General features: G+C 62.2%; 48 protein-coding genes and 1 pseudogene (2 of these 49 only partly in view). 28 read left to right on the forward strand and 21 right to left on the reverse strand.

Annotated features, from left to right (window positions below):
• On the reverse strand, positions 1-133 hold the start of the coding sequence (locus M3484_RS10970; RefSeq protein ID WP_249496894.1) for an ECF transporter S component. Its footprint begins 449 nt before the window's first position; 133 of the gene's 582 nt are visible here — the first part of the coding sequence; it begins with the start codon at positions 131-133; its stop codon lies off the left edge, out of view.
• Positions 130-639: a PPC domain-containing DNA-binding protein gene (locus tag M3484_RS10975; RefSeq protein ID WP_249496895.1), complete on the reverse strand. Its 510-nt coding sequence runs from the start codon at positions 637-639 to the stop codon at positions 130-132. The genes M3484_RS10970 and M3484_RS10975 overlap by 4 nt, the downstream gene beginning before the upstream one ends.
• Before the next feature lie 255 nt (positions 640-894).
• Here M3484_RS10975 and M3484_RS10980 point away from each other — a divergent pair, with 255 nt between their 5' ends.
• Positions 895-2391 (forward strand): leucyl aminopeptidase, encoded by a 1497-nt coding sequence (locus M3484_RS10980; protein WP_249496896.1) that lies wholly within the window; start codon positions 895-897, stop codon positions 2389-2391.
• A gap of 93 nt (positions 2392-2484) precedes the next feature.
• On the opposite strand, the gene M3484_RS10985 is transcribed toward M3484_RS10980, so the two are convergent.
• The 6 genes from M3484_RS10985 to M3484_RS11010 all read right to left on the reverse strand — a co-directional run bounded on the left by M3484_RS10985 (position 2485) and on the right by M3484_RS11010 (position 10616).
• Positions 2485-4317, reverse strand: a complete 1833-nt coding sequence (locus M3484_RS10985; protein WP_249496897.1) for an ABC transporter ATP-binding protein — start codon at positions 4315-4317, stop codon at positions 2485-2487.
• Positions 4314-5285: an ABC transporter permease gene (locus M3484_RS10990; RefSeq protein WP_092902225.1), complete on the reverse strand. Its 972-nt coding sequence runs from the start codon at positions 5283-5285 to the stop codon at positions 4314-4316. Before M3484_RS10990 ends, M3484_RS10985 begins: the two co-directional genes overlap by 4 nt.
• Before the next feature lies 1 nt (position 5286).
• Complete coding sequence (locus tag M3484_RS10995; protein WP_092902223.1) at positions 5287-6327, reverse strand: ABC transporter permease; 1041 nt, start codon at positions 6325-6327, stop codon at positions 5287-5289.
• Between the two features lie 9 nt (positions 6328-6336).
• Positions 6337-8016, reverse strand: coding sequence for an ABC transporter substrate-binding protein (locus M3484_RS11000; protein ID WP_216279398.1), 1680 nt, complete (start codon positions 8014-8016; stop codon positions 6337-6339).
• Positions 8017-8094: 78 nt separating this feature from the next.
• On the reverse strand, positions 8095-9003 hold the full coding sequence (locus tag M3484_RS11005; RefSeq protein ID WP_249496898.1) for a proline iminopeptidase-family hydrolase: 909 nt from the start codon (positions 9001-9003) through the stop codon (positions 8095-8097).
• A gap of 50 nt (positions 9004-9053) precedes the next feature.
• Positions 9054-10616, reverse strand: a complete 1563-nt coding sequence (locus tag M3484_RS11010; protein ID WP_249496899.1) for a D-aminopeptidase — start codon at positions 10614-10616, stop codon at positions 9054-9056.
• Positions 10617-10820: 204 nt separating this feature from the next.
• Between M3484_RS11010 and M3484_RS11015 the strand changes: the two genes are divergently transcribed.
• The 23 genes from M3484_RS11015 (at position 10821) to glpD (ending at position 37127) form a co-directional block, all read left to right on the forward strand.
• Positions 10821-12044 (forward strand): ABC transporter substrate-binding protein, encoded by a 1224-nt coding sequence (locus M3484_RS11015; protein WP_092902217.1) that lies wholly within the window; start codon positions 10821-10823, stop codon positions 12042-12044.
• Between the two features lie 101 nt (positions 12045-12145).
• The gene (locus M3484_RS11020; RefSeq protein WP_092902215.1) at positions 12146-13009 is read left to right on the forward strand and encodes a branched-chain amino acid ABC transporter permease; all 864 of its coding nucleotides are present in this window, start codon (positions 12146-12148) and stop codon (positions 13007-13009) included.
• 10 nt (positions 13010-13019) lie between these two features.
• On the forward strand, positions 13020-14000 hold the full coding sequence (locus M3484_RS11025; protein ID WP_092902213.1) for a branched-chain amino acid ABC transporter permease: 981 nt from the start codon (positions 13020-13022) through the stop codon (positions 13998-14000).
• 10 nt (positions 14001-14010) lie between these two features.
• Positions 14011-14781 carry an ABC transporter ATP-binding protein gene (locus M3484_RS11030; protein WP_092902211.1) on the forward strand — a complete coding sequence of 257 codons (771 nt, stop codon included), beginning with the start codon at positions 14011-14013 and terminating at the stop codon, positions 14779-14781.
• Positions 14771-15478: an ABC transporter ATP-binding protein gene (locus M3484_RS11035; protein WP_092902210.1), complete on the forward strand. Its 708-nt coding sequence runs from the start codon at positions 14771-14773 to the stop codon at positions 15476-15478. Before M3484_RS11030 ends, M3484_RS11035 begins: the two co-directional genes overlap by 11 nt.
• Before the next feature lie 10 nt (positions 15479-15488).
• Positions 15489-16814, forward strand: coding sequence for a glutamine synthetase family protein (locus M3484_RS11040; protein ID WP_249496900.1), 1326 nt, complete (start codon positions 15489-15491; stop codon positions 16812-16814).
• The gene (locus M3484_RS11045) at positions 16814-17986 is read left to right on the forward strand and encodes an iron-containing alcohol dehydrogenase (RefSeq protein WP_249496901.1); all 1173 of its coding nucleotides are present in this window, start codon (positions 16814-16816) and stop codon (positions 17984-17986) included. The genes M3484_RS11040 and M3484_RS11045 overlap by 1 nt, the downstream gene beginning before the upstream one ends.
• Positions 17987-17999: 13 nt before the next feature.
• The gene (fabG, locus tag M3484_RS11050) at positions 18000-18779 is read left to right on the forward strand and encodes a 3-oxoacyl-ACP reductase FabG (protein ID WP_249496902.1); all 780 of its coding nucleotides are present in this window, start codon (positions 18000-18002) and stop codon (positions 18777-18779) included.
• A gap of 12 nt (positions 18780-18791) precedes the next feature.
• The gene (locus M3484_RS11055) at positions 18792-21086 is read left to right on the forward strand and encodes a propanediol/glycerol family dehydratase large subunit (RefSeq protein ID WP_249496903.1); all 2295 of its coding nucleotides are present in this window, start codon (positions 18792-18794) and stop codon (positions 21084-21086) included.
• Entirely contained in the window at positions 21083-21514 is a 432-nt protein-coding gene (locus M3484_RS11060; RefSeq protein WP_249496904.1) for a diol dehydratase small subunit, read from the forward strand. The genes M3484_RS11055 and M3484_RS11060 overlap by 4 nt, the downstream gene beginning before the upstream one ends.
• A gap of 13 nt (positions 21515-21527) precedes the next feature.
• The gene (locus M3484_RS11065; RefSeq protein ID WP_249496905.1) at positions 21528-22286 is read left to right on the forward strand and encodes an SDR family NAD(P)-dependent oxidoreductase; all 759 of its coding nucleotides are present in this window, start codon (positions 21528-21530) and stop codon (positions 22284-22286) included.
• A gap of 1114 nt (positions 22287-23400) precedes the next feature.
• Positions 23401-23727 (forward strand): non-heme iron oxygenase ferredoxin subunit, encoded by a 327-nt coding sequence (locus tag M3484_RS11070; protein WP_092903047.1) that lies wholly within the window; start codon positions 23401-23403, stop codon positions 23725-23727.
• Between the two features lie 63 nt (positions 23728-23790).
• Positions 23791-25095, forward strand: a complete 1305-nt coding sequence (locus M3484_RS11075) for a sugar ABC transporter substrate-binding protein (protein WP_249496906.1) — start codon at positions 23791-23793, stop codon at positions 25093-25095.
• Positions 25096-25291: 196 nt separating this feature from the next.
• Positions 25292-26185, forward strand: a complete 894-nt coding sequence (locus M3484_RS11080; RefSeq protein ID WP_171909650.1) for an ABC transporter permease — start codon at positions 25292-25294, stop codon at positions 26183-26185.
• On the forward strand, positions 26182-27201 hold the full coding sequence (locus tag M3484_RS11085; RefSeq protein ID WP_249496907.1) for an ABC transporter permease: 1020 nt from the start codon (positions 26182-26184) through the stop codon (positions 27199-27201). The genes M3484_RS11080 and M3484_RS11085 overlap by 4 nt, the downstream gene beginning before the upstream one ends.
• A 28-nt stretch (positions 27202-27229) precedes the next feature.
• Positions 27230-28777, forward strand: coding sequence for a xylulokinase (locus tag M3484_RS11090; protein ID WP_092903040.1), 1548 nt, complete (start codon positions 27230-27232; stop codon positions 28775-28777).
• 2 nt (positions 28778-28779) lie between these two features.
• Entirely contained in the window at positions 28780-30273 is a 1494-nt protein-coding gene (locus tag M3484_RS11095; protein WP_249496908.1) for a sugar ABC transporter ATP-binding protein, read from the forward strand.
• 121 nt (positions 30274-30394) lie between these two features.
• Positions 30395-31384, forward strand: a complete 990-nt coding sequence (locus tag M3484_RS11100; protein WP_249496909.1) for a fatty acid desaturase — start codon at positions 30395-30397, stop codon at positions 31382-31384.
• Positions 31381-32607 (forward strand): NAD(P)/FAD-dependent oxidoreductase, encoded by a 1227-nt coding sequence (locus tag M3484_RS11105; RefSeq protein WP_249496910.1) that lies wholly within the window; start codon positions 31381-31383, stop codon positions 32605-32607. The genes M3484_RS11100 and M3484_RS11105 overlap by 4 nt, the downstream gene beginning before the upstream one ends.
• A 30-nt stretch (positions 32608-32637) precedes the next feature.
• The gene (locus M3484_RS11110; protein ID WP_249496911.1) at positions 32638-33747 is read left to right on the forward strand and encodes an alcohol dehydrogenase catalytic domain-containing protein; all 1110 of its coding nucleotides are present in this window, start codon (positions 32638-32640) and stop codon (positions 33745-33747) included.
• Between the two features lie 3 nt (positions 33748-33750).
• On the forward strand, positions 33751-34605 hold the full coding sequence (locus M3484_RS11115) for an alpha/beta hydrolase (RefSeq protein ID WP_249496912.1): 855 nt from the start codon (positions 33751-33753) through the stop codon (positions 34603-34605).
• Positions 34584-35558, forward strand: a complete 975-nt coding sequence (locus tag M3484_RS11120; protein WP_092903030.1) for a LysR substrate-binding domain-containing protein — start codon at positions 34584-34586, stop codon at positions 35556-35558. The genes M3484_RS11115 and M3484_RS11120 overlap by 22 nt, the downstream gene beginning before the upstream one ends.
• Positions 35559-35561: 3 nt before the next feature.
• Entirely contained in the window at positions 35562-37127 is a 1566-nt protein-coding gene (gene glpD, locus M3484_RS11125) for a glycerol-3-phosphate dehydrogenase (protein ID WP_249496913.1), read from the forward strand.
• 401 nt (positions 37128-37528) lie between these two features.
• Here glpD and M3484_RS11130 read toward each other — a convergent pair whose 3' ends face one another.
• The 5 genes from M3484_RS11130 to M3484_RS11150 form a co-directional block, all read right to left on the reverse strand.
• Positions 37529-38101, reverse strand: coding sequence for a TetR/AcrR family transcriptional regulator (locus M3484_RS11130; RefSeq protein WP_249496914.1), 573 nt, complete (start codon positions 38099-38101; stop codon positions 37529-37531).
• The gene (locus M3484_RS11135) at positions 38098-38634 is read right to left on the reverse strand and encodes a dihydrofolate reductase family protein (protein WP_249496915.1); all 537 of its coding nucleotides are present in this window, start codon (positions 38632-38634) and stop codon (positions 38098-38100) included. Before M3484_RS11135 ends, M3484_RS11130 begins: the two co-directional genes overlap by 4 nt.
• 264 nt (positions 38635-38898) lie before the next feature.
• The gene (locus M3484_RS11140) at positions 38899-42006 is read right to left on the reverse strand and encodes an efflux RND transporter permease subunit (RefSeq protein ID WP_092903021.1); all 3108 of its coding nucleotides are present in this window, start codon (positions 42004-42006) and stop codon (positions 38899-38901) included.
• A gap of 3 nt (positions 42007-42009) precedes the next feature.
• Positions 42010-43179, reverse strand: coding sequence for an efflux RND transporter periplasmic adaptor subunit (locus tag M3484_RS11145; protein WP_171909649.1), 1170 nt, complete (start codon positions 43177-43179; stop codon positions 42010-42012).
• Between the two features lie 227 nt (positions 43180-43406).
• Positions 43407-43799 carry an ATP-binding protein gene (locus M3484_RS11150; protein WP_349306272.1) on the reverse strand — a complete coding sequence of 131 codons (393 nt, stop codon included), beginning with the start codon at positions 43797-43799 and terminating at the stop codon, positions 43407-43409.
• Between the two features lie 241 nt (positions 43800-44040).
• Between M3484_RS11150 and M3484_RS11155 the strand changes: the two genes are divergently transcribed.
• Positions 44041-44382 carry a hypothetical protein gene (locus M3484_RS11155; RefSeq protein ID WP_249496916.1) on the forward strand — a complete coding sequence of 114 codons (342 nt, stop codon included), beginning with the start codon at positions 44041-44043 and terminating at the stop codon, positions 44380-44382.
• Positions 44383-44428: 46 nt separating this feature from the next.
• Here M3484_RS11155 and M3484_RS11160 read toward each other — a convergent pair whose 3' ends face one another.
• Entirely contained in the window at positions 44429-46078 is a 1650-nt protein-coding gene (locus M3484_RS11160) for a TroA family protein (RefSeq protein WP_249496917.1), read from the reverse strand.
• Between the two features lie 183 nt (positions 46079-46261).
• Here M3484_RS11160 and M3484_RS11165 point away from each other — a divergent pair, with 183 nt between their 5' ends.
• Positions 46262-48775 (forward strand): hypothetical protein, encoded by a 2514-nt coding sequence (locus M3484_RS11165; protein ID WP_249496918.1) that lies wholly within the window; start codon positions 46262-46264, stop codon positions 48773-48775.
• 141 nt (positions 48776-48916) lie between these two features.
• Here the strand turns inward: M3484_RS11165 and M3484_RS23980 are convergent.
• A pseudogene (locus tag M3484_RS23980) lies at positions 48917-49099 on the reverse strand (BapA prefix-like domain-containing protein); the annotation flags it as partial.
• Positions 49100-49707: 608 nt separating this feature from the next.
• Here M3484_RS23980 and M3484_RS11170 point away from each other — a divergent pair.
• Together M3484_RS11170 and M3484_RS11175 are read left to right on the forward strand one after the other, a co-directional pair.
• Positions 49708-51561: a hybrid sensor histidine kinase/response regulator gene (locus tag M3484_RS11170; RefSeq protein ID WP_249496919.1), complete on the forward strand. Its 1854-nt coding sequence runs from the start codon at positions 49708-49710 to the stop codon at positions 51559-51561.
• A gap of 209 nt (positions 51562-51770) precedes the next feature.
• Positions 51771-52415, forward strand: coding sequence for a response regulator transcription factor (locus M3484_RS11175; RefSeq protein ID WP_249496920.1), 645 nt, complete (start codon positions 51771-51773; stop codon positions 52413-52415).
• A gap of 47 nt (positions 52416-52462) precedes the next feature.
• Here the strand turns inward: M3484_RS11175 and M3484_RS11180 are convergent, their stop codons facing one another.
• The 6 genes from M3484_RS11180 to M3484_RS11205 all read right to left on the reverse strand — a co-directional run.
• Positions 52463-53764, reverse strand: coding sequence for a BamA/TamA family outer membrane protein (locus tag M3484_RS11180; RefSeq protein WP_249496921.1), 1302 nt, complete (start codon positions 53762-53764; stop codon positions 52463-52465).
• A 139-nt stretch (positions 53765-53903) separates the two neighbouring features.
• Complete coding sequence (locus tag M3484_RS11185) at positions 53904-54359, reverse strand: TadE/TadG family type IV pilus assembly protein (RefSeq protein WP_171909648.1); 456 nt, start codon at positions 54357-54359, stop codon at positions 53904-53906.
• Positions 54356-54916: a hypothetical protein gene (locus tag M3484_RS11190; RefSeq protein ID WP_249496922.1), complete on the reverse strand. Its 561-nt coding sequence runs from the start codon at positions 54914-54916 to the stop codon at positions 54356-54358. Before M3484_RS11190 ends, M3484_RS11185 begins: the two co-directional genes overlap by 4 nt.
• Positions 54917-54925: 9 nt before the next feature.
• Positions 54926-56206: a type II and III secretion system protein family protein gene (locus tag M3484_RS11195; protein ID WP_249496923.1), complete on the reverse strand. Its 1281-nt coding sequence runs from the start codon at positions 56204-56206 to the stop codon at positions 54926-54928.
• A 163-nt stretch (positions 56207-56369) separates the two neighbouring features.
• Positions 56370-57542 carry a beta-barrel domain-containing protein gene (locus tag M3484_RS11200; protein WP_092902998.1) on the reverse strand — a complete coding sequence of 391 codons (1173 nt, stop codon included), beginning with the start codon at positions 57540-57542 and terminating at the stop codon, positions 56370-56372.
• On the reverse strand, positions 57539-57671 hold the final stretch of the coding sequence (locus tag M3484_RS11205; RefSeq protein WP_249496924.1) for a type I secretion system permease/ATPase. The gene runs 1997 nt beyond the window's last position; 133 of the gene's 2130 nt are visible here — the last part of the coding sequence; the start codon falls outside the window, past its right edge; its stop codon occupies positions 57539-57541. Before M3484_RS11205 ends, M3484_RS11200 begins: the two co-directional genes overlap by 4 nt.

The raw sequence follows: 57671 nt of genomic DNA on the forward strand, positions 1-57671 counted from the left end.
CCAGCACGGTCCCGATCGAGTCGAGGAAGATCGGCAGTTTCAGAAACGAGGCCGTCTGGCCAAGCGCGATGTTCAGCGCGATGCCGATGGCGGCGAGCACAAGGTTGCGGGTGGAGAAAAGTCCGGATGTCATTGGGATTGCTCCTCGGGGTTGGGGCGGTGCGCATGGGGCCCGTCGGTCGCGGGGTGAATGACGAGTTCGTCATAACCGGACAGGGCGCAGGGTTCGCGGGTGAAAACCAGGTCATCAAGCAGAAGGACGGTGATCTCGGCGGTGGTATAGACCGCCGACTCCGCCAGCAGATGGCCGCCATAAGCGCGGCCCTCACCATCGGTTATGGTCAGATGCAGATGCTCGCCATCGGGGTCGATGGTTCCGGTCAGCGAGGTGATCTCGAAATGCCCCTCGTAAAGCGTGCCGCCGGGTGTGTTCGCATGGCGGATCAGCACCCGGGTCAGACTGCCGACGCAGGTGACAACCGAAATTGCGGGGGCGCCGCTGTGGCGCTGAAAGGCGTGCAGCGCCGCGATGAGATCTGCCCCGGGCGGCAGGCGGAACACGCCAAAGCGGCCCCGCGAGATCCCGGATGTGTAAGGGAAATCAGCGGCAGATGCCGGCCGTGAAGAATGACTGGTCAAAATCGCTCCTGAAGATGCCTGCTGCGGTCCGGCCGGCGTGATATCGATATTCCGGGCCTTGCCCTGATAAGGCGGGTATGCGGCCTTACGGCTGTGATGCTGATCGAAGATAACAAATCTGTCAATTCTTCTAACATTCTGCAATTCAACAGGAATATTCTATGGACGGGGCTTGTGGCAGCAGTTGTGACCCATTGCATTGCGGCGCCCGGGGGCTAGTATCGCGCCGATATGATCAAATAACAGGATCGGCCTATGTCTATCAGTCTCGCGCTGGCTCAGCCCGGCAGCAGTGAACCGTCGCAACATGACGGGGTGATTGTGCTTTTGCGCAATGGCAAGGGTGCTCAGGGCCCGAAAGCGGCCGCGCTCGATGCCGCGACCGGCGGGGCGATCAGCCGGGCGGCGCTGGCGCCGCGCTTTACCGGCAAGGCCGGGGACTGCATTGACCTTCTGGCGCCGCAGGGGCTGAAAGCGCGCCGGGTGGTGGTGCTGGATCTCGGGCCGGCCGCGGAGCTTACGGGGCTGGTCGCCAGCCGCGCGGGCTCGGCGCTTGCGAAACATCTCGAGACCGAGGCAGAGACCGCAGCGCTGATGCTGTTTGAAACGGCACCCGCTGCCCTGGACGATGCCGGGGTTCTGGCGCAGATCCTGCTGGGGATGCGGCTTCGGAATTACCGCTTTGAACTGATGGCAAAGACGGAAAAGCCCTTTGATCTGGCGCTGACAGTCGAGGCCGCGGACAGCCCTGCGCTGAACCGCAGTACGGCTCAGGCCGAAGGCGTGTGTCTGGCCCGCAGCCTGGTGAATTACCCGGCGAGCCATCTGAACCCGGACAATTTCGCCGATTTCCTTGGCCCGCTGCGCGAGGCCGGGATCGGGGTTGAAGTGCTGGAACAGGCCGATCTGGAGCGGCTTGGCATGGGCGCGGTGCTGGCGGTCGGCAATGGTTCAGCCCGCCCGCCACGGGTGATCGTGCTGACCTGGGCGGGCGCGGAAGGGCAGCCGCTCGCGCTGGTGGGCAAGGGCATGTGTTTTGATGCGGGCGGGCTTTGCATCAAAACCGGGCCGCAGATGTTCTCCATGAAAGGCGATATGGGCGGGGCGGCGGCCGTGATAGGCACGATGCTGGCGCTGGCGCGGCAGAAGGCGGCGGTGCATGTGGTTGGCGTGCTGGGCGTGGCCGAGAATATGCTCTCGGGCACGTCTTACAAACCGGGCGATGTGGTCACTACCATGTCGGGCCGCACGGTCGAGGTGTTTGACACCGATTGCGAAGGGCGGATGGTGCTGGCCGATGTGCTGCATTACACCGCGACCCGGTTCAGCCCGACGGCCATCGTCGATCTCGCGACGCTCACCTATTCGGTGATGCGCGGGCTTGGGCATGTCTTTGCCGGGCTTTTTGCCACCCATGACGCATTGGCCGATCCGCTGCTGGCCGCCGGCGAGGCGGTGGGCGAGCGGTTCTGGCGGCTGCCTCTTGACCCGGCCTATGATGAGAGCCTCGTCTCACCGATTGCAGATCTGCGCCAGCATGGCCGTGATCTGGAGGATGGCGATGCGCCGGTCGCGGCTGCCTTCCTGAAGCATTTCGCGGAAGGCGTGCCCTATGTCCATCTCGACATCGCCGGCAAAGAGCTGATCGACGAAGACCGTCTGCATGCCCGTGCCGGCGGGGCCGGGTTCGGGGTGCAATTGCTGGAGGAATGGATTTCTTCCGGCGCGGCAGCGCGGTTCACTTCTGGCTGAGCTTAAGCCAGACATCCGGAGGGGTTTTGCACCCCTCCGGACCTTTGCCAGAGAGTATTGCCGTCAGCAAGAAGGGCCTGCCGGGCCGGCTTTTCAGGCCTCGATCATCACCAGATGGCCCGGTGAGACCTCTTCATAGCGCCGCTCTGGTGGTTTGAACCCAAGCGGGCGGATCGGGGTCTTCAGCTCTTTGACCTGCTGGTTGCGGCGCAGATGGCGGCGCGCCGGGTCCGGCACCGTGACCGCACCGATCAGCTGCCGGGTATAGGCGTGGCGCGGGCGTTCCATGATCTCGGCGCGGGGACCGATTTCGACGATTTCCCCCATATACATCACCGCGATCCGGTGGCTGACCCGTTCGACCACGGCAATGTCATGGCTGATGAACAGGAAAGCGATGCCAAGACGGTCCTGGATATCAAGCAGCAGGTTCACCACCTGGGCCTTGACCGACACATCCAGCGCCGAGACGGATTCATCCGCGATGATCAGTTTCGGATCAAGCATCAGCGCCCGGGCGATACAGACGCGCTGGCGCTGGCCGCCCGAGAATTCATGTGGGTAGCGTTCCAGCATGGCGCGGGTCAGGCCGACCTGTTCCATAAGGGTTGCGGCTTTGGCGCGCCCTTCGGCGGCGGTGCCCATCCGATGTTCGGTGAAGGGTTCGACCAGCGCATCGCCCACTGTCATACGTGGGTTCATGCTTGCCAGCGGATCCTGTGGGATCATCTGGATCTCGCGCCGTTTCAGCCGCATTGCCTCGGGGCGCAGCGCGAACAGCTCATCCCCGCCCATCTTCACCGATCCGGTGGAGCGGTTGTTCAACCGGATGATCGACTTGCCGGTCGTCGATTTGCCGCATCCGGATTCCCCGACCAGCGACAGCGTCTCGCCCGGAAAGATGCGGAACGAGACGTTTTCCACCGCATGGACCTGGGCCACACGGCGGTTGAACAACCCGCCGCGCACATCAAACCGGGTGACAAGATCCTGGACATCGAGGATCGGCGCCCGCATGTCAGGGCTGCTTTGCAATGGCAGCGCCGCACCGGCGACACCACTGGCCATATCGACCAGCGGGAAGCGCAGGGGCGCGGGCGCACCCGCCATGCTGCCCAGGACCGGAACCGAGGCAAGCAGCGCCTTTGTATAGGGCTCGCGCGGGGTGGCGAAGATCTCGGCCGTCGGCCCCTGTTCGACCGAACGGCCGCGCAGCATGACGACGGTGCGGTCTGCCATCTCGGCCACCACCCCCATATCATGGGTGATGAACAGCATCGCCATACCATATTCGGCCTGGAGATCCTTCAACAGGTCAAGGATCTCGCCCTGCACCGTCACATCCAGCGCCGTGGTCGGCTCATCCGCGATCAGGAGTTTCGGGCGCGAGGCCAGCGCCATCGCGATCATCACGCGCTGCCGCATACCGCCGGAAAACGCATGCGGATAGTCATCCATCCGCCGCGCCGCATTGGGGATGCGGACCCGTTCAAGGAGCGCAATCGCCTGTTTGCGGGCCTCGGCCTTTGGCATCGGGTGATGCGAGGTCAAAGCTTCGGTGATCTGGTCGCCCACCCGGTAGATCGGGTGCAGCGAGGTCATCGGTTCCTGGAAGATCATCGCCGCCGCCTGGCCGCGAATATGGCGGATCATCCCCGCCTCATCCAGTTTCAGCACGTCATGACCGGCCAGGCTGATCTCGCCTTCGATGCGCGAGGTTGCCGGGTCCAGGAGGCCCATGACCGAAAGCGAGGTCACGCTTTTGCCGGATCCGGATTCGCCGACCAGCGCCACGGTCTCGCCGGGGCTGATATCGAAGGAAAGGCCCTCGATCACCCGGTTCCAGCTTTTGCGGGCGCCGAGGAATGAGACCGAAAGGTCGCGGATCGACAGGATCGGCGCGGGGGTTTCAGGGGTCACGGTCATGCGCGGCGCATCCTCGGGTCGATCAGCAGGCAAAGGAGGTCGACCACCGCATTGGCCACCACCACGAAGAAAGAGGCGTAAAGCACGGTCGCCATGATCATCGGCAGATCAAGCACCTTCAGCGCCTGATAGGTCAGCCGCCCGACACCATTGATGCCAAAGACCACCTCGGTCAGAACAGCCGCACCCCCGACCAGCACACCGAAATCCATGCCGAACATGATCACGATCGGGATGATCGCGGAACGGGTCGCATGTTTCAGCAGCACCTTGCGCCCGGTGAGCCCCTTGGCGCGGGCAGTGCGGATGAAATCCTCCTGATAGGTCTCGATGATGCCGGTCCTGAGCATCCGGCCATAAAGCCCGATATACAGGAAGGCGAGCGTGAGCCAGGGGAAGACCATTGACCGGAACCACAGGCCCGGGTCCTGCGAGAACGGCGTATAGCCAAGCGCCGGCACCCAGGAAAATGCCCAAGTGTCATGCAGCCGGTTTTGTGTGACCAGATTGACCATCTCGCCGACCCAGAAGACCGGCATGGCAACCGCCATCATCGAGATCCCCATCAGGATCTTGTCCGGCCAGCGCCCCCGGAAGGCTGCCGCCGTGATCCCCGTCAGGATACCGCCGAGCATCCACAGGATGGCCGCGCCCGAAACCAGCGACAGCGTTGCAGGTGCGGCCGCCATCACTGTCGGCACGATCTTCTGGCCCCGGTTGGCAAAAGAGGTCAGGTCCCGGGTGATGAAAAGCTTCTCCATCATCAGGCCGTATTGAACGTAAAGCGGGCGGTCGAGGCCGAAGTCTTTGCGCACCGCCTCGATGGTTTCCTGCGCGGCATTGCGGCCCGCGATACGGGCGGCAGGGTCAGAGGCGGGGGTTGCGAAGAAGATCAGGAAGGTGATGACGGAGATCCCGAACATCACCACGACCATGCGCAGGAGCCGCTTGAGAATGGCTGCGATCATCTCAGCGCCCCCTTGCCGATTTCGGGTCGAGCACGTCCCGGAGCACATCCCCGAAGAGGTTCAGAAGAAGCACAGTGACCATGATCGCAAAGCCCGGCGCCAGCGAGACCCAGGGGCGCGAATACAAAAGCGTCTGCCCGTCCTGGAGGATCGTCCCCCAGCTGGCATTCGGCGGCTGCACCCCCACGGACAGGAAGGACAGCGAGCTTTCGGTCACGATGTTCAGCGCCATCAGCATCGGCGCGAATACAATCAGCGTCGTCGAGACATTGGGGAGGATATGGCGCAGCAGGATCTTCCAGCGGCGGATGCCGAGGCCACGCGCCGCCATGATGAATTCGGACTGGTTGATCGCCATGACGCGGCCGCGAATAGGGCGGGCGACATAGGGCACATAGACGAGGCCAATGATCAGGATGGGCACGATCAGACTGCCCGAGGATATCTCGAACGGCCCGAGCGCGAAACTTTTGCCGATCATCACGATGGAAAGCGAGATCGCCAGCAGATAGACCGGAAAGGCCCAGATCATATCGATCAGGTTCGACAGAACGCCGTCAACCACGCCGCCCGAATAGCCGGCGGCAATGCCTATAATGGCGGCGAAGAACAGGCAGATCAGTGTCGAGGCACCGGCGATCAGCAGCGAATTGCGGCCACCGTAAAGCATCCTCGCCGCAACATCGCGACCCTGACCATCGGCGCCCAGCATATATTGCGGCCCCCAGGTCGGCCCAATGGGCGTGACGCCAAGGCCAAGGCCCTCGGTGGATTGTTGCATCACAGGCGTGGGCTTGCCGTCGATCTTGATCTTTGCAGACAGGCCCGAACGGAACGGATCCGTCCCCGAAACATGTTTCGCATAGACCGGCGCGAGCAGCGTCGCGACCACGATCAGCATCAGGAGCCCCGCGGAAATCATGGCGGTCGGGCTGGCGATCAGCCCCTGGAAGACCCGCTTCCAGGGACCGCGCCTTGCGCCCGTCTCCTCCCCGGCGGATGCCGCCGGGGAAAGAGCGTGACTGTCGGTTTCAGGCAACATCGCGAAAGGTCACTGAACCCAGGCGGTGCCGACCAGCCAATGGAACTGGCTGGTGAACTCGTAATTGCCAACGCGGCTCGAGATCAGGTCGACATCTTTCGGGGTGAACATCGGGATCGCCGGAGCGAGCTTCATGAAGTCATAGTCGATATCGCCCCACTCCTTCAGAGCGGCCTCGTGATCGGTCGAACCAAGCGCCATCGCCGCTTTCATACGGTCATCAAGGCCCTTGTCGCAGATCCCCGACATATTGACCGAGCTGTCCGAACCCGGCGTAAAGCTGTCACAGCCAAAGAGAACATTCAGGAAGTTCGAGGGCGCCGGGTAATCCTGATACCATTGCGTCACCGAGATCTGAACGTTGTTATTGGTGTTCTGGATATAGGTGAACTGGATATCGCCCGAGATCGACTGCACGGTGGCGTCATAGCCAAGGTCGGTCAGCACGGTCTGCAGATAGGTGCCAACACCGCGCGAGGTAACGGAATCGTCGGTCACCACGGTGACTTTCTGACCCTTGGTGCCCGAGGCCTCGACCAGCTCAAGCGCCTTGTCCATATCGGGGGCCGACCAGAATTCGCCCGGATCGGCGGTATAGTCACAGCGGTCGACATGGCCGGGCATATCCGGCGGGAGGATGGTGCAGACGGGGGTCGCCAGTGCCGGGCCGCCGAAAATCGAGACCAGCGCATCGCGGTCAACGGCGTAGTTGATCGCCTGACGGGCTTCGAGGCTGTTGAATGGCGCAATATTGACGTTCAGCGGCGCATACCACCAGGCCACCAGCGGCGAGACGCGCAGCTGATCGGGATGCGACACGCTGAGTTCCGCCAGACGGTCGGTCGGGACCGGCTCATACATGAAATCGGCCTGACCGTTCAGGATCGCGTTGACCGCAGCCTCTTCGGTGCCGCCGAACGTATATTCGATCCGGTCAACATAGCCTTTGGGCTGGGCCTCTTTGCTCCATTCCTGGAAATGCGGATTGCGCACCATGATCAGCGAGGCGTTCGGGTCATAGCTTTCGAACGCATAGGAACCGGTGCCGGGGATCGGCTCATTGCCGGCATCTTTCATGATCGTGTCGGCGGGCACGATCGAGGCATGCGGCACGGCGATCTTGTAGAGGAACTCGGCATCCGGGGCGACGAGGTTGATGGTGATGGTGTTGGTCGCGGCATCCCCGATCACGCCGCCTTCCAGCGTACAGGTCGCAGCCTCGGCCAGACATTTATCGGCGCCGACGATGCCATTATAGAAGCTGCCCGAGGTCGGGCTTGAAACCTTGAAGATACGCTGGAACGAGGCCACGACGTCTTCGACCGTCAGATCCTTGCCATTCGAGAATTTGATCCCCTGGCGCAGCTTGAACGTGTAGGTCTTGCCGTCATTCGACAGCACCGGCATGTCCTCGGCCAGATCCGGCACCACTTCGGCGCTTTCCGGCCCGTTGACCTTTTTGAACGCCATCAGACCATCATGGGTCCAGATGAACAGCGGCCAGTAGCGCGCGGTATAGTTGATCATCGGGTCAAGGGTGCCCTCGGACGAAACGCCGAGAAGCTTGAGCGTGCCACCGTAATGGCTCTCATCGGCGAAAGCCGGCATCGCAGCGCCAAGCGCCAGCGCCGCCGTGCCACACAAAATCCGTCCGCGCATCCGCGACATCAGAGACAGCGATTCACTCATGGTACGAGACTCCCTCGGGGTGAGATGGCGGTCATTGCCGCCGTGATGGACCGGCCTTGAGGCCAGAGTTTAACAGGTTCAGCGGGCGGCGTCGCATTCGGTAAGGAAGGCAGCGACCAGAGTTATACAGGCGTCGAATTCCTCGACATGCGGCATATGGCTCGCATTCGGGAAGATATGCCAGCGGGTATCGGGAATATTCTCGGCGAAGGGTTGAATCGTCGCCGGGGTGGCCTCGTCATATGCCCCGGAAATGAGAAGCACCGGCACGGTGATCCTGTGGACCCGGTCGCTGACATCCCAGTCTTTCAGGGTGCCGGTGATGTGGAATTCGTTCGGGCCGATCATCAGATTATAGACATGCGCATCTGCCTCCATCGCGCGATTGGTGCGCTGCACCTCATCAGGCGCGGGGTCGAGACGACAGACATGGCGGGCGTTGAAGGCTTTTGTCGCCCGGGCATAATCAGGGTGATCGGTGGTGCCTGCGGCCTCATGCAGGTCAAGAACCGCCCGGATATCAGCCGGCAGATCCGCACGCAGCCGGGCGGTCTCGCTGATCCAAATGGGCATCGAGGCCGGGCTGTCGGCAAGGATCAGCGACACAAGGCCAGGGGGCTGCGTCACGCCAAATTCGGCCCCCAGCATCCCGCCCCAGGACTGACCAAGCAGGTGATAGCGCGAAAGCCCGAGATGGACGATCAGGTTCCTCAGTTCATCCAGGAACAGATCGACCGTCCAGAAATCGGCGCCTTTTTCCGGCAGCCGCGTCGAATTGCCATTGCCGATCTGGTCATAATGGATGACCGCGCGCCCGGTTTCGGCGATCGCTGCAAAACTTTCGACATAATCCCAGGTACAGCCCGGCCCACCATGCGCCACGATCAGCGGCGGCAGGCCTGACCCAAGGTCACCGGCGATGCGATACCAGGTTTTATAGGACCCGAAAGCAGCGAAGCCTTCGGTGATTTTTGCGCTTGTATACATGCCAGTTCCCCTCCGGTTATCCCGGAAAATCCCCTTCAGCCCTGCCAAATTCAGTCATGGCGGACATAGTTAAGCCCCCGCGCCAGCCAGCAGCCAAGACCAAGCCCCGTCACCCGACCCGTAGCGTCGCGCCTGACCTGAAGCGTCCAGTCGCCCGGCGCCGGCGCATCCATCGCGCGCCTTGTGCGGATAAGCCAGGTATCGGGGCCGGCGGCCAGAACCGGTTCCATCCGCCCCGCGCCAAGCCGGCCGGAAAAGAGGGCAAAGACCGCCCCGTCCTGCGCCTCGAGCCGCAGCGCGCTGCCAGTCTCGGCGCAATGATAAAGACCGGCAATTGCGGCACCATCGGCCGTTTCACACGGCGCAAGCGGCACCAGCAAAGTGTCGATATTGTCGCGCAGGCGGCGCATATGCAGCCGGTCGCCCCGACGTTCCAGCCGCACCTCATCCGAGGCAAGAACGCCTGGCGCGGCCTGGTGCAGGGTCTCGGGTCCGGTGGCGAAATGCAGTTTAACGGCCGTATCCGCAGGCTCCAGCCGCGCGATCAGCCCGGTCTCGGGGCAAAGCCACTGGCTCTCCCAGCCGGGTTCAACCGGCAGCGGCGCAGGTTCTGCCTGGCCAAGCGCCGCACGCATCAGAAAAAGCGCCGCATCATGGGCCGAGGCCTCGTGGTTGAACATCACCACCACCGAGATCCGCGCCTCAGCCGCATGGAAGCGCTGTGCCCGAAAGCCCCGGAGCGCGCCGCCATGACCGGTCAGCGCCACGCCGCCAAGCGTCTCATGCACAAGGCCAAAGCTGTAAAGCGCCGGATTGCCATCGCTGAACGCGACCGGCGCCGAAAGGCGGCGATAGATGCCGTTTTCGTCGTCGCGCGTGGCGTCGATCCAGGCCTCGTAGGCCAGCATATCGTCAAGCGAAGCCGAGATCCCGGCATCCCCCACCCAGAAAATTCCGTTATCCGCAGGGAAAAAACCGGTCGAATCAGTGCCTTCATAGCCGGTGACACCGTCTTCGGGCTGCCTCGTGTCAGAGGTCAGCGTCGCGGTCTTCATCCCCGCCGGCCCCCAGATATGCTGGTGGTAAAGATCGATCAGCGCGCGGCCATTCGCCTTGCGGATCAGCTCGGGCAAGAGGCGGAAATTGCAGTTGCAATAGGAATAGCCTGTGCCGGGCGCGAAATGGCCCTGGCGGATCGCGGCGACCATCGGCACTGCCTCGGTTTCCGGGAAGACCTGCTCGGCAGTCGCGCCCTCGACCACCGTCATCGCCCAGTAATCGCGCAGCCCCGACTGATTGTGACACATCTGGCGGACCAGCGGGCGCGGGCCTTCCAGCGCTGGCAGCAGGTCAGGCAGCAAGGCATCGAGCGCCTCGGGCGCCCCGAATTCCGCGAGCATCGCGCCGCAGGTAAACTGTTTCGAGATCGAGCAGATCGGCAGGCGTGTCGCCCGCGTCATCGGCTGATGGCGTTCCAGGCTGGCATATCCCCAGGCCCGCGCGGCCACCTCGCGCCCGTCCTGCAACACAACCGCAATGCCTCCCGGCCCGGCAAAACGGCGCGGCAGCAGATCAAGGGCTTTTGCAAGCGGGTGAGGAGAGGTGCTGGTCATGATCCGCGCATCTATTGCCGGATACCGGCAGAGTTCAAGGGGGATGACTGCCGTCCACCCGGCGCCCGAAGAGACGGTTACGTGCCCACCCGCGATCAGGGAGAAATCGGCCATTGCCGAAATTGGATAGTCAGACCCGGAGGAGACGCGAATAGTGGCCGGATCAAAATCAAAAAAACTCGCATCCAACAGGGAAACATCACCATGAGGAAAACCTCTCCGCCACTGCTGATGAATCGCCGCCGCCTGCTGACCACCGGCGCCGTTGCACTGGCTGCACCGGCGATTCTGCCGCGCAGCGCCTTCAGCCAGACCCATAAGACCATAAAAATCGGCGGTGCGGTGCCGCTTTCCGGTCCGGTCGCCTATTGGGGCCACTCGACCGCCCAGGGCTTTACCGACGGGGCCGCCGTAATCAATGCCGCCGGCGGCGTCATGATCAATGGCGAGCCGCATATGCTTGAGGTCATCGACTATGACACCAAGGGCGAGGTCGCCGACAGCCGCGCGGCCACCCTGCGCCTCGTCGAGCAGGACAAGGTGAAATATGTCTACAGCCAGGCTGCGGCCTCGACCGTCGGCATGTTGCAGGTAACCGAACCCGCCGGCGTTTTGTCGATTGTCGCCTGCTGGGGCTATCTTGAGCTTTTCGGCAAGGACTACCCGCTGCATTTCCGCGCCGAGATGTCGGATTATGAACAGGGCTTTGCCTATCTTCCCTTCATGCAGGAAAAATACGGCAAGGACGCGCTGAAGACGGCCGCTTTCATTGGCCCGAATGACCAGGATGGCACCGATTGCCATGCCTCCTACAAGCGGCTGATGGATTATTACGGCATCACCCAGAAATCGGCCGAATTCTACAATTGGGAAGACACCGATTTCTATCCCATCGTCGCGAAGACAATTTCCGACCGGCCCGATTTCATCGTGACCTCGCCCTCGCCCCCCGGCATCACCGCCTCGATCGTCAAGGCAGCGCGCGAGCTGGGCTATACCGGCCCGATCTCGTCACCGGCCGCGTCCGAAACCACGACGATCCTTGAGGTTGCGGGCGAACATGCCGATGGTGTCATCCTGCCGGTGACTAATGTCTCGCCTTCGACCGACACACAGAAAGCCATCGAAAAGCGCTTCATGGACCGCTTCGGCACTTTCAACGCGCTGGCAGGCAACTATTCCTGGTGGATCTATTCGCTGAAAGCGGCCTGGGAGATGGCGGGCACCGCCGAAGACACCAAAGCGGTGGCCGAGGCGCTGGCACAGGTGCAACTGGATGACACCTATGTCGGCCATGTGAAATGGGGCGGCGAGAAGTCTTTCGGCGTGGCGCGCCAGGGCATTTACGACTGTTACACCACCACCATCGACAAAGCTGTGGCCCAGGTCGAAGACGTGCGTTTCCCCGCCCTTCCCGACGATTACTGATCATTCAGGCAATGCTGCCGGCCCGGGGTGATCCGGGCCGGTAAAGGCGGCAGGCGCGGTCTGTCGTCTGTAATCTGTGCGGCCTCCGGAGTATTCCACGCATGAGCGACTTTCTGCAAATGGGCCTGACCGGCCTGAGCCTCGGCCTGATGTATGCGCTGATCGCCATCGGGTTGACGCTGATTTTCGGGGTGATGCGCATCATCCAATATGCGCATGGCGAGATGTTCATGCTGGGCGCCTTTGCCCTGTATTACTGGCATGCAGAGCTGGGCCTGCCCTATTGGGCCGGGGTGGCCTTTTCGGCCGGGCTGATCTTCTGCCTTGGCGCGGTCCTGCAGGTGGTGCTGTTCAAGCCCTTGCAGGGTAAGAACATTCTCTACTCACTCGCGGTCTCTCTGGGCCTGGTTCTGATCATCTCGGGCTCGGGTCAGCTCCTGTTCGGGACCACGACCAAGGGCATCCCTTCCGCTGTTTCGGGTGGCATGCTGATCGGCGGCGCCTATCTGTCCTATGAGCGGATCGTGATCTCGGCGGTCTCCATCGGGCTGATCATCGCGCTCTGGGCCTTCCTGCGCCACTCGGTCACCGGCTTTGCCATCCGCGCCGTGGCCGAAGACCCGCAGACGGCCGCATTGCAGGGGATCCGCACTGACCGTGTCCACTGGATCGCCTTTGGCATCGGCTCGGCGATGGCGGCGATTGCCGGCTGTATGATGGGCACACTTCTGTCGATCGTGCCGACCATGGGCTTTCTGGCTACGATCAAGGCCTTCATGATCGTGATCATGGGGGGGCTGGGATCGGTGATCGGGGCCCTGGTCGGAGGCCTGATCCTCGGGATGATCGACTCGGTGATCACCACCACCATCTCGGGCGATATCGCGATCATCCTGAGCTTCGTGGTGATCTTCCTGATCCTTGTCTTCCGGCCCTCGGGTCTCTTTGGCCAGAACTGGGACTGAGGGGGCGATCATGGATAAATCTGACATCATCGCCAGCCCGAACCGCCTTGTCTGGGGCGGGCTCCTCGCCCTCGCCCTCGCCGCACCGGCGCTGGTCGGCTTCGACCTCTACATGATCCATGTCGGCATCACGATCAGCTTCAACGTGGCCCTTGCCACCAGCCTCTGGATGATCTGGTCTCTTGGCGTGATCTCTTTCGCCCATGCCGGTTTCATGGGGATAGGCGCCTATGCCTCGGCTCTGGTGCTGACGAAACTGGGGCTTTCGATGTGGTATGGCCTGTGGATCGGCGCCGCGGTCTCTGCCCTTTTCGCCATGCTGATCGCGGTGCCCCTGATGCGGACCCGGGCAGTGTATTTCTTCATGGCCTCCTGGGCGGTGGGCGAGGTGATCAAACGCAACTTCGCCTATTTCAAAGGCTTCTTCGGCGGCTGGGACGGGATCTTCGATATCAAACCGCCGGTCCTTGACCTTGGCTTCCTGCAAATCGACTTTGCGAACCGCATCGCCTATTACTATCTGGCGCTGTTCTTCGTCTCGCTGACGGTCTGGATCATCTACCGCATGAATGCGTCGCGCACCGGCACGATCTGGTGGGCGATCCATGAAAATGAACTGCTGGCGCAACATACCGGCATCAATGTCTTCCGCCAGAAAGTCGTCTGTTTCACCATCGCCTGCACCCTCGTCGGCGTGACCGGCGCGCTTTACGCGCATTACCAGACCTATATCAGCCCCAAAAGTTTCGACATCTGGAAGTCGGAATTCGCGCTGGTGCATCTGATCGTCGGCGGGCTGACCACAGTTGGCGGACCGGTCGCGGGCGCAATCTCTCTGACCATGGTCGATGAGGCTTTGCGCGCCACCGGCTATTTCCGCACCATTTTCTTCGGGGTGGTGCTGATCGCCTCGGTCCTGCTGCTCCCGGGCGGGCTTGAGACGGTCCCTGCCCGTATCCGCAAGCTCTTCAACCGCAATTCGCAGAAGTGAGGCCCGTGTCATGCATGAATTAGAGGCGCGCGGCCTTCAGATGAAATTCGGCGGTGTCACCGCGATTGCCGGTCTCGATCTGACGGTCGAGGAAGGTGAGATCCGCGGGCTGATCGGCCCGAACGGCGCCGGCAAGACCACGTTTTTCAACGCCTGTTCCGGGCGCTATCCGGTGACGGCAGGGGAAATCCGCTACCGGGGCCAGAGGATCAGCGGCATGAAGCCGCATCAGATCGCGGCAGAGGGGCTGGTCAGAACCTTCCAGCATGTCACTCTGTTCAAACAGTTTTCCGTGCTGAAAAACGTGGTGGCCGGGAATTACCTTCATGCGCGCCATTCCTATTGGGGATCGCTGCTCAGAACCCGCAAGACGCGCGAGGCCGAGGCCGGATCGGTCGCCCGCGCGCGTGAAATCCTGGATTTCGTGGGCCTCGGAGGGCTGGTCGATCAACAGGCCTCGACCCTGGCACATGGGCATCAGAAGATGCTCGGCATCGCCATCGCGCTCGCGGCAGAACCGAAAATGCTGCTTCTCGACGAGCCTTGTGCCGGCATGAACAGCGATGAGAGCCGCGAGATGATCCATCTCGTCCGCCGTATCCGCGAGACCGGCATCACCATCATGCTGATCGAACATGACATGAAGGTGGTGATGGGGCTCTGCGACCGCATCACGGTCCTGAACTTCGGCAATGAGATCGCCGACGGCACGCCCGAAGCGGTGCGCGCCAATGCGCAGGTGCGCGAAGCCTATCTGGGGAGCCAGGCCCATGTTGCTTGAGATACGCGATCTGTGGGTCCATTACGGCAAGGTCGAGGCGGTCAAAGGCGTCTCGATGGCGCTGGAAGAAGGCGGCGTCATCACCCTGATCGGGGCGAATGGCGCGGGAAAAAGCTCGATCCTGAAGGCGGTTTCGGGGCTGGAAAAACCGTCGCGCGGCGAGGTGCGTTTCAATGGCCAGGTGATCACCGGGCGTCCCGCTCATGAGATCGTCGGCCTTGGCATCGTCAATGTCCCCGAAGGGCGCAAGCTCTTCAAGCTGATGACGGTGAAGGAAAATCTGCGTATCGGCGCCTATCTCGACCGCGACCGCGCGCGGATCGCAAAGGGGATCGAAGAGGTGTTCGACCGCTTCCCCATCCTGCGCGAGAAACAGAACCAGCCGGCGGGAAAGCTTTCGGGCGGGCAACAGCAGATGGTCGCAATCGGCCGCGCGCTGATGGCAAGGCCGAAGGTTCTTCTGATGGACGAGCCGTCGCTGGGCCTTTCGCCGGTGATGATCGACGAGATCGCGGCGCTGATCCGGGAACTGCGCGCCTCGGGCCTGTCTATCGTGCTGGTCGAACAGAATGCGAGCCTCGCGCTGCAGCTTTCCGATCATGGCTATGTGCTGGAAACCGGGGCGATTGCGCTGCAGGGCCGGTCCGCCGATCTGCTGACCGACCCCGAAGTCGCCCGCGCCTATCTCGGCGCCTGAGGAAAAGACGATGAATGATATTCCCCCCCCCGGCGACGATTTCGCGATGCTTGGCTATGTCGACCTCGACGGGCTGATCCGGGGCAAATACGCGACAAGTGCCAAGCTTAAATCATGGCAGGAAAAGGGTGGCGCCTTTTGCTCGGTGGTGCTGGGCTGGGACAGCCGCGACGCGCTGTACCAGAACCGGCATACCGGCTGGCATACCGGCTATCATGATGACCCGATCCGGGTGGTGCCGGGGCCGGGCCGGGTGATGCCAGGCGACGGGCGGCGCTTTCACCTCGTCGAATATGCCGATGGGCCGGGCGCGGCCCTTTGCCCGCGCAGGCTTGCGGGGCGGGTGCTGGACGAGGCCTGCGCCATGGGGTTCACCGCCCTGGCCGGGTTTGAATATGAATTCTACGTTTTCCGCGAGACACCCGCTTCGGCTCTGGCCAAGGGCTATCGCGGTCTCACCCCCCTGAACCCGACAACCGGCGGCTATTCGGTGCAGCGGATGGCGGTCGAAGACGGCTTCTTCTCGGGTCTGATGGCGCTGGCGCGTCAGCTGGAAACGCCGCTGGAGGCGATCCATCCCGAAGCCGGTGAAGGCGCGATGGAATTCGCCTTCACCCCGTCAGAACCGTTGGAGGGCGCCGATCGCGCAGCGATTTTCAAGGCTTTCTCAAGGGCCTGGGGCAATCAGAACGGGCTGAGCCTGTGCTATATGGCGAAACCGCTGAACGGCTTGCCCGGCTGCGGTGGCCATACGCATCTGTCCTTGTGGCAAGGAGAGCAGTCGGCCTTCTATGACCCTGACGGCGAAGGTGGCCTGTCGCAGACCGCGCGCCATTTCATCGCGGGCCAGCTGAAATATATGCCCGAACTCCTCGCGCTTTATGCCCCCACGATCAATTCTTTCACCCGTCTTGCGCCCGGGTTCTGGGCGCCGACCGGTGCGACCTGGGGCTTTGACAACCGCACCTGCAGCCTGCGCGTCGTCGGCGACAGCGCGAAGTCGGTCCGGGTCGAGATGCGGCCTCCGGCAGCGGATGCGAACCCCTATCTGGTGCTGGCCGCAGCCCTTGCCTCGGGCCTTCAGGGCATCCGCGAAGGCCTCGACCCCGGCCCGGCGATCAAAGGCAATGGCTATGAGGCAGACCTGCCGCCCGAACGCCGCTTTCCGGCCTCTCTCGCCGAAGCCGCTGCCCGATTGCGTGGATCGGATATGGCGCGCGCCTGGTTTGGCGACGCCTTTACCGACCATTTCGTCACCTCACGCGAGGCAGAGGTCGCGGCACAACGCGCCTGGGTCTCGGACTGGGAACTGAACCGTTACTTCGAGATGATCTGATGACTTACCCCCTGACCGCCCGCTGGAGCTACCCGACCACCATCCATGCCGGAGCCGGCAAGATCGCCGGTATTGGCGCACATACCATCGCGGCCGGCATCCGGCGTCCGCTGGTTGTCACCGATAAGGGCCTTGCGCATCTGCCCTTTATCACCGCCGCGCTGGCGGCGCTGACAGCGGCCGGCCTTACGCCAGCGCTGTTTTACGATGTACAGGGCAACCCGACCGATCTGAACCTCGCCGCCGGGATCGAAGCCTTCCGCAAAGGCGCGCATGACGGGGTGATCGTGATCGGCGGCGGCTCGGCGATGGATGTCGGCAAGCTGGTTGCGCTGATGGAGGGGCAGACCATTCCGGTCTGGGATCTCGAAGATATCGGCGACTGGTGGACCCGCGCCGATGCCGACCGCATCCATCCGATCATCGCGGTGCCGACCACCGCCGGGACAGGGTCCGAGGTCGGGCGGGCAGCGGTTCTCACCAACACGACCGACCATACCAAGAAGATCATCTTCCACCCGAAAATGCTGCCGGTCCTGGTGATCGGCGACCCGGAACTGGCGCTCGGCCTGCCGCCCGCGCTGACGGCGGCAACGGGCATGGACGCTTTCACCCATTGTTTCGAGACCTTCTGTGTCGAGAGCTTTCATCCGATGGCGGATGGTATCGCGCTGGAAGGCCTGCGGATCATCCGCGACGCCCTGCCGCGCGCGGTGAAGAACGGCCAGGATCTCGAGGCGCGGACGATGATGTTTGCCGCCGCGATGATGGGGGGTGTGGCGTTCCAGAAGGGTCTCGGCGCGGTGCATTCTCTGGCGCATCCGCTCGGCGCGATCCATGACATCCAGCATGGCCTGGCCAATGCGGTGATCCTGCCCTATGTGGTCGCCTTCAACCGCCCGGCGATCGGGGCAAAGGTCGCCCGTGTCGCGCATACCCTTGAAATCGAAGGCGGTTTTGATGGGTTCATGGCCTGGCTTCTCGACTTCCGTCGCGATCTGGGCATCCCCCATACCCTGGCGGAACTTGGCGCGACGGCAGAGCGCGCCGATGAGATCGCCGCGAAAGCGCTGGCCGATCCTTCGACCGGGGCGAACCCGCGCAAAATGGATCAGGATGATTTCCGCCGCCTCTATCTCGCCGCTCTGAGTGGCGATCTGACAATTTCATAAGGAGGGAAACCCGATGTTCACCAGCCTGAACGGGCAAAGCGCCATCGTCACCGGCGCGTCAAAGGGCATCGGGCGCGGCATTGCCCGCGCGCTGGCCGCAAACGGTGCGCAAGTGACTCTGGTTGCGCGCGGCATTCCGGCGCTTGAGGCGGTGCGGGATGCCATCCTCGCGGATCTGCCAGGCGCGAAACTGCGGCTTGCCAGCTGCGACATTGCCGACTGGGCCGCGGTGAAAGCCATGATCGATGAGGCGGCGGCAGCGCAGGGTGGCCTCAATATCCTCTGCGCCAATGGCGGCATCTATCCCCAGACCACGATGGAGGCGATGGAGCCTTCCGAATGGGATCAGGTCATGGCGGTGAATACGCGGTCTTCCTTTCTGGCCGTGAAAGCCGCGCAGCCGCATTTCCGGAAAGCGGGCGGAGGTCGCGTCGTTCTGACCTCGTCGATCACCGGCCCGATCACCGGCTATCGCGGCTGGAGCCATTACGGCGCCTCCAAGGCGGCACAGCTTGGCTTCATGCGCTCGGCCGCGATGGAGCTGGCGAAGGATAAGGTCACCATCAACGCCGTTCTGCCCGGCAATATCATCACCGAAGGGTTTGAGGGCAACGGGCCGGAATACCTGGCCGCGATGGAGGCCTCGGTGCCGCTTGGGCGGCTTGGAACGGTCGATGACATCGCCAATGCGGTTTTGTTCCTGGCCTCGGATCTTGCCGGCTACATCACCGCGCAGACCATCGTGATCGATGGTGGCCAGGTGGTGCCGGAATCGCTCGACGCGATGGCATAGGAACAGACGCAGATGTCAGACACCGTTCAGGTCAATCGCTGGCGCCGCTATTCCGACTGGGACGAGCGCCCCTTGCGGCTGGATCGTTTCGCAAAGGAAGACCCGGCCAATGGCTTTGCCACCTTCAAAAGCCCGGCCGATCCCAAACCAGGCATGACGATCAGTGGCGGCCGGATCGCCTCGATGGATGGCGTGCTGGCGCATGATTTCGACATGATCGACGCCTTTATCGCCGAATATCACCTCGACCCGGCCATTGCCCCCGAAGCGATGGCGATGGACTCGGGCGAGGTCGCGCGGATGCTCGTCGATATGCATGTCCCGCGCGAGACGCTGGTGCGGCTGGCGCATGGGATGACGCCTGCAAAACTGGTCGATGTTGTGTCGCAGCTGAACGCGATGGAAATCGCCTTCGCCTATTCGAAAATGCGCCCCAGGAAGACCCCCGGGAACCAGGCCCATGTGACCAATGCGAAAGACGATCCGCTGCAACTTGCCGCCGATGCGGCAGTGGCAGCCGGGCATGGCTTTGACGAGGTAGAGACCACGATGCGCGTCGCCCGCTGCGCCTGGTCGAATGCGCTGGCCTGCCTTGTGGGATCGTCGGTCGGCGAATGGGGAACCCTGTTCCAGTGTTCCTCCGAAGAGGCCGAAGAACTGCGGATCGGCATGGCGGGCTTTACCTCTTACGCCGAAACCGTGTCGGTCTATGGCACGGAACGCAGCTTTACCGATGGCGATGATACGCCCTGGTCCAAGGCATTCCTCGTGGCAGCCTATGCCTCGCGCGGGATCAAGGCGCGCTGTACTTCGGGTGGCGGGTCAGAACTGCTGATGGGTTATCACGAGGCGAAATCGCTTTTGTATCTCGAAGCCCGCTGCCTGTGTCTGCAGCGTGGCATGGGGGTGCAGGGCACCCAGAATGGCGGCATCGACGGCGCGCCGATCACCGCGTCGATCGCGGGCGGTATGCGCGAGATGATGGCGGAAAACCTGCTCGCGGTCTGGCTGGATCTGGAATGCGCCTCGGGCAATGATGCGCGTGCAACCGAATCGGAAATCCGCGTCGGTGCCAAGATCCTGCCCTACCTGATCGCGGGTTCGGACCTGATCTGCTCGGGCTTTGGCTCGATCCTGAAATATGACAATTCCTTTAACCCATCGCTGTTCAACGGCGAGGAGATGGAGGATTACCTCACCCTCCAGCGAGATTTCGAGGCCGATGGCGGGCTGACCCCGATCCCGGAGGCCGAGGCGCTGTCACTGCGCATCCGTTCGGTCGGGGCGATCTCGGCGGTGCTGGAAGAACTCGGGCTGGCGACACCGACACAGGCGATGAAAACCAGTGTCATCGCGGCATCGGGGTCGCGCGAGACACAGACCTTTTCCACCGGCGAGACGGCGCGGATTTCCGAAGAAATCCAGGCGCGCGGGATCAATGTGATCGATGTGATCCAGGCGCTGGCAAAACGCGGCTTTTACCCCGAGGCCGAAAACCTTTTGCAAATCGTCAAGCTGCGGGTCTCGGGTGATTACCTGCAGACCTCGTCGATCATCCGCCAGGGGCGTATCCTTTCGGCAATCAATGACCCCAATGATTACGCGGGCCCCGGCACCGGTTATCGCATGACCGAGGCGCGCCGCGATGAGATCAACGAGATCCGCGACCTGATCGGCCAGTCCGAGGTACTTTCGGATCAGGCCCGCCACCGGCGCGGCGAAAGCCGCCGCATCGCCTATGCGCCCCAGGGCGCGGCATCAAAGGGCGCGGCCCCGCATGAGGTGGTGATCGGCATTTCACCCGCCTTTGGCCTGCAACTTTACCAGACGACTGCCGGTCTGGCGCTCTCGGATGTGCTGGCGGCCCTGATCCGGGGTATCACCGCCGGGGGCGGCGTGGCACGGATCCTCAGGATGCATCACACGGCGGATACGTCTTTCCTGGGGCTGACAGCGGCAGAAATGTCGGGCTCGGGCTTTGGCATCGGCATCCAGGCCAAGGGAACCGCGGTGATCCATCAGCGCGGCCGGATGCCGCATAACAATCTCGAACTCTTCTCGAACGCGCCGATCACCACCCTCGCGCATTATGAAAACATGGGCAGGAACGCGGCGCGCTGGACCCATGGCGAACGCCCCGAACCGGTCTCGGTGCCTACCGATGGCCAGGCACTCGGGGCGCGGTTCCACGCCCAGGTTGCGCTGATCTATGCGATCGAAACCGGCCTGACCGATCCGAACCGCGCGCCCGAAGACATCACCGTGACCTTTCTGGATGCGGGCCCGGAGACAGGGGAAAAGCCATGACCACCAGACCACCCCGCGCCCTGACACGCGCCGATTTCCCCCTGGCCGAAACTGCGCCCGACCGGGTGCGTGGCGCGCGCGGCAAGCCGCTTGACGCATTGACGCTTGACGCCGTGATGACGGGCGAGGTCACCATCGAAGACCTGCGCATCACGCCACAGGCACTGCTGGCCCAGGCCGAGATTGCCCGCGATGCCGGCCGCGCGGCGCTGGCCGCGAATTTCGAACGCGCCGCCGAGCTGGTCCATGTGCCGCAGGATCTCATTATGGAAACCTATGAGATGCTGCGGCCGGGGCGGGTGAAAGACAGCGCCACGCTGCGCGCCCGGGCCGCGATGCTGCGCCGTGACCACGGTGCCGAAAAGCTGGCGGAATTTCTTGAAACCGCCGCGATCCATTACCAGCGCCGCGGTCTGATGCCCGGCTGAAAGGAGGCCCGAGATGCGGCTTGACGGAAAAATCGCCTTTGTCACCGGGGCCGGATCGGGGATCGGGCGCGGTTCGGCCCAGGCACTGGCCGGGGCGGGGGCGATGGTGGTGGTGACCGACCGCGATGGTGCCGCCGCCGGTCTGGTGGCCGCAGAGATCACCGCCTCCGGCCAGCGCGCCGAGGCGATGGCGCTCGACATGACCGACACGGCTGCGATCCGCGCGGCGATCCATGAGGTCATCACCCGCCACGGGCGGATCGACGTGCTGCATTCCCATGCCGGGATCCAGATCGAAGGCCGGCTTGATCAGGTGAGCCCGGATCAGATGGATGCCTCATGGGTGATGAATGTGCGGTCGCATTTCGTGGCGGCACAGACGGTGATCACGCAGATGCAGGCGCAGAAAAGCGGCTCGATCATCATCACCGCGTCGAATTCCGGGGTGCAATATGATGCCGGAATGATCGCCTATGCGGTGACAAAACACGCCGCCGTCGCCATGGTGAAACAGATGGCGAAGGATTTCGCGAAAGACGGAATCCGGGTCAATGCGCTTTGCCCCGGCTTTATCGACACCCCGTTCAATGCCGGGTTTGAACGCCAGATGGGCGGGCGGGCCGGGCTTGAGGCCTATATCTCCACCGCGATCCCCGCCGGGCGTTTCGGCACGGTCGAAGAGGTCGCAGCAGCGGTGCTTTACCTCGCCTCCGATCAGTCGCGTTTCGTCACCGGCCTCGCGCTGGTCGCCGATGGCGGGGAATCTCTCTGACAGGGCAGAAAGATTGCTGTCTGACAGGTGTTTTCCTGTCAGGCAGTGCGCCACCGGGGCAGTCGGAGGATCGTGTTGGCAGCCGTCGTCAGGATGAGCGAGAACGCACCCGTTCGATGCCGCGTCCGGGGGTCTGTAACAGGCCGTCGACGATCATGGCTCAGCCCAGGGGCTTTTCGATCCGATTGCGCGGCCTGACCGACAGAACTCAGCCTTTGTGCCAGGGTCTGCAGCCAACGTCACCGAATATCGCGATTCCTGCGCGACATATGGCCTGACGCAGGTCACGAGCCATTCGGTAAAGAACGCGGCCGCGTCAGAGCTCTCATCGGCGTCAGGGGCAACCGCACGGCAGATCCGGGGGAATGGTGCGCGCCGTTCGGCCCAGCCATTGGCGCAGATGCCCTATTTGCCCGATATCCGGCAGGAACTGATATCCGCCACAGCGGAGGTTGAGTGCGTCACTTCAAACGCGCACCGAGGCAGGCTGCCCCCTGAACCATCGATCCGCGTGACGGTCAGCCTGCGGGCCTGTCCGGTAACGGGCAGGCCGTCAACCGCATCGCCCTGCCCGTTCAAAACTGGTGCAACGAAACTGCCCATGCCCGTCCTGCGCTCTTCGTCGACACCTGCAAACCCCCTGAAGGGCCTGCTTCGGAATGGCAAAGGTCGGGGCCGCGAGATCAGGGTCCGGACCGAGAAGCGTATAAGACACTTATCCCGCAGCAGGCGGCATCGGATCGGCCCGGACCGGTCAATGCAGTATCGAACGCTCCGACCATCCGGCAGCCCTAACTGCATGGCCCACAACTTCACCGGGAGGCGGAGTTCTGTGACGGCGTCTACACCTGCTCCGCTTTCCCGACACGGCCTGTGCGGCCAGCGGAGGGAAGCTCTCGTGGCAAACCTCCCTCGCGGAACGGCGTGCATGCCAGACAGGTAAATCGCATCGTGGAAATCCGGGGTCGGACCGCTGTCGCGGGCGGCCTTTGCAGTCTGACACTCGCACTGCCCCAAAGCCATCCTGTGCTTTCTGCAATGGCGGCATTTGATAAATGAATTATGCGCCCTGGCATCCCTGCGGCTACGGAAAGGTGTAAGTAGGGAGTAGATTATGACAGGCACTACAACTGGCACCTGGGTCACTGCTGTTTCTGTTGCCGAGCTGGATGACGGCGACGCGATGCGTTTCGATCATGAGGGCCGCTGTGTCGCGGTCTATAATGCTGGTGGCACCTTTTACGCTTCGGCCGGCATTTGCAGCCATGAACATGCCTTCATGTCAGAGGGCTATCTCGATGGTCATATCATCGAATGCCCCCTGCACCAGGCGCTGTTTGATATCCGTACCGGCGCCAATCTGTCACCTCCTGCGACGAAATCCCTGCAGACCTATCCTACCCGGGTTGAGAACGGACAGGTGATGGTTCTGCTGGGCTGATGAGACAGGGCGCTGCGTCGGAGGAGACGCGCAGCGCAGAAAAAAAAACCAAGGGAGGAACAGATGAAACTGACACGCCGCAGCGTGCTTGGCAGCGCATTGGCATCGACGGCTCTTGCAGCCATACCAGCCGGAATTTTGCCGCATCTTGCGCAGGCTCAGACAGGCGGGGGCGTGCACAGCGTCCTGAACGCCCTGATCGCGCAATATGCGGCGGCCGCCGCCGAGGGGATGAAAAACACCTCTGTCGCCGCACTTTATGACCGCGACGCTTTCGCCGATTACCTCGAAGTCTATCCGGTGGCTGATCTGGTCGATGGCTTTGACTGGAAGCCGGGCATGGGCGCAACCTTTACCGGGCCCTATAGCAAGCTCGAGATCAAGGCCCCTTTCACCGACTACATTCCTCTTCCCGAGGGGCCGGTGCTGGACCCGGCGAAGACCTATAAGATCGGCTTCGTCTTCCACGGCTTCAATCATCCCTGGCTGATTGCGCTTGCAGATACCGCAGCCTGGGAGGCAGCGCGTCACCCGAATATCGAGATCGAAGTCGTCGATGCAGAATTCGATGACAACAAGATGGGCCAGATCATTGATACCTGGGTGACGCGCCAGTTTGACGGGATCGTCCTCTGGCCTTCGCGCGAGGCACCGATGGGGCCGCCGGTGGATCGTGCCATTGATGCCGGCATTCCGGTTGTCAGCGTTGACCGCCGCACCTCGTCGCAGAAGATCAGCTCAGAAGTTCTGGGGAATTTCTACGCGAATGGTCTGCAACAGGGGCTTTATCTCAAGCATTCCGGCCAGACCGGCAAGATCATCCTCAACCGCAAGGATCTGGGCAGCACTGCCGATTCCATCCGCACCGGCGCGTTCCTGCAGGTGATCGGCCAGGAAGAAGGCTTTGAGATTGCGGGGAATTACCACACCAACAGCCAGCGTTCGCTTGCGTTCCAGTCGACGGTGGATGCGCTTCAGGCGATCCGCGATGTCTCGGTCAGCTTCAATACAGGCGGCGAAGAGGCAATGGGCGCACTCGATGCGATCCGCGAAGGGAACCGGCTCGATTCCGCGCCTGATGGCAAGCGTATCGCCATCCTCGCCAATGATGATGCGAAAGAGGTGCTGCATGAGGTGGAACAGGGCAATATCGCCATGGTCTCCCCCTATACGCCGCTGATCGGTGATATCGGGATCCGAACCGTCCTTCTGCATATCGGTGCGAAAGAGGGGCTGAATGCCGCTCCGCCGCGTCTGGTGCTGACCCCGAACCTGCCGATGATCACCCGTGAAAAGATGACCATCGAAGGGGTCGAGACCATGACGCCGGCCGAATGGCCCTATGCTTACGGCCCCGCCGTCGCCTGAGCGGCCACGGATCCGACGGTGTGCTTCCGGCTGGCTTCGCCATCCGGAAGCTGCCGGTTTCCTCCGCAGCCCTTGCCAACGGAGCCTTCCCTTGTCTGACATTCAGAAAACTCACAGCCCCGCAGTTTTTATGCGGGCTGGGCCCCGCTTTGCCCGGGCCTTCGGGAGCGGTGGCGGTGACCTGAGCCGCTTTTTAGTGCTGATCGCGCTGCTGGTGACTGGCGCACTGCTGTTTCCCGGATTTGCCAGCCCCGGCAACGCCATGGTGATCCTGACCTCGGTTGCCGGGGTCGGGATCCTGGCGCTTGGCATGACCATGGTGATCATCACCGGCGAAATTGACCTCTCTGTCGCGGGGATTGCGGTGCTTTCGACCGTGATCGGCGGCGTCTTGCTGCCGGGGGGCTCTCCGGTCATGGTGATCGGGGCGGTTCTGCTGACCGGGCTGGTCCTCGGGCTGATCAATGGGATCCTGGTGGCCGCGCTGCGGCTGTCTTCGCTGATCGTGACCCTGGCCACTATGGGGATCGCCAGCGCGCTGGCGAATATCATCTCACGCGGACAGGCGAGCTACCCGAATGCCATGCCGGAATTCCTCTGGTTCGGGCGCGGCGCGATTGCCGGTCTGCCGGTGCCGGTTGCCCTGTTCCTGCTGGCGGCGGCTGTAGCGCTGGTGCTGACCGGATCGGCCAGCTTCGGGCGCAGGCTTTATGCCACCGGCGGCAATGCACGGGCCGCGGAACTGTCCGGCGTTCAGACCTGGAAAGTCCGCCTGACGGTTTTCGCCCTTTCAGGCCTTGCCGCAGCGCTGGTCGGCCTGATTGAAAGCGCGCGTCTGGGTTATATCAATCCTGCCGGCTTTGTGGGGCTGGAACTGAAGGTTCTGGCGGTCGCGGTCCTTGGCGGTGCGGCGCTTTCCGGCGGTGTCGGCTCGGTCCGGGGGGCGGTTCTTGCCACGCTGATCATCGGCTGCATCAACAATCTGCTGAACCAGGCCGGGGTCAGTTTCTACATGCAGCAGGTGGTGACCGGGCTGGTGATCCTTGCGGTCGTGGCCCCGGGTTTCAGCAAAAGGATTGATGTGCGATGAGCATTGCAACGACGCCCCGCCACAGGGGGCCTGCGATCATACCCCAACTGATCGGCAACCCGCTTTTGTGGTTGCTCGTGCTGATCCTGGCCCTGGGCCTGATGACCAGCCCGGTCTTTCTCAGCGGCAATAACATCGCCAATGTCCTGCGCAATGCCGCAGTGGTCGGGCTGCTGGCCACCGGTTTTTCGGTGGTGCTGCTGACCGGGCGGATCGATCTGTCGATTGCCTCGGTCATGGTCTTTTCGGTGATTGCAGGTGTGCTGCTGACAACCGAAGCCGGGCGATATCTCGGATTTCGCTGGATGGTGCGCGGCAATACATTTGCCGGCCCGGAAACGCTGGCCATCGGGCTTTGCCTGGCAAGCGGGGCGCTGCTCGGGCTGCTGAACGGGCTTGGCTCCGTCGGGCTGAAGATCACCTCTTTCATCTTCACCCTGATCACCATGACCGCGCTGCGCGGCGTCAGCTATCTGATCACCAATGGCGCGCCGGTCTATTACTCCGAAGGGCTGATGCGCTGGCTGGGCGAGGCCGTGTTCTTTGGCCTGCCGGTGGGCTTCATTCTGTTCCTTGCCATGGCGGTCCTGCTGCATCTTACCCTCAGCGGAACGGTTTTCGGCCGCAGGCTGATGGCCATAGGCGGCAATGAAAAAGCCGCGCGTTACAGCGGCATCAATACCGGGCTGATCGTGATTGCTGCCTTTGTGATCAGCGGCTTCTGCGCGGCACTGGCGGGTGTGCTGTTCACCGCCCGGCTGATGTCGGTCGAGCCGGCCCTGGCGCAGGGCTATGAGCTGATCGCCATCACCATCGCCGTCATCGGCGGGATCAGCCTCGCGGGCGGCACCGGGTCGATCCCGAACGTCCTGCTCTCGGCGGTGACATTTTCGGCGGGGCTCAATCTGCTCGCGATCTGGGGGATCGCGACATGGTATCAGAACCTCGCCATTGGCATAGCCCTGATCGCAACCGTCATCCTGACGCGGGTGCTGAACAAGGCAAAACCGTCCTGAGCGGCGGACATAACGGGAGGAGACAGTAATGAACGGACATCTGACGCTTGGCGTCGATATCGGCACAACCAATGTCAAGGCATCCATCCTTGACACCCAGAGCGGCAAGATCGTCGCTTTCGGCTCGCAGGAACATCCGCTCTTTCACCCGCGTCCGGGCTGGGCCGAGCAGGAGGCCGACAATTACTGGTCGGCTGTGGTCTCGGCGATCCGGCAATGTCTGGAACAGGGAAATTTCGCAGACCGGATCGCAGGGGTCGCGATCTCGGGTCTGGTCGGCGTCACCCTTCCCGTAAACGACAAGGGCCAGCCGCTGCGCCCGGCGATGATCTGGATGGACAGCCGGTCAGAGGCCGAATGCGACGACATCCGCCGCCGCGTGGGCGAAAGCGAGATCAACCGTATCAACGGCAATCGCGTGGCGCCCTGGTTCATCGACCCCAAGGCGCTGTGGATGGCGAAACATGAGCCGCATATCTTTGCGGCCACCCATAAATTCCTCTCGCCCTCGGGCTATTGCACCTTCCGCATGTCGGGTGCTTTCACGATGAACACGGGCGATGCGGGTCTCTGCTATGCCTATGAATATCAGAAAGCCGCCTGGAACGCCAAAGCCGCCGAGGCGATTGGCATTCCGATCGAAAAGCTGCCCCGTCTTTACCAGAGCCATGAGGTGGTCGGCGAAGTGACGCGCCGCGCCGCCGAGGAAACCGGGCTACGGGCAGGAACCCCGGTCGCGGCGGGCGGCACCGATATCAGCGCTGCGGCGCTTGGGGTGGGGGTGACGCGGCCCGGTCAGGCCTTCTATTCGATGGGGACCGGATCAAACCTCGGCGTCATCATCCCGACCGAACAGCGCCTTGATGAATTCCGCATCCTGAAATGGCCGCATGTGCTGCCGGGACTGACGATGTTCGATGCGCCGATGGCCTTTACCGGCGCATCGCTGAAATGGTTCCGCGATCAGTGGGGCGACAGCGAATGGCAGCTGGCCGAGCGGATGGGCGAGAATGTCTTCGATCTCTTCACCGCCCAGGCCCGCCATGTGCCGCCCGGCGCGAACGGGCTTTTATATCTGCCATATCTGGGCAATTCGCTTGCCCCGAACTGGAACAGCAATGCGACCGGCGTCTTCTTCGGTGTGCGTCCGACCACCGGCCGCGCCGATATGATCCGCGCCCTGATCGAGGGCGTGGCCTTCGATCTGCTGTCGAACTTCCGCATCGCCACCGAGGCCGGGGCTGAGATCGACACGCTGGTGCTGAATGGCGGCCCGACCAAAAGCCGGTTCTGGAACCAGATCACCGCCAATGTGGTAAACCGCCCGCTTCAGGTGCCGGACATTGGCGAGGCCGCGCCCGTAGGCGATGCGGTTCTGGCGGCGGTTGCTGCCGGGATCTATCCCGATCCGGTCACGCCGCTCGCCGATATCGTCAGCATCCGCGAGACCATCGACCCCGACCCCGCTGCCCATGAACGCTATATGGAGTTCTTCTCGATCTGGCAGGAGGTGTACCAGAACCTGCGCCCGACCATGGACCGCCATCGCGGTCTCATGGAACGGCTGGAGGGCTGAGCATGGATATGTCTGCGCCCTTGCTGGAACTGCGCGGGATCGGCAAGTCCTTTCCCGGCGTGCGTGCGCTCCACGATGTCAGCCTTGATCTGCGGGCGGGCGAGGTCCATGCGCTGCTTGGAGAGAACGGCGCAGGCAAATCGACTCTGCTCTCCTGCATGAACGGGCTGTTGCGCCCTGATGAGGGCAAGATCCTGATCTCGGGCCGCGAGGTGCAGTTCTCGCGCCCCGCGGCCGCGATTGCGGCACGGCTGGCCATGGTCCACCAGGAGCTGGTGCTGTGCAGCAATCTGAGCGTGGCCCAGAATATCTGGCTGGGGCGCGAAATCCGGCGTGCCGGCGGCAGGATCGACCGCGCCGCCACCCGGCATCGCACCCGTGAGCTGCTGGCCATGGTTGGGCTGGATCTGGACCCGGACTGCATCCTCGGCACTCTGGGTCTGGCCGAACAGCAGATCGTCGAAATCTGCAAGGCGCTGGCCAGCGATCCGCGCATCATCGTGCTGGATGAACCGACCGCCTCGCTTGATGACGACCAGGTGCAGCGGCTGCTTGGGGTTGTGCGCCGCCTCAGGGATCGTGGCCTCGGTATCATCTATGTCTCGCACCGTCTGAATGAGGTGCTCGACCTTGCCGACCGCATGACAGTGCTGCGCGACGGGCGCCATGTTGTAACCCGGGACCTGAACGGTATGACCGAAGAGGGGATCGTCTCTTATATGGTCGGCACCAACCGTTCGGGTGACGGGTTCGCCTGGTCGGCCCGGCCGATTGGCGCCCCGGTGCTGGAGGTTGAGCGGGCCGCAACACGCGGCAGGCTGAAAGATGTCTCACTGCGCGTCCATGCGGGCGAGATCGTCGGGGTCGCGGGGCTTCTGGGCTGCCACCGCGAGGAACTGGCCCAGGCGATTTTTGGCACTGTGCCGCTGCAAAGCGGTGCGATCCGCATTGAAGGACGCAGCCCCCGCCTCACTTCGCCCATGGCCGCGATCCGGGCGGGCGTGGCCTATATGCCGGCGGACCGCAAGGAACAGGGTCTCGTTCTGGGCATGTCGGTCGGCGAGAATATCACCATGACCGAACTTGACCGCCTCTCGCGCCTTGGCCTGATCCGGCGCGGCGCGGCGCGACGGATGAGCCTTGATCTGATGCGTCGGCTGGGCATCCGCGCCAGCGGACCGGGTCAGCGCGCCGGGCAGCTTTCGGGCGGCAATCAGCAAAAGATCGTCATCGCGAAATGGATGACGAAACCCGGCCGGGTGGTGATCGCCGAGGATCCCACGCGTGGTGTCGATATCGGGGCGAAAAGCGAGATCTGGGGCGCCCTGCGCAGCCTGGCCGAAGACGGGCGCGGGCTGCTGGTCATGACAACCGAGCTGCAGGAAATGATGCAGGTCTGTGACCGTATTGTTGTGATGAGCCGCGGTCGCATCACCGGCGAATTCACCCGCGATGCCTTTGATGTGGAACGGATCACGGCCTGCTTCTTTTCGTGAAACATGCCGGGCAGATGCCCGGTCGGGGTGAAAGCAATAACCCCATGCAGAACATGAATTTAACGCCTGAAAGCCGGCCCTGTAGCCTGACAGAGGCTTAGTCTGAGAGGAGGATTCTCGAATGGATGGAAACGGCTCTGCCAGCTATGCTGGCATTGGCGGGATCGGCAGCAATGTCTGGCCGCTCACTGGCGCGGAAATGATTTCGCGCAGCAAACTCAAAGAGTTGCGGGCACGCAGCAATGGGCCGGGGCTGGTCAACCTTGCGGTGCATATCTCGGCGCTGGCGGTCACTGGCTTTCTGGTCTGGCTTGCCTCGGGCAATCTCTGGCTGCAGATCCCGGCCATGGTGCTTTACGGCACGATCATCGTGCTGACTTTCGCGCCACTGCATGAATGTTCGCATGGCACGGCATTCAGATCGCGCTGGCTGAACTACCTGGTCGGCATTGCCATTGCGACGGCGACGCTCAGGCCCTTCCTTTACTTCAAATACCGCCATGCCGCGCATCACACCTATACGCAGCATGATGATCTTGACCCCGATATCGTGCCTTTCCCCACCTCGCTGCGCGAATATTTCCGTCTGGTGCTGGGTGCTTCCTTCTGGCCGAAACTGCTGGGCACTTTGTGGCGCGGCGCGACCGGGCGCTATAATGAGGAAGAGAAAAGCTTCCTGCCCGACAGCGTGCGCGGCCGTGTTTCGCTGGAAATCCGGCTTGATGTTCTGCTTTACATCACGATTGCGGCGGCCTCGGTCTATTACGGCAGCATGATTGCGCTGACCTACTGGCTGATCCCGCGCTTTCTGGGCGAGCCCGTTCTGCGCGCCATCCGCATGGCCGAACATACCGGCGCCGAGGAAAGCCCGGACCTGCTGGCAAATACCCGCACCACGCTGGCCAATCCGATCTTCCGCAAGCTCTATTGGAACATGCCCTTCCATGCCGAGCATCACCTGGCATCCTCGGTGCCGTTCCATGCGCTTGGCCAGTTGCATGACCATGTGCAGCCGCATCTGAAACATGTCAGCCGCGGCTATATCCAGGTCCATCGCGAGATCCTGGCCGAAGTTCTGCGCCTTCAGCGCGAGAAAAGGCAAGCACGATGAGCATGGATGCGGGCCGGATTGCCGGAACTGCCAGAATTGTCGTCATCGGGTCCGGCCATTCGGCCGGGCGGCTGATCGGACAGCTGAAATCTCTGGGGCACCGGGGTCAGATCGTGCTGATCGGCGAAGAGGCACATCCGCCCTATGAGCGGCCCTGGCTCTCGAAAACGATGCTGACCGAACCGGAGGAACCTGCGATTCCGGGCGTTCTGTCTGACACGGATGGCGTGACGCATCTTCCCTTGCGGCGGGCCGTTGCAATTGACCGCGCGGCGGGGCGGGTGCGGCTGGATGATGGCAGCGACGAGGCCTATGACATCCTGGTTCTCGCCACCGGGCTGGCACCGCGCCGGCTGGCGATCTTCGACGGTATGGAGGACCGGGTCCTGTGTCTGCATAAGCTGGATGAGGCGCGCGCTTTGCGCGCCCGTCTGGCCCGGGGCGGCGGGCTGGCGCTGATCGGGGCGGGCTTTATCGGGCTGGAGGTTGCCTCCTCGGCGCGCCAGCTGGGCCTTGCGGTCGATATTGTCGAAACAGCACCGCTGCCGCTGATGCGGGCTTTGCCGGCAGCGCTTGGTCGCCAGATCGCGGATCTGCACGCGGCCGAAGGGTCACGCCTGCATCTGGGCACCGGCCTGCAATCCGCCGAAACCGAGGCTGGCAGCCTGCGGCTGAGCCTGACAAATGGCCATCGGATAAGTGCTGAAACGGTGGTTCTGGGGATGGGAGGCACAGCGCAGGACGGGCTGGCACGGGATTCAGGGCTCGATACCGCCGATGGCGTTCTGACCGATGCGACAGGTCGCAGCTCTGACCCGCAGATCTATGCAATTGGCGATGTGGCAAGATGCCGGTCAGATGAAAACGGCCAGAACGGCATCAGGCTGGAATCCTGGCGCAATGCCGAGGACAGCGCCATTGCCGCCGCCGCTGCTATCCTTGATGCGCCCCCGCCCCCGCCCCCGGGCGCACCGTCTTTCTGGACCGAGCAGCTCGGCCAGCGCATCCAGTTTATCGGGCAGCCGGTTGCCGACGGCGAGCTGTGGCAGTCGGGTGAGGCCTTCCGCCCCGGCTATGGGGCCTTTCTCATGCGCGACGACTGCCTGCATCAGGCGGTTTTCGTCAACGCACCCAAGGTCATGCGGGCCGCCCGCGAGGCCTTTCGCCGGGATGGCAGAATTGCCGCCGACACACTCTCTGCGCTTGGCTTCCGGCGCATCTGATCCCTTCCAGTTCTTTACGGAGACGCAAAGATGATCCGTTCATCCGCAGCGATTTGCACTGCGGCGGGCCGCCCGCTGGAGATTGCCGAAGTCATGGTCGCCCCGCCCCGCGCGGGCGAGGTTCTGGTCGAGATCGACTATACCGGCCTGTGCCATACTGATCTGACTGCGCTTGAAGGCGCGAATGCCACAGCGGTCTATCCGCTGATCCCCGGCCATGAAGGCGCGGGCCGGGTGGTGGAAACCGGCCCGGGTGTAACCGGGCTGAAGCCTGGCGACCACGTCATCCCGCTTTACGGGCCTGAATGCGGTGACTGTGCCATGTGCCGGTCAGAGCGCACCAATCTGTGCTGGACGATCAAACCCACCCGCGACCGTGGCGTGATGCCCGAGGGCAGCGCCCGCTTCAGCCGCGATGGCGAGGTCATCCACCATTTCATGGGCACCTCGACTTTCTCGCGCTATACGGTCGTGCCGGAAATCGCCCTGTGCCGGATCCGCAAAGATGCCCCCCTGAATGAGGTCTGCCTGTTCGGCTGCGGCGTCACCACCGGTGTCGGCGCCGCGCTGTCAGAGGTACGGCCGGGCGACCGCGTTGCGGTTTTCGGGCTGGGCGGTATCGGCATTAATATCATTCAGGGCGCACGGATCGCCGGCGCCAGCCAGATCATCGGCATCGACCTGTCCGACAGCAAGACCCCCCTCGCCCGCAGCTATGGCATGACCCATTTCATCCGTCCGGAGCCGGGTGGCCGTGACACGGTCGCCGAAATCCGCGACCTGACCGGGGGCGGCGTCGACGTGGCGTTTGAATGCACCGGTGTGCTTTCCGTCATGCGCCAGGCCCTCGATGCGGCGGTGCCCGCCTGGGGCAAGGCGGTGCTTCTGGGGGTAGAGCCGCCCGGCTCCACCCTTTCCGTACCGCCGGTCCAGGTGCGTTACGGCAAATCGCTGCTGGGCAGCTATTTCGGCGGCGTCAAAGGCCGGAGCGGGCTGGGCGCACTGATCGACCGTTATATGGCGGGTGAGATCGACCTGAAAGGACAGATCACCCACCGGATGCCCCTCGCCCGGATCAATGAGGGTTTTGAGCTGATGCGCGCCGGGGCATCGGTGCGTTCTGTCGTCAGTCTGGTCTGAGCCATGGCACGCGACGATGAAGCGGACTGGGTCTTCCGTGACCGCCATCCCGAGCGCGGCGAGGTCTATGCCCGCATGGACAGCGAAAGTGAGCGGGCCTATGCGACGCTGAAAGTACAGCGCGGCCTGCGCTATGGCGACCATCCGCGTGAGGCGCTCGACCTTTTTCCCGGCCAGCCGGGCGCGCCGCTGGTGGTATTTTTTCATGGCGGGTACTGGCAGTCTCTCTCGCGCGAACGCTTTGCCTTTGTCGCGGAACCCCTGGTCCGCGCCGGATACAGTGTCGCCCTGCCCGGCTATCCATTGGCGCCAGAGGCTTCGCTGAGCGCGATTGTTGCCGCAGCCAGTATCGCAGTGAAAGCTGCAACAGAGGCCGCAACAGCGGCAGGTCTGGCCCCCTCGGGCTGGATCGCCGCCGGTCATTCAGCGGGGGCACATCTGGCATTGATGACTGCGCTTTCACCGCAATCTGTTCCCTTGCGTGGCGTGGTCGCGGTCAGCCCGATCTGTGATCTTGATCCCCTGCGTGGCACCAGCCTCGACAGCGCGCTGAAGCTGACCCGCCAGGATGTCCGGAGCCTGAGCCCTGCGCGCTTGCCGCTTCCGTCAGCCAGGGTGCAGATGATCGTCGGGGCGGATGAAACCGCAGGGTTCCGGGGCCAGGCCTTCGGCCATACCGCCCGCATGGTGCAAACTGGCCATGATTGTTCCTGCCGTGAGCTGCCCGGCCTCAATCACTACACGATTCCCCTTGAGATTCGCCGCCCTTACTCGTCGATCATGGCTGCATTCATCGAGCTGACCGGAACACCGGCAGGCCAGGGAGGATCAGGACTATGCTTACAAGGGAACGTCTGAATTACATCAACTTCAACCAGCTGCGCTCTTTCTATGCGGTAGGGCGCGAGCTGAGCTTCACCAAAGCGGCGGATCTGCTTTGTATCGGGCAGCCGACGGTCACCACCCAGGTGAAATCGCTCGAAGAAACCTATGGCAGGCAGCTTTTCCTGCGCACCCCTTCCGGGGTCGAGCTGACGACAGAGGGCGATGCACTGATGCTGATCGCCCGCCAGATCTTTGCGCTGGAACAACGGGCCCATGCGCTGCTGACCAGCCGGCCCGAGATCGCCGGGCGGTTGCATATCGGGACGGTGGGGCCGTTTTTCGTGATGAAACTGCTGGCGGGGTACAGTGACAGGTTTCCGCTGGTTCATGTCACGCTGGAAAGCGGCAGCTCGGACCGGATTTACCGCAAGCTGATCGACTACAAGGTGGATGTTGCGATCCTCGGGCGCGATTACGCGGATCCCCGGCTTGATGACGTGGCTTTGGGCGAACATGAGGTCATGCTGCTTCTGCCGGTGGGGCATCCCTGGGCACAGCGGCAGAAAATCATGGTCGAAGAGCTCGACGGGGTGCGCATGATCTGGCGCGAAAGCGGCTCCATGACCCGGCGTGCCTTTGAGGGGATCCTCGAAAAGCGCAATGTCCGCCCTTCGGTGGTTATGGAACTTGCACGGGATTCCATGATCGAGGCCACCGCCGCCGGTCTGGGGATCGGGATCATTTCGCGCACCGAATTCGACAGCGATCCGCGGCTGGTGAGCCTGCCGCTCGCCGGAGAAAAGCCGGTAACCCATTCCTATGCCGCCTGTCTGAAAGAGCGCCGGTCGATCGGGTCGATCGATGCCTTCATGACCATGGCGCGCAGTGCAGCCGATGCGGCGCGATCTGCCCCGGCTGAGACCAATACAGACCGCCCGCAAACCAATCTCGTCGATATCAGCCGGGCGAAGCAGAAAACAGGATGACAGATGACGAAGCCGATAGCGGATATTTTGATTGTGGGCGGTGGCGTGAACGGCTGCGGCATCGCGCGGGACGCTGCCGGGCGTGGCCTCAAGGTTATCCTTTGTGAGAAGAACGATCTCGCCGAAGGCACGTCGTCGCGTTCGACCAAGCTGTTCCATGGTGGACTGCGCTATCTGGAATATTTCGAATTCCGTCTCGTGCGTGAAGCCCTGCGCGAAAGGGAGACCCTGCTGGCGGCCATGCCCCATATCGCGCGGCCGATGCGCTTCGTCCTGCCCTTTCACCCGTCGATGCGGTTCGAGGGCGGCACGCCAGCGTCACGTTTGCTGGGCCGGTTCATGCCATGGCTCAGGGATCGTCGCCCTGCCTTTGTGATACGACTGGGCCTTTTCCTCTATGACCATATGGGCGGGCGCAAGATCCTGCCACCGACCCGCCGGCTCAATCTGCGAAAGGATGAGGCGGGTCAGGCGCTGAACGGCGCGTTCCGGAAGGGATGGGAATATTCGGATGCGGCGGTCGACGATGCCCGGCTGGTCGTGCTGAATGCACGCGATGCCCAAAGGCTGGGCGCGGACATCCGGACCCGCAGCGAGGTCGTCGCTGCAAGGCGTCAGGCCAATTTCTGGGAGGTCGATATTCTGGGGCCGAAAGGGCCGGAAACACTGCGCGCGCGGCTGGTCGTCAATGCCGCCGGGCCCTGGGTCGCCGGGATCAGTGCAAAACTGTCTCCACGATCCGAGCGCGGGGTGCGGCTGGTGCGCGGCAGTCATATCGTAGTGCCCCGAATTTTCGGCCATGACCGCGCCTATATCCTGCAGGGCCCTGACGGCCGCATCGTCTTTGCCATTCCCTATCATGAGGATTTCACGCTGATCGGCACGACGGATATCGACCATAAAGGCTCGCCCGATCAGGTGGACTGCTCTGATGAGGAGGTCCGCTATCTCTGCGATTTTGTCAGCCGTTGTTTCAAAAAGCCGGTTCTGCCCTCGGATGTGGTCTGGCGATATGCCGGGCTGCGACCGCTGCTGGATGATGGTGCAGGCGATGCCCGATCCGCGACCCGTGACTATTCGCTGGACCTGGAACAGAATGACCGGGCGCCTTTGCTCACGGTTCTGGGTGGCAAGATCACCACTTATCGAAAGCTCTCCGAGGCGGCGGTCGATCTGATCGCGCCGCTTTTCACCAACTGCAAAGCCGCATGGACGGCCAGGGCGCCGCTGCCAGGTGGAGATTTCGACCCACGGCAGGGGGATGCTCTCGCAGAGGCCCTGACCCGGCGCCATCCCCAGCTCGCACCCGCCACTGCCCGCAGGCTGATCCGGGCCTATGGCACAGAGGCCGGGGCGATAATGGAAATGGGGCCGGGCACCGATCTCGGTGGCGGCCTGCACGAGGCCGAGCTGCGCTGGATGGTTGAGCGTGAATTTGCAACGACACTTGATGACGTCATCTGGCGCCGCAGCAAACTCGGCTTGCGTGTTGCCCCGGATGAGCGCCGCGAAATCCAGGCCTGCCTTGAGCAATTGATCCTGGAACAGACCCGGGGTCACCGACAGTAGCTTCTGCGAGGTGGTGCCGGTCGAAATCTGCGCATGGCTCTTATGACGGCGCGGCGCGGCCGGCGCCATGCGTGATCTCGATGTTGTGGGGAGCGTGCTGTGCCGCTGGATGCGGGAACGGACCACAGCCTTCCCCGGTAGCAGGCAGATGCGTGCCGGTCAGCCCCACGATCAAAACACCGCCACCTCCCGGCAAATGCGTTTCGACATGATCTGCGAGGTCGAGCCATGGTCACGCCACCGGTTCAGGAAACCGTGGCGAGGCGGTATCGAACACCGGCTGACCCGACCAAACCATCCCTGGGACCGCTAGGATCAGAAAACCGTCCGGGGGACTGCTTTACCGGGGGGCGGCCAGGTCGAACCGATCAACCAGAGGCGAGAACTGAACAGCTAAGCCCTCACCGGTCATTCAAAGGCGCCTGTGTCAGCCGTGTGATCAGGAAGCCGCTTGCCAGATCATAGCCTTCAAAAAGGTCATCAACAGCCGCCTGGTTTTTATGTGCCGTTGTCGCCAGAAGGTATCCGTGTGCGTGGTCGACGACGATATCACGCATGATCCTGGCATCACGGGCGTTTTGCCCTTCTTCGATCAGAATTGCGACCATTCGGTCTGACAGGCGTTCCGCTTCGGCACTTTTGGCATTCTGATCGCCTATATATGCGATGAAAACCTGCGGGTTGAGCATCACCAGGGCTCCGTATGAGCGCGCAAGAGTTTGAAATGAGATCTCTTCCTGGTTTGCCTCCAGACTGGTGACGGGATCACTCAGCACCAGATCGACCACAAGCCCCAGGAGGCGCGAGCGATCCCCCGTGTGCCGATATAGAGCCATCGGACTTACCTCTAACACGCTTGCAAGCGTTCTTATGCTGAAGCCACTCGCGCCATGAGTTTCGATACTGGCCCGCGCGGCTTCAACAATCTTTGAGGAGGACAGCCGGCCCTTCTTGTTCGGACCCTGATTAATCACGAGCCAATCTGGTAATGCGACTGGACCAGCCCGGAAGCGAAGCTTTTGCTGTGCAAGTGCTTCAGTGCTTTCATGCCTGGAAGATCCCCGAAAAGCGGCAAACCGGCGCCAAGCAAAACTGGTACGCGGGTCAGAATGATATCCTGAATCAGATCCTCGGCGAGGCATGACTGGATAAGTTTCCCGCCATCGATATAGGCTTTTTTCCACCCCTCGGCGGCAAGCTTTTTCATCGCATCGCGCGGGGGCATATTCCAGATGCGCACGCCGCTGCGCAATATATCCGGCACATCGTCCTGTGTCAGAGATCCGGACAGAACAATGACTGGCTTGTCGAACGGCCAAGGGTCAAAGCGCGATACCACTGCCCATGTACCACGTCCCATGATGATACCATCAATGCTGTCATAGAAGGCGTTGTAGCCGTGATCTTCACTTTCAGCCCCATTCGGGGTCAGCCAGCTTACATCACCCTCACGGGTAGCAATGAAGCCGTCCAGGCTTGCAGCAATGAAGACATGTCCCGTAACCATAGATTTCCCTCGCAGTATACATCGTATACTTTCGCATCGACTTAAGCTTGTCAATGACCGCTGCTCTTATCGGGCTTTTGGACAGGCTGAGCGATGGGGAGGGCTCGCTTCATCGCTCACCGTTCAGGCTTTCTTTTGCCGGCCGTTCACATAGGGTCCGTGTCGCTCAACCGGGCCCCTTCTCTTTGCAATCTGACCTGGGTCATGGGTTTTTGGGACCGTTGCATCATGTGGCGGGCAATTCAGATCGCTTCCGGGCCGCGATCAGGCCAGATGACTGTCAGGCGCGCGCGGCAGCCAGGGGCGGATCAGACGCTGGAAGCCATCGATATAGGTCAGCAGCACCGGCACCACGACCAGCGTGAGGATCGAAGACGAGATCAGCCCCCCGATCACCGCATGGGCCATCGGCGCGTTTTGCGAGGTGCCGCCATGCAGGTTCACCGCAAGCGGGATCATCCCGAAGATCATCGCAAGCGTGGTCATCACGATGGGACGGAATCGGGTGGCGCCTGCCTCGATCAGCGCCTCGCGCATCTCCATCCCGTCGCGGCGGTGGTGATTGGCATTGTCGACCAGCAGGATTGCGTTCTTCACCACCAGCCCCATCAGCATGATGAACCCGATCACCGAGAAGATATTCAGCGTGCTGCCGCCGATCAGCAGACCCAGCATCACCCCCACCAGCGCCAGCGGCAGTGAGGACATAATGGCAATCGGCTGCAGGAAACTGCCGAATTGCGAGGCCAGCACGAGGTAGATGAAGATGATCGCAAGAAAAAGCGCCACCAGCGCAGAAACCGCCGATTCCATAATGCTTTCGGCATCGCCACCGGTGCCGATCCGGTAGCCCGGCGGCAGATCAAGCGCATCCTGCGCCGCCTGAATGCCGGTGGATGCAGTCAGAATGTCGATGCCATCAAGCCCCGCCGTGACACTGACCGAGCGGCTCCCATCCTCGCGGGTGATCTCGCCTGCGCTTTGCGAGGGTTCTACCGTTGCGATCTGATCGAGCCGGACGATGCCGCTGCCATCCGCGGTCGCGGTGATCGGCAGGCTGCTGAGGCTGGTGATATCCTCGCGATACTCGGATGGCAGGCGCACGACCACGTCATAACTGTCGCCATTCGGTGCGGTCCATTCCGAGACCGTCTCGCCCGCGATCATCGGCGACAGGGCCTGACCGACCTGCGACAGCGTCACGCCCAGATCCGAGGCCGCCTCGCGATGGACCTGGATCCCCAGCGTCGGCTGCGGCTCATCAAGCGAGGTGCGCACGTCGACAAGGCCCGGCACCTCTTCAAATTTTTCGGCCAGCTCATCCGCGAGGCGTTTCAGAACATTCAGATCAGGGCCGAACAGCTTCACTTCGACCGGGGCAGTCACGCCGCCGCCCATGCCGCCGCCTGCGCCGACCCGGAACCGCGCACCGGGGATCTGTTCCAGCGCCGCGCGCATGGGCGGTGCCAGGGCCGTCGGATCACGCTCGCGCGTGGTGGGGGCCGAGAGGCGCGCGGTGATCGTCGCCTGGTTCTGCCCGCTTGCCCCGCTGGAGCCAACGGTTGCATAGGTGCCGATCACCTCGGGAAATTGCCGCAAAACCGCATCGACCTGGGCGATCTTGGCTTCGGTGCGCAAAAGCGGCGTGCCGATGGGCAGTTCCATCTCGACCTGCACCTCGGAATTATCCGAAGGGGGTGCGAATTCCGCACCGATAAAGGGAAACAGCATCAGCCCGCCGATAAAGGTCAGCCCCGCCACCGAAAGCGTGGTCTTGCGCCAGGCCAGCGCCCAGGCCAGCACACCGCGATATTTCCCGATCAACCCCTCGAACCAGATGTCAAACCGGGCCACAGCGCGGCCAATGGGGCCGCGTTTTGCGCCAGGCTCGGATGCCGGATCATACCAGACCGCCGACATCATCGGATCGAGCGTGAAAGAGACGAACATCGAGATCATCACCGCAACCGAGACCGTCACCCCGAATTGCAGGAAGAAGCGGCCGAGAATGCCCTCCATGAACGCCACCGGCAGGAAGACCGCGACGATGGAAAGCGTGGTCGCAAGCACCGCAAGGCCGATCTCATTGGTGCCATCCAGCGCGGCCTGTTCGTGGCTTTTGCCCATATGCAGATGGCGCATGATGTTTTCGCGCACGACAATGGCGTCGTCGATCAGGATGCCGATGGACAAAGACAGCGCCATCATCGTCATCATATTGAGGGTGAAGCCCATGAAATAGACCGCCGCCATGGTGCCGATGATCGAAATCGGCAGCGTCAGCCCGGTGATCACGGTCGAACGCCAGGAATTCAGGAAGAGAAACACGATCACCGTGGCAAGGATGGCCCCTTCGATCAGCATGCTCTGCACGGCGGCAAAGCTTTGCTCGACCGGCACCGCATTGTCGCGGATCAGGGCGATCTCGATCCCCTCATAGGCCGGGTCGGCCTGCATCGCGGCGATATCTTTGCGCACGGCCTCGGCCACGGCCACGGTGTTCGTGCCTTGCGTCTTCAGCACATCGATGGTGATCGCACGGCGTCCGTCGATCATGGCAAGGCTCTCGGCCTCGGCCAGATCGGTGCCAACCATCGCCAGATCGCCCAGCCGGATCGGGAAGCCGCCGCGCTGGCCGATGATCAGATCCTCGAACCCGGCAAGATCGGGGATCCGTCCCTCGACCTGAACCGACTGGCTGGTGGAGGCATCGGTAACCGAGCCCGCCGGCAGATCGACATTGGCATCGCGCAGAACCGAGGTCACCTGGACGGCGCCCACCGCCAGCGCGGTCTGGCGCAAAGGATCAAGGCGGATCTGCACTTCATTCGGGAGCCCGCCCACCACGGTCGCCTGGCCCACGCCCCTGATATTCGAGATGCGGGTGGAAATCTCATCTTCCGCGATCGTGGTCAGCGTGCCTGCACTCAGCGTCTGCGAGGAAAGGCCGATCGACAGGATCGGCATCTCGGATGGGTCAAACCGCAGGATGCGCGGGTCGGTGGCAGTGTCGGGAAGGCTCGCCGCGATCTGTGAGACACGGTCGCGCACATCCTGGGCGGCACTGGCGCTGTCGACCTCCAGATCGAACATGATCAGCACCATCGCCGACCCGGTCTGCGCGGTCGAGGTGATGGTGTCGATCCCGGAAAGCGTCGAGACAGAGTCCTCGATAGGCTCGATAATGTCTTTTTCCACCGCCTCGGGGGTCGCCCCGGGGTAAGACGTCACCACAGCCACCACCGGGAAATCGACTTCGGGCAGTTCGTCAATCGGCAGGCGGCTATATGAGAAAATGCCGATCACACAGATCGCCACCATGATCATAGTGGCAAAGACGGGCTGGCGGACAGCGATGCGGGTCAGAAACATCGCTCAGCGCCCCACCAGCGAGACCGTTGCGCCAGCCTGCAACCGCTCCAATTTCAGGGCCACGATGGTATCGCCGGGGCTGAGGCCCGAAACTATCTCGACCACGCGCCCCCGGTTCCAGCTGCGGCCCGCTTCGACCGGCTGGCGGCTCGCTTTGTCGCCGGTGATTTTCAGGACATAGGTGCCCGCGTCATCTTCGCGAAGCGCGTCAGCGGGAATACCGATCCCGTCAGTCGCTTCCTCAAGCACCAGCGTGCCAGAGGCGAACATGCCGCCTTTCAGCAGCCCATCGGCATTCTCGATCCGTGCGAAAACCGGCAGCACGCGCGTGCCTGCTACGGCGACAGGGGCGATCCGGTCAATGACACCTTCGAAATGATGATCGGCAAGACCGTCAACCACCAGATCAACCCGCTGGCCGATGCGCAGCCGTGGCGCATGTACCGCCGGCACGCCGCCCTCCAGATCCAGCGCGGTCATGTCAACCAGCCCGAGAAGCTCGGTGCCGATGGTGACATAGGTGCCGGGATCGACGGAACGGGCCGAGATCACACCCGCGAAAGGGGCCGTGATCTTTGCCTTGGAGAGGTCATCTTCGGCGGTCTCGACCTGGCGCATCAGCGCGGTGTAATTCGCCTCGATCTGGCTGAGATTGGCTGCTTCGGTCTCAAGCGCAGAGGTCGAGGAAACACCCCGCCGCACCAGATCGGTGGTGCGTTGCAACTGCGCCTCTGCCAGTACCAGCTGGGCGCGGGTTGCCTCGGCGGTGGCACGGCTTTGCTCCAGCCGGTTGCGCAGCGTCTCCACGTCAATCGTCGCGAGTTCGGCCCCTTCCCCAACCTGGTCTCCAACGCGGAACTTCACTGTATCGATCCGTCCCGACACCTCGGCAGGAATGGAAAGCGCCCGAGCGGGGACAAGCGAACCGGTGACCTGCACCGTATCGCTGAGCGTGCCGGTCCTGACCTCATAAAGCTCGGAGGGCAGAAGCTGCATCACCAGGGCGGCGGGCGCCTCTTCCGACGCATCCTGCGCAGCTGTGACCTCGGCCGACGGGCGCAGGAAGAACAGGCCCGCGCCAGCCGCAATCACGATCACCCCCAGCCAGATGTAGACCTTACCCCGGCGTGGCGATACTGCTGCCCCCGTGCCCGACCCATCATTCAGCGCCATGCTGTGCCCGTTCCTCATCAGGTTGCAGGGCTTGCTCTGCGCCCTGCAAAAGATTTCTGATCCTGTTGCACGCTGTTAGCGCAAAAACAGAAGTTTGCACGTGCATCTGTCCCGCCGGACCGGAGCCCCCGGCGGAAACCCGCACAAAGGCAAACCCGTAACCAACCGGAGCAGCAGAGTTAAGCACTATAATGGTGTGACCGTTTCCGGGACGCCAGTGAAACGTATCAGCGGTGGTGAAACCGACGGGAAGGCCTTTTATGGCAGACGGCCAGCCCTGTGCCGCGGGCGACATGGGTCTTGCCAGTGGCGGACGGGCCGAGGGCAATGGCACTCTCGCGACATGTGATCCGTTCGCAGCGGGTCAGCTCCTGAACCGGCATCTTGTTCAGCTTCGCGATGGCCGCAAAGTCGAAGCTGGCCAGGCTTTGGATGGTCGGGAGCTTCGCAGCCCTGATACGGCGCCCGACCTTCCGCCGTTCCAGTTCGACCGTCGCATTCGACAGGAAGGGACCGAAGTCGAGGTCCAGTCCTGGCGGACAACACTCCTCCCGGAACAGCAGGGCTTTGGCATTGCCTTTGGCCGGATGGTCGCAAAGATCCCGGATCAGGTCATACACCAAAAATCAGCTGAACAGGGATGCCCGTTTGCGGGTCGCGTCCGGCAGGATCTCTGCCACCGGGTACCGGTCATTATGGTAGAATACAGACTGGAAAACCGCACAGAGAACGCGAAGTCATCTGAAGCCGAAAACCAAACCATCAAGCAGGACCAAACTAAAGGGCATTTGACAAACTATAGTATATATCAGTATTCTTTGGCCATTCTGTGTCTGGATCTGTTGCAGGGACACCCGGTCAATGGCGATTTTTCCTCTGATGTGGCTCGTGGGCGCCGTAATCGCTGCCATCTGTTTTCTGACCGGCTTCGATCAGGTTCTGCTGATTCAGGGGATCGTAACCTGTCTCTATCTGCTGACCCTCATTCGCTGGCGCCGCCGCAGCCGTATCAGGCGTATATCGGACATGGCCCTCCGGCCGCCGGAAGAACCCGACCTGACGGATCCGGACAGGCAGGTTGAGTTTCACGAGACGTGCCGCAAGTTCGGAGGCGGGGATCCGGATGATCTTCAGCCGAGGCTGCTTCGCAAGGCCATGCAGATGGAACAGCGCAAGCTTCGCCTTCAGGTCACAACACTCTGATCTTCAAGGGCTTTCACCCCGGATCCCCCAAGTTCAGACCCAGAGATCAGACCCCGCCTGACCAGTTGAAATCCGCATCTCTGTCAAGTTTGAGCAATGCCATCAGGCAATGCTGCACATTATCCACCCGGATCTCGTTATTATAGGTCTCGGTGCGCAATCCGCCCATGACCATCTCGGGCCGGCTGATGTAAAACCCGTCAACCTTTCTGTCGCGAAACTGCAGCTGCCGGATCGCGCGCAAGCCGCGCCGCAAGGCTGTCGCGTAACGCTCCGCGCGCGCATCATCGCCGAGGCGATGCGCCAGGCGCCAGGCATCGGCAAGCCCTTCCATATAGACCCCGGTCGAAGAGGCATGCGGCGGCCCGAAATCCGGGCGTTCGGGATTATAGAACCGCCCCTGAAAATCCGGATGCAGCCGCCCGCCCCATTGCTGCATATGCAGGATCCAGTCATTCCGACTGAACACGAATTCCGCCAGCTCCGGCGCGCCAAGATCTTCCCACAGCATGACACAGGCCTGGCTGTGCCAGGGAACGAAGGCCGGGTTCGGATCCGCCAGATGCCAGTCGCGATAATAGCGGAAACTGGTCATACAGCGGCGGGCCAGATCCGGATCGCGGGTCTTACGGTGCAGCGTCGCCAGAAACAGCAGCGCCTCGCCCGGATAGAAATTCTGATTGTCGTTGCGATCCGGCGGCTTCAGGAAGGTGCGGAAGGCGCCGTTCTCCTGCCAGAGATGAAAGATGCCAGCGCAAAGCGCCGTGAAAACCGCCTCATATCCTGCAGGCTCGATGAGGCCGGCCTCGCGAAACTCAAGGATCGCCAGCGCCGCCAGCGCCATGGCCCCGAGCTTTGCCTTGCCTTCGAAAATGATCATGCCGAGACCATCTTCTTCCGCGTAAAACCGGTCGAGATTATAGGCCAGACTGGCCTGCGCGCCGGTGGCATCCTCGGCCGTTCCGCTGCGCATCGCAACCCGGCCGAGCGCCACGGTGGCCATAAACTGGCGTATGGTATTGTCGGCTTTCGACTCGGCGCCCCGGCTTGGCCAGTATTTATAGGTCATCCGGCCATCGGGGTGCAGATTTTGCCACATCCATCCGATCAGCCCCTCAACCGTCTGCTGCAACAAAAGCGCATCGACGGTTTCCGCCGGCTGAACCTGCCCGCCGCGCCAGAGCCTGATACATCTGTCTTCGGGAATAAGCAGCAGGAACTGATCGGCGCTGAAGCGGCGGATCCGGGCGGCCCGCGCATAGGCCTCAGGCGTGACGCGTTTCAGTTTCGCAAGCCGTTCAATCTCGCGAAAGGGCGCGCGGTTTGTGGCGATCGCACGGGTTGGTGCGACCCGTGTCAGCTTGCCGCCTGACAGGATCTCCATTCCGACAAGCCCGCGCAGGCCGTTCGGAAAGGATGTGGCCAGCGCCTCCGGCGCGACATGTTCCCAATCATGTGTCACGCAGATTTCCAGCGAATCCGGATCCGGCACCTCCGGCAGATCGGCCCGCGCCAGAGCGATGGCGGCCGCCAGATCATCGGCCTCATACCAGCCGGCCGCGATTTGCCGCCCCGCGCAACGCCAGGCCAGCCAGACCGGCGCGCCGGCAACAAGGGCAAAAGTGTCCCTGCCATGGAAACTGTCGAGGACCTGGAGGTCAGACACCGTTGCGCTGGCCTGCATCATTACTGTCACGAAAACGGCCCCTGTATTCTGTGTCGTCGTATTCTGTGTCTTCTGCGTCAGCAGTCTTCCGACAAAATCCCGCCGGCTACAAATAAAATGAGCTGCCGCATGGGGGTGCGGCAGCTCAGTGTCAGGAACGGGGGGTTGTTCCGCTCCTGAGGGAGCTCTCAGTTACGAGAGCAGGGCGCCAGCATGGCTGTCATCTTCCAAGAGGGTGCTGCTACCCCCGAAGAGACCGCCAAGAAGGCCACCATTCCCACCCAGCAGGCCGCCGACAAGGCCGCCAACCAGACCATTATCTCCCAGCAAGCCGCCAACCAGGCCATCGTCGCCCAGCAGACCACCAACGAGGCCGTTGTCACCGAGGATCGGCTCCAGAAGGCCACCGAGGAGGTCACCGTCGCCGCCGAGGAGACCGCCGACCAGGCCATTGTCACCAAGGACCGGCTCCAGAAGGCCTCCGAGGAGATCGCCGTCGCCGCCGAGGAGACCGCCAATCAGGCCATTGTCACCGAGGACCGGCTCCAGAAGGCCGCCGAGGAGGTCGCCGTCGCCGCCAAGGAGACCGCCGACCAGGCCATTGTCACCAAGGACCGGCTCCAGGAGGCCACCCAGAAGGTCGCCGTCGCCGCCAAGGAGACCGCCAATCAGGCCATTGTCACCGAGGACCGGCTCCAGAAGGCCACCGAGGAGGTCACCGTCGCCGCCGAGGAGACCGCCGACCAGGCCATTGTCACCAAGGATCGGATCCAGAAGGCCGCCGAGGAGATCACCTTCACCGCCGAGGAGACCGCCGAGAAGGCCATTGTCACCAAGGATCGGATCCAGAAGGCCGCCGAGGAGATCGCCTTCACCGCCAATGAGACCGCCGACCAGGCCGTGGTCACCAAGGATGCCGTCCAGCAGACCGCCGCTTGCGCCACCCAACAGCCCGCCAAGGAGGCCACCGCCGCCCAGAAGACCGCCCAGCAGGCCGTTATTCCCGAGCAGACCGCCGAGCAGGCCGCCGTCACCGCCCAAGAGACCACCGAGAAGACCGTCATCGCCGAGCACTGCGTCAAGGAGACCGCCACCTTCTCCGCCAAGGAGACCCCCCAGCAGACCGCCGTCGCCGCCGAGCAGACCGCCCAACAGACCGCCTTCACCGCCCAGGAGGCCACCAAGCAGGCCGTTCTCGCCGATGAGGCCGCCAAGCAGGCCACCATTGCCGCCGACGATACCGCCGAGCAGGCCACCCAGCAGACCGTCATCCCCCAACAGATCGCCGAGGAGGCCGTCGAGCAAGCCGGTCAGCAAACCGCCGCCGCCGCCTTCACCGCCACCAAGGACACCTGCGAGCAGACCGTCGACCAGGGTCGAGACCGCGCCAAGCACATCGCCGCTGGTCAGATCCGTGACTGCGCCGTCAAGGCCGCCGAGCAGGTTCTCAAGCAGATCGTGCACCCCTTCCAGGGCCTCGCCAATCAGGGCGCCTTCCTGCAACAGGGCCGCATCAACCGCGGTGAGGACCGCTCCGAGCGCTCCGGCAACATCCAGGCTGTCCAAAGCGCCGAGGGCTTCGGCAAGACCAGCTGCCAGAGCCGCAGCTGCCACCGCAGTGCCGCCTTCCAGATGCGGGATCAGGCCGCCGGCTTCGCCGCTTGCCGGATCACCGCCCAGGATACCTTCGACCAATGCGGCCAGAAGGTTGCCTGCACCGGCCAGAGGCGTGCCGTTTTCAAGCCCCTCAAGCAGTGCCGCCAGCCCGGCTTCAACGCTGGAGACCAGCTCAGCGACCGCGTCTCCGGCAGTGTCGAGCAGGCCATTCTCACCACCCAGAACGGTTGCCACAGTGTCAAGCAGACCATTCACCGTCGCGCTGACATCAGCATTGCCGAGATTGGTCAGAGCGTCGCTGATGCCGTTCAGCAGGGCTGGAGCGATTGTGCTGACGCCTTCGAGAACTTCGCCAAGAACCGAGTTCCCATCGCCGTCGCCATCGCCGTCGCCATCGCCGTCGCCATCGCCATCGCCATCGCCGTCGCCATCGCCATCGCCATCGCCATCGCCATCGCCGTCGCCATCGCCATCGCCATCGCCGTCGCCATCGCCATCGCCATCGCCATCGCCATCGCCGTCGCCATCGCCATCGCCGTCGCCATCGCCATCGCCATCGCCATCGCCATCGCCATCGCCATCGCCGTCGCCATCGCCGTCGCCATCGCCATCGCCATCGCCGTCGCCATCGCCGTCGCCATCGCCGTCGCCGTCGCCATCGCCGTCGCCATCGCCGTCGCCATCGCCGTCGCCATCGCCATCGCCGTCGCCATCGCCGTCGCCATCGCCATCGCCGTCGCCATCGCCATCGCCGTCGCCGTCGCCATCGCCATCGCCGTCGCCGTCGCCATCGCCGTCGCCATCGCCATCGCCATCGCCGTCGCCATCGCCGTCGCCGTCGCCATCGCCGTCGCCATCGCCATCGCCGTCGCCATCGCCGTCGCCGTCGCCGTCGCCATCGCCATCGCCGTCGCCATCGCCGTCGCCATCGCCGTCGCCGTCGCCATCGCCGTCGCCATCGCCGTCGCCGTCGCCATCGCCGTCGCCATCGCCATCGCCATCGCCATCGCCGTCGCCATCGCCGTCGCCATCGCCGTCGCCATCGCCGTCGCCATCGCCGTCGCCGTCGCCATCGCCGTCGCCGGGCGCGGCATCGCTGCTGCCGGATGAGGCGAGGATCCCGATGCCAGCCAGGCCGGCAGCACCAAGAGCGATCATTTCCTCATTGGTCATGGCCGAGCCGATGCCATCGACGGCTTCTTCGACGGTCTGCGAATTGCCATCAACACCGCTGAATGTGCCATCTTCATAGAGAAGACGGCTTACTTCGCCATTCGGTCCTTTGACAAAGAAGTCGGTGATAATGATGCTTTTGCCGTCGACCAGCCGGACAACCAGATTGTCGCCCTCCCGGACGAATTTCTGTACCTGGTCCTGCCGGGCTGTGACCCGGAAGTCAGTGGGCTTGTCAGCGTTGATGCGAATGGGTCCCATCGTTCTTCGTCCTAGATTGGTTTGTTACGTTTGTTGGATCAGGCGGCGCTTGCTGCGCCCGCTGTCTCATGGATGTGCTGCAGCCCAATTCCGACTAGAGCGGCCCCCAGAACCGCAGCACATCCCGCCCCCTGGGCGATGAAGAGGGCGGGCAACCAGCCCCCGCCCAAAGCAAAAACAACCCCTGCCACAAGAATTTCCGTAAGCACTGCGAGAGCGAGTATAAAAATTATCATCTCATCACACCCTTGGTTGATCATGGCATCGTAGGGGTTAGTATGACACTACGAAAGTATGTATGATTGATATTGGGTAGGTATGTCAATCAGGATGAGGGCAAAGGCCCTGGCCGGGCAGCACCTGGTGCCATCGGAATGACCCCGATTTCCCTGCTCTGGTGGACATCTCTTGAAAATCACCCGTATCCAGGGGTTCCTGGTTGTGATTTGCCTGATAAAACAACCTCAGGAAGAACAGTGCTTCCCGAAAAAGGAAACAATTAACCCCTTGTCATTCGGTATTTTGCTGACACAAGCCGCCTGCAAGGGCCTGAGCGTTGAAGACTGAACCACGAAGAAACACATTCGGCAGATCTTAAGGAGTATGACGTGATTCCTCCCCAGGTGGCGCACCAGCCGGCACAGACCAAAGCGGATTCCGCCGTCAACATCCTGGATCTGCTTGCTGCGGTTATCGCGACCGACAGCCGCGCCACGGCAATATTTGCGGATAGCGGAGACCTCCTGCTTGCAAATGCTGTGGCGGGAGCCGCGAAAGTCGCGCAATGGCACAGGTTTGGCAGGTCGGCGGACTGGGCCGGCGCACGCGATGAAGCGCAGGCACGCGGAAGCTGCAGCGTCAGCCCCTCCGATGAAGAGACTGCGGATCTGCACGTCATTCCGGCGGAAACCGGGCTCGCCCGCTATTATCTGATGCGCGTCACCAGTGGCACCCTGTCTGCCGAGGACCGCTCGCTTTCAGAGCGCATCACAGATATGGCCCATGATCTGCGCGCGCCGCTGCAATCGCTGATCATTGCGGCGGATGGTCTTAAAGACGCCAGAACCCAGGATGGGCGAGAGGCCGAGCTTGGCGCCCTCGCACAGCTTGCCATTGATCAGGTCGCCAATCTGCTGGAAACGGTGCGGATGGACGGGGTATCGGCAGATACGGAACCGCGGGTCGATTTCGATCTGATCGCCGTCGTGCGCGAAACGGTCCGCCTGCTCGACCCGATCTGCCGGCGCAGCAATAACTTTATCCTGGCCGAGCTGCCCGAAGGTGAGGCCTGGCATAGCGGCGGACCGCATCTGTTGCGCGCGGTGTTGCAAAACCTGATCACAAACGCGAACCGTTTCAATATGAACGGCCCCATTACCGTAAGGCTGAAAATCGCGGCCACCGAAGGCAGCTTTGAAAGTCTTGTGACGCTGGAAGTCGAAGATGTCGGGCCGGGCTTCACTGAGGCCGAGCGCAAGCTGGTGCTCAGCCCCGGCACCGCTGGACGGCCCCTCCAACCGGGCAGCAAAGACGGCTACGGGCTCGGGCTTGGTATTGTGTCCCGGGCGGTCAGCCGCCTGCGCGGCCGGATCGAATTGGGACAGGGCAAAGAACGCGGCGCACTTTTCCGCATCACCTTTCCGCTCACCGGCGCCAGGGCACGGGACGATCAGCGCGGGGATCAGATCCCGGACCGTCCGGAATTCATCAGTCTTGCCGGTCTCAGGATCCTTGTCGTCGAGGACAATCCCGTAAATCTCGCAATCCTGTTGCGGACATTGACCGATGCCGGCGCGGAAGTTGAGGGCGTCGTCAACGGTATGGATGCGCTTCTGCGGGTCAGATCAAAGAAAGATCAGATCGATGTTGTTCTGCTGGACGTCACTTTGCCCGATATCGACGGGATCGAAGTGGCGCGCCAGATCCGCAGCGAAGAAAGTGCCGGACAACATCTTCTTATCGTCGGGCTTACGGCACATGTCGGCTCGGTGATCCACGGATCCGGCCTCGCTGCGGGGATGGATCATATTCTTATCAAACCCGTGCGCCCGTCTGAATTACGCCTCGCTCTCAGGGATGCGAAAGAAGGGACACGGCCCCGCCAACAGGCCATCAACAGAATGCAGACGCCCGAGACCATGCTGAACAATGCACTTGTCCTTGAACTGACCGCAGAAATGGGACGCCCTGCAACGCTTGTCTTCATGCAGCGCGCGCTTGAAGAGGCGCGCGAGGTCTTTGACCTCGCCCGCAGCCCGGAAATCCCCGAAAATCTGCGGGCACGAATCCATTCAGCGATCGGGTCTGCCGGTCTTACCGGGCTGGCAGGGGTCGAATACGCACTTCGGCGCTTGCAGATCGACGCCCGCGTGGGGCTATGCGATGCCGCGACGCTGGATCTAGCGGAAGAGATGGCACATAGTACGGAAGTTCGGTTGCAGCAGTATGCAGCCGAAAGCTGACGGTAATCCCGATCATAAGTCTTAAGTTTTGTTCGACCGGCGAGGTCACTGCCCAAAAAGAGAAGCTGTCGAACCGCTGGGCCGGATCCCCGCTTAAAGTCTTGACAATTCTCTCTTCTGAGCATGTGATTTTTACAGACGTTTATCCAATCGTCGCAGTCGGCGGTATTCACCTGGCAGGGCAATTCTGACAGGGCAATGAGAGAGACATGATGAGTGAAAACAATCCGGCACCTGCGCCGCTCAGCGTGCTCATCGCCGATGACCATACCCTGATCCTCGAAATCATCGGCCTGGTGCTGGAGAACAGCCCGGATATCAAGCTCAGCACCGCGGTCTCGATCGATGGTGCAATCGAACAGCTGAAGAAAAACGGCGAATTCGACCTCATCCTGCTGGATCTCGACATGCCCGGGATGCATGGGGTCGAAACACTGAAGCAGATCACCGCATTGAATGCGGGGAAGCCGGTCGGCATCATCACCGGGGGCCCTACCCCGCGTGTTGTCGATGAGATGACCCGGAATGGCGCGGCCGGCCTGGTTCCGAAGACCACTTCGATGAAAAGCCTCACAAATGCCATTCGCTTCATGGCGGCAGGAGAGCGCTATTTCCCGCTTGAGCTGATCCAGGAGAATAAAGCCACACAGAAGGCTTTCGTCTCGCCTCTTTCAGACCGCGAGGTCTCGGTGCTCAACCTCCTGGCCGATGGCATGCCCAATCGGGAAATCGGCGAAAATCTGGGGCTGGCCGAAGCGACCGTCAAAATGCATGTGAAATCGATCTGCCGCAAGCTGGGAGTCACAAACCGGACCCAGGCGGTTATCCAGGCGCGTAATCTGAAACTCGCCTGAACGCATTCTGTCCGGCTGCGGCAGATCTGCTGCCGCAGCCGGATTTCTCAGAATGATGTGCTGAAACTGATACCGAAGCTCTGCCTGTCATCGCCATCCAGGTAGTCGACCGGTTTGGCCACAAAGAGCGACACCGGTATATTGCCCAGATCGAGTGTCAGCGAAACGCCGACCGAACTGCGGATATACTTCCCGTCATCGACAGTGCCACCCAGCGTATCATCCAGCCCCCAGGCCGACCCGATATCCGCAAAGACACCAATGCGCCCGGTGGTGCCGAGCAGCTGATCGATCTCGCGCTGCAGCTCGACACTGGTCACATAGTAATTATTGGCGCCGAGGAACCAGTCGCCGTCTTTCGGGCCAATGCCGCGCGGCGCGAAGCCCCTGAAATCGGCCCCGCCGACGAAGAAACGGTCAACCGCGCGTGTGTTATGACCATTCTGGCCGGAAACAATACCGCCGCGCAGACCGACGAGCAGCGATGTCTTCTCTGCCAGCGCAAAGCGCGCATCCGCCTCGATCCGGGTCTCATATGTCTTCTGATCGGTGCCAAGCCCCCAGAAATACTGGTCCAGTGACAGCGAAAGCCCGGTCACGAAACCAGCCCCGCCATTCTTCGAGGGGTTGGACGAATAGCTGACGCCAAGGCGGACATAGGGTGCGTCAATGACCCCCATCTCACGGCCAAAAAGCACGCTGGAGCCCGCGGCCACATCCGTCATATCGTCGCGGCGATAGCCGATCCCCAGTTCGGCCCGGCCGCCCTCTGCAAAGGGAAGGGCCAGATATGGCTCGACCAGCACCCGCTTTGCAACAAACCCCTGATCACTGTAGCTGGTCTTGCGCATTTCGGTATCAATCCCGAAATCCAGATCGCCAAAGGCATCCGCGCGATAAAGCGATGTACGGAAAGACTGCACCTCTTCGGCGAACCGCAGATCAATCGAACCGAAGGTGCCCGGGAACAGATTGTAGCGCTCGAAGTAAAGGTTGAGCGTCGCGCCATCGCGGCTGTCATAAGCCAGACCGACCTCAACCCGACCGGGGCGGTCATTCAGCTCGCTGACCTCGACCACAAGGGTCGCGCCCTCGCCCCGCACCTCTACGCTGCGAAACTGACCGCTGCTCATCAGGCATTCCTGGACCGCGCTCATATCGGAGGAATCATATTCCCCCGCTACGACCTCACAGGCAGCCGCTATGTCACCGGCTGCAATGAACTCGGCACCCCGAACCTCAACCGCCGTATAGGGCCGTGCCTGAAGGCTGCCGACAAAAACGGATCCCGCAGCAGCCGCGATCAGAACAGCAGGCGCTGCACGTTGCAGGTTCAGGAAGACAGCCATCAGATATTCCCCTCAGTGGCAGCTGAAGATGAGGTGGGGAATCGGCAGAGGGGATTCCCGCAATCCGATGTCTGATAAATCAATCATACGTTGCATGCACCCGATTCCTGCCGCGCATCAGGTGCAAATTGTCAGATCGTCAGAGTTTGATGGCAGAAATACGGGTGATGATGCCCAGATCAACGCCAAAGGTCTGCCCCAGCGACTGCACAAAGCTGCCCGCGAAATTATACGTCACCTTCACGGTGACAAAGCCGTTCGCATCCGGTGCACCAGGGCAGGGCAGAACTGTCAGATCCGCCGGGTCAAGCAGCACCGATTGCCGGACCAGCACACCCATCAGGATCTCGTCATCGGCCAGGGCCTTGCAAACATCTGCGGGCGGCGTTGCGCGGCTCAGACGGCCAATGGATTGTCGCGCAAGTTCATGCGCCAGCTGCTGCACATCGCTTGCGGTCGCAATCAGAAAACTCACGAATACAATAAGGAACAGAAAGGCGAGAAACAGCGGGAAAATAATCACGAATTCGATGGTGATCGCACCATCTTCGCGCCTCGCCCAGGATCTGGCGGCTCTGAACAGATCCAGTTTCACGGTGCAAACCCTGCCTGTTGTGTTTTTGCCGGAGGCAAATATCTTGCCCCCTTATCCGGCATGAAAACATCCGCAGGATACGCAATCATGGCCGCAAGATTTCTGGCCGAGGCGCATCCCGCCTCGCCCGTGCCGCCTTTACACGTCACATTCACCCCGGTTACCCGAACCACCCGGATGATCCCCTGCGGCTCTGATTGCGGCAATTCGCGCAGATCATCGTCCTGGATAAAGCGGACCCGTGCAGGATAGGCGGCAAAAATCTGGCTGAGCGTCTTGCGCCGGCCTGCATCGCGTTCGGGCAGGCGGTTTTTCGGCACAGAGACCACCAGAGTATCCTGGCTGGTCAGGCCCAGTTTATCCAGAAAGGTACGGATCCGCTTCTGCTCGGCCGCACCGATATCGGTCGAACAGGACAGGAAGGAATAGGGCAGAACTGCCTCATGCGTTTGCGCAGAAATACGCTCGGTCGGGCCTTGCGGCAATGCGGCGCCACAGGCTGCCAAAAGCCCTGCTGTCAGCAAGGGCACGAAAATGCGGGTGAATCTGATCTGCACTGTCCGTTCCTATTGCAGCATGAACCCACCCCGGCGGACCTTTGACTGGCCCTTTTCGCCGGGACGGATCGTTTTGCTCATTTGTCCGGTCACAAGCTGCTCAATGGCGCCACTTGCGGGCTTCACCTCATCGACCGGAGTGCGCAGGTTGTTCGGGCTGGTCGGCTTCACCAGATAGGGGGTCACAATGATGACCAGTTCGGTTTCGCCCTTCTTAAAGCTCGAGGACCTGAACAGCGCCCCAAGGATCGGAAGATTAACGAGACCGGGAATACCGCTCAGCGATTGTGCGGTATCCGCCTGGAACATGCCGGCAATGGCAAAGCTCTGACCGCTGCCGAGTTCCACCGTGGTTGTCGCGCTGCGCTCGGAGAGAGCGCGCCCGGCTTCAGTGGAGTTGGCCTCATCAACTGCGCGCACCCTGGTGTTGATCTGCAGCTGGATCTGGTTCTGATCAAATACGGTCGGGGTGAATTCCAGCTCTACACCGATGGATTCAAAGGTGGTCGAGATCTTTCCGTCCGCATCGGTATTCCTGTAGGGGATCCGTCCACCGGCCAGAAAGGTCGCCGCCTCGCCGGAACGGGCGGTCAGGTTTGGCTCAGACAGGATGGTGACCAGCCCGTTGCGCGCCAGAGCGTCAAGCACCAGGTTGATATTGCTGCTACCGGCACCGACATTTTTATCAATGCCGCCGAGCCGTGACTCGACACGCGGTCTATTTTCGGCACGCGCAGCAGTCAGGCTGAGGCCGAGGTCCTCGCTGACGGTGCGGGAGACTTCGGCGATCCGAACCTGGAGATTGACCTGAGACGCCGATTCGACTTCGAGCCGGTTTACGATGATTGCACCATCGCCAAGCAATGCCGCCACAACATCGGCGGCGGTTTCGGCATCATCGATGCTGCGCACGCGGCCGCTGAGAAAGACCGCGCCCTCGACGGTTTTCACCGAGACCGAGCCACCGCTGATCGAGCTTTGCGCGGCCGAGGCGAGCCGGGCGGCATCGATCCCGACGGAAATGGTGGTGCTGAGAATCTGCTCGTCATTCTCGCCCAGAACGAAAAGGTTAGACTCACCGATATTCCGGCCGACGATGTAGAGATAGCGGGCCGATTGCAGATCGATCTCGGCAACATTCGGGTTGGAAAGGAAAACTGCGGTCGCAGGCTCTTCGAGCTTGATGAATTTCGCCTCGGACACGTTCAGAGAGAGCCCCCCTCGCCCGGCGCTCCAGACTTCCTGGGCAAAGCTCGGCGCCACTGCGGCAACGGTCAGAAAAAACGACATCACGGCCGATAGCCCCATGCCTGCCATTAATCTTTCTCCCCCGCAGTCGCGTTATTACGCCGTTGTCTGTCACATCGTATCGGCTACAGCGCGATACGCGAATACCATAACGCGATATCCAGCGGGATTACAAATACCACTGGTTGTATTACCTACAATTTAATCAACGCAGCTGAGCGCGTAAAATCGGCCGCGTCAGATAGCTCAGCACCGAACGCCGACCGGATTCAATGTCGACCTGCGCCACCATGCCGGGGCGGATCGGCAATTCCTCACCATTTCGTTCAAGATAGCTTTTCTCGGTGGTGACCATCACCCGGTAATAGGCCTGAACACCATTTGCCGTTTGTTCATCGACCGTATCACCACTGATCTGCGAGACCGTTCCCCTGAGATCCCCATAGGTCGAGAAATCATAGGCAGTGATCTTGACGCTGGCAGGCATTCCGGGCGCGATAAAAGCCACGTCCCGCGGAGAAACCTTTGTCTCGATCATCAGCTGATCGTCGATGGGGGTCACTTCCATGATGGACTCCCCGGGCTGCACGACACCGCCCAGCGTGGTGATATTGACGTTATTGACGCGCCCGGAAACCGGCGATCTGATCTCGGTCCGGTCAAGCTGGTCCTGTTTCTGGATCATCTGCTGTTCCAGCACCACAAGCCGACCCTTTTTCGCAACCAGATCGCGATAGGCTTCCTGCACATAGTTATTGCGCAACTCGCTGATCCGCCCCTGCAGCTCGGCCTCCTGCTGCTGAAGCCGCAGCAGATCGACCTTACTCACAGATCCCTGTTTCGCCAGCGGCTCGGTGATGTCGATCTGACCGATGATCGCGGCGCGTTCCGCCTCAGCCGCGCCGATAGATTCATTCAGCTTGGTGCGGCGGGCCTGAAACAGCCGCAGTTCATTGGCCCGGGCCTCGCCATCCGCATCACCGCTGAATTCGATCTTGTCGCTTTCCATCACCTCGGCTTCGAGACGGGCGATTTCGGCGCGCAGCGTATCGATCTCGGCAGTTGTTTCCAGAAAGGCCGAGCGAAAGCGCGTCGCGTCGATCTTTGCGATGGCCTGCCCTTCCCGGACGATGTCACCTTCATGCACCAGCAATTCCGACAGAATGCCGCCTTCGAGGCTCTGGATCGTCTGCATCCGGCGCAGAGGAACCACGGTTCCGTCGCCACGGGTGATTTCATTGATCTGCGCAAAAGCAGACCAGATCACCGCGATCAGCAGCGATGCCGAAACAATCCAGACCGTATGGCGGGCCGTGACCATGGATTTACGACGGAAACTTCCGTCGAGATAATCCGGCTGTAAATCTGTCTGTGTCATTTGACAGCCTTCACCTGCTGGGTCGACGAGGCGCGTGCAAGATCCATGATCTTGCCAAGCGCATCATCATGCGCGATTGCGCCGTCTTTCAGAACAACCGCGCGTTCTGTCAGAGCCAAGAGTTCGCGC

This window comes from Pseudomonas sp. GX19020, from assembly GCF_023371075.1.
Classification (GTDB): Bacteria; Pseudomonadota; Alphaproteobacteria; order Rhodobacterales; family Rhodobacteraceae; genus Pseudogemmobacter.

Excerpts from the sequence above, each read along its gene's own strand:
- M3484_RS11065 (WP_249496905.1), top strand. The coding sequence starts at position 21,528 with ATGCGGCTTGACGGAAAAATCGCCTTTGTCACCGGGGCCGGATCGGGG.
- M3484_RS11195 (WP_249496923.1), bottom strand. The coding sequence starts at position 56,206 with ATGTCGTTTTTTCTGACCGTTGCCGCAGTGGCGCCGAGCTTTGCCCAG.
- M3484_RS11000 (WP_216279398.1), bottom strand. The coding sequence starts at position 8,016 with ATGAGTGAATCGCTGTCTCTGATGTCGCGGATGCGCGGACGGATTTTG.
- M3484_RS11120 (WP_092903030.1), top strand. The coding sequence starts at position 34,584 with ATGCTTACAAGGGAACGTCTGAATTACATCAACTTCAACCAGCTGCGC.
- M3484_RS11075 (WP_249496906.1), top strand. The coding sequence starts at position 23,791 with ATGAAACTGACACGCCGCAGCGTGCTTGGCAGCGCATTGGCATCGACG.
- M3484_RS11070 (WP_092903047.1), top strand. The coding sequence starts at position 23,401 with ATGACAGGCACTACAACTGGCACCTGGGTCACTGCTGTTTCTGTTGCC.
- M3484_RS11090 (WP_092903040.1), top strand. The coding sequence starts at position 27,230 with ATGAACGGACATCTGACGCTTGGCGTCGATATCGGCACAACCAATGTC.
- M3484_RS11165 (WP_249496918.1), top strand. The coding sequence starts at position 46,262 with ATGGCTGTCATCTTCCAAGAGGGTGCTGCTACCCCCGAAGAGACCGCC.
- M3484_RS11135 (WP_249496915.1), bottom strand. The coding sequence starts at position 38,634 with ATGGTTACGGGACATGTCTTCATTGCTGCAAGCCTGGACGGCTTCATT.
- fabG (WP_249496902.1), top strand. The coding sequence starts at position 18,000 with ATGTTCACCAGCCTGAACGGGCAAAGCGCCATCGTCACCGGCGCGTCA.
- M3484_RS11175 (WP_249496920.1), top strand. The coding sequence starts at position 51,771 with ATGATGAGTGAAAACAATCCGGCACCTGCGCCGCTCAGCGTGCTCATC.
- glpD (WP_249496913.1), top strand. The coding sequence starts at position 35,562 with ATGACGAAGCCGATAGCGGATATTTTGATTGTGGGCGGTGGCGTGAAC.
- M3484_RS11095 (WP_249496908.1), top strand. The coding sequence starts at position 28,780 with ATGGATATGTCTGCGCCCTTGCTGGAACTGCGCGGGATCGGCAAGTCC.
- M3484_RS11040 (WP_249496900.1), top strand. The coding sequence starts at position 15,489 with ATGAATGATATTCCCCCCCCCGGCGACGATTTCGCGATGCTTGGCTAT.
- M3484_RS11015 (WP_092902217.1), top strand. The coding sequence starts at position 10,821 with ATGAGGAAAACCTCTCCGCCACTGCTGATGAATCGCCGCCGCCTGCTG.
- M3484_RS10980 (WP_249496896.1), top strand. The coding sequence starts at position 895 with ATGTCTATCAGTCTCGCGCTGGCTCAGCCCGGCAGCAGTGAACCGTCG.
- M3484_RS11105 (WP_249496910.1), top strand. The coding sequence starts at position 31,381 with ATGAGCATGGATGCGGGCCGGATTGCCGGAACTGCCAGAATTGTCGTC.
- M3484_RS11100 (WP_249496909.1), top strand. The coding sequence starts at position 30,395 with ATGGATGGAAACGGCTCTGCCAGCTATGCTGGCATTGGCGGGATCGGC.
- M3484_RS11055 (WP_249496903.1), top strand. The coding sequence starts at position 18,792 with ATGTCAGACACCGTTCAGGTCAATCGCTGGCGCCGCTATTCCGACTGG.
- M3484_RS11110 (WP_249496911.1), top strand. The coding sequence starts at position 32,638 with ATGATCCGTTCATCCGCAGCGATTTGCACTGCGGCGGGCCGCCCGCTG.
- M3484_RS11020 (WP_092902215.1), top strand. The coding sequence starts at position 12,146 with ATGAGCGACTTTCTGCAAATGGGCCTGACCGGCCTGAGCCTCGGCCTG.
- M3484_RS11115 (WP_249496912.1), top strand. The coding sequence starts at position 33,751 with ATGGCACGCGACGATGAAGCGGACTGGGTCTTCCGTGACCGCCATCCC.
- M3484_RS11010 (WP_249496899.1), bottom strand. The coding sequence starts at position 10,616 with ATGACCAGCACCTCTCCTCACCCGCTTGCAAAAGCCCTTGATCTGCTG.
- M3484_RS11180 (WP_249496921.1), bottom strand. The coding sequence starts at position 53,764 with ATGGCTGTCTTCCTGAACCTGCAACGTGCAGCGCCTGCTGTTCTGATC.
- M3484_RS11200 (WP_092902998.1), bottom strand. The coding sequence starts at position 57,542 with ATGACACAGACAGATTTACAGCCGGATTATCTCGACGGAAGTTTCCGT.
- M3484_RS11005 (WP_249496898.1), bottom strand. The coding sequence starts at position 9,003 with ATGTATACAAGCGCAAAAATCACCGAAGGCTTCGCTGCTTTCGGGTCC.
- M3484_RS11140 (WP_092903021.1), bottom strand. The coding sequence starts at position 42,006 with ATGTTTCTGACCCGCATCGCTGTCCGCCAGCCCGTCTTTGCCACTATG.
- M3484_RS10985 (WP_249496897.1), bottom strand. The coding sequence starts at position 4,317 with ATGACCGTGACCCCTGAAACCCCCGCGCCGATCCTGTCGATCCGCGAC.
- M3484_RS11145 (WP_171909649.1), bottom strand. The coding sequence starts at position 43,179 with ATGGCGCTGAATGATGGGTCGGGCACGGGGGCAGCAGTATCGCCACGC.
- M3484_RS11030 (WP_092902211.1), top strand. The coding sequence starts at position 14,011 with ATGCATGAATTAGAGGCGCGCGGCCTTCAGATGAAATTCGGCGGTGTC.
- M3484_RS11045 (WP_249496901.1), top strand. The coding sequence starts at position 16,814 with ATGACTTACCCCCTGACCGCCCGCTGGAGCTACCCGACCACCATCCAT.
- M3484_RS11035 (WP_092902210.1), top strand. The coding sequence starts at position 14,771 with ATGTTGCTTGAGATACGCGATCTGTGGGTCCATTACGGCAAGGTCGAG.
- M3484_RS10995 (WP_092902223.1), bottom strand. The coding sequence starts at position 6,327 with ATGTTGCCTGAAACCGACAGTCACGCTCTTTCCCCGGCGGCATCCGCC.
- M3484_RS11155 (WP_249496916.1), top strand. The coding sequence starts at position 44,041 with ATGGCGATTTTTCCTCTGATGTGGCTCGTGGGCGCCGTAATCGCTGCC.
- M3484_RS11060 (WP_249496904.1), top strand. The coding sequence starts at position 21,083 with ATGACCACCAGACCACCCCGCGCCCTGACACGCGCCGATTTCCCCCTG.
- M3484_RS11025 (WP_092902213.1), top strand. The coding sequence starts at position 13,020 with ATGGATAAATCTGACATCATCGCCAGCCCGAACCGCCTTGTCTGGGGC.
- M3484_RS10990 (WP_092902225.1), bottom strand. The coding sequence starts at position 5,285 with ATGATCGCAGCCATTCTCAAGCGGCTCCTGCGCATGGTCGTGGTGATG.
- M3484_RS11085 (WP_249496907.1), top strand. The coding sequence starts at position 26,182 with ATGAGCATTGCAACGACGCCCCGCCACAGGGGGCCTGCGATCATACCC.